The following is a 55,118-nucleotide window of genomic DNA, read 5'->3' on the forward strand; positions in this document are numbered from 1 at the left end:
ATCGTCGTGGGCATGGCGGCGGCCGGCCTGCCGCCCGAGCAGCGCCGCAAGGCCATCTTCTGGGGTATCATCGCGGCGACGCTGATGCGCATCGGCTTCGCCAGCATCACCGTCCAGCTTCTCTCGATCGTCGGCATCACGCTGGCGGGCGGCGTCCTCCTGCTCTGGGTCTGCTGGAAGATGTATCGCGAGCTGCGCGAGGGCGGCGGCCATTCGCCCGAGGGTGAGATGGACTCCGAGACCACCAACCCGGATGGCACGCCGCGCAAGACCATGCGCCAGGCCATCACGCAGATCCTGGTCGCCGACGTCTCGATGAGCCTCGACAACGTGCTGGCGGTGGCCGGCGCGGCGAAGGACCATCCCTATGTGCTGATCGTCGGCCTCGCCATCTCGGTCGTGCTGATGGGCGTGGCCGCGACCTTCATCGCGAACCTGCTGAACAAGCATCGCTGGATCGCCTGGGTCGGCCTCTTCATCATCCTTTATGTCGCGGGTGACATGATCTGGTCGGGCACGAATGAGGTCGCGGGCGTCGTTCCCGGCTCCTATGCCTTCCTCATGCTGCCGCTCGGCTACCTGGCCCTGCCGGGCGTCTTCCCGGCCTGGCTCTGGGCCGGTGCCACGCTGTTGCAGGTGGCGGTGCTGGCCGCCGTCGCGGCCCTGATCGGCGAGGCGGTGCTGCGCGCCCGCCGCCGTGGCGACGGGCGGTCCGAGGCGGGATCATCCGGGGGTCATTGACCCCCGTCTGACGGCCCTTTCACAGCTTTGCAAAGACAGGTTCGGCGGGAGCGGGTAGCTTGCCCGCCGAATCTCTTTGGGAAAGGCAGCATGACGACAATCGCCACCACATCCGCCAGGGCCAACCGGGCCGGCGCCGCGAGCTTCACCAGGCTGCCCCGGCCCGCCAAGGTCATTTGAGGATGCGTGACATTTCGACAGCAGCGCCGGCCCGCCGGCTGCGCCTGGCCGCCGGCCTGATGATCCCGCTGCTCGCCGCCTGCGCGAGCGAGGGCGGCGATGCGCCGGCCACGGCGCCGGTTCCCGTCGTCTCGGCGCCGCAGCGCCTGGCGGAGCGGCTGCCGGCCCAGGCGGCCAGCTTCCAGCGCGGCACCACGGCCTCGATCGACCAGCCGCTGCCGGGCGTGGAAGTGCCCTATTCCACGCAGGGGCGGACGGCGGCGGGCTTCGTGCAGGTGTTGCGGCCGCCCTCCGTCGCCCCGCCGGACGGGCCGGGCAGCCTGGTCGTGCAGGAAGAATACCAGCGTGTCGTGGCGGCCGCGCAGCGTGGCTCGGGCCCGCATCGCCGGCTGCGCCTGGTGCAGGAGAGCGACCAGCCGCCGGGCGCGCCGTTGTTCCGCTGCGCCGACCTCGAGGGCGCCTATGGCCGCACCGCCGTGACCAGCACCACCTGCGTGGGTGCGGCGGGCGGGCAATTGCTGCGCCTGCGCGTCTCCATGCCGCGGCGTGACCCGCCGGCGGCCGATCCGCGCGCCTTCATCCGCGACATCGCCGAGGCGCTGCGCCGAGGGGGGTGATGGCGGCGCCTGATCGGCGCCCCCGATGTCCCGCATCGAAACCGCCGACTGGCGGCGGGGCCCGTTTCGCGGATGATCTCTCCAGGGGGGCAGCGTGCTCCCCCAGCCGATCCGGAGACATCATCCCATGCCCAGCCCCCGCACCCTTCTCGCCGCCACCGCCGGCCTCGCGCTGGCCGGCCTGCTCCCGATGCAGGAGGCCGCTGCCCAGGTGGCGCGCTACTGCGGCAACACGGTGAATGCCGTCGCCTTCTACACGAACATCAACTCGGATGGCCGTGGCTCGACCGCGGTGCATTTCGTGCAGCTGCAGAACATGGGCCCGGCCCGGCACATCCGCATCGCCTTCTTCAGCAGCGAGCCGGGGCTGACGCGCGGCGGCGGCAATTATCCGGTCCATCCGGGTGTCGCGCCCGCCTCGACCGGCGACATCGCCATTGCCAACCAGGGCTTCATCACGGTGCAACTGGCGACGCAGCGCCTCAACAACCCCGCGGGCACCGGCGCCATCCCGGCCACGGACCCGCAGACGGGCCTGCCGCACTTCACCATGGTGACCTGCACGCCCTGAGCGGGGCGCGCCCTACCAGCTCCTGATCCGCTCATAGAGCGGCTTCAGGAGAAAGGGGCTCAGGAACAGCGGGAACTGGCAGAGCACGCAGAAGAGCAGGATGCCGGGATCTGTGTTGGCCGGCAGCACCGCCAGATACAGCGCCATGTTGCGGTTGCCGGCGAGCAGCCCGGCGGAGAGGGCGAGCTTCTGCCCGAAGGCGGTGAAGGCCAGCGCCGTCACCGCATTCATCGCCAGCATGCCGCCGAAGGCCATGGCGACGCCGGTGAGGATGAAGCCGGGCTCGCGCAGCAATTGGGCCAGCACGCCATCCATCACGCCGAAGCCGTAGAACACCACCATCAGCACCACCGCGCCGTCCACCGCGCGGCCCCAATGGTCGAGCCTGGCTGGCGCCACCACGCGGCGGATCACCATGGAGATCAGCAGCGGCAGCAGCACGACGAGGCCGAGGCGCAGCATCAGCCCCGTCATCGAGATGGCGAGGTCGATGCCCAGCAGGCCGAGGGCCAGCGGCGGCGCCGTCAGCGGGATCAGCAGGATGGAAAGCACCGCGACGACGAAGGCGATCTCGCCATCCAGCCCCACCATCCTGGCAAAGGCCGGAGAGGAGGTGGCGGCGCAGCCCGTCGCCACGATGACGAGGCCATTGGCCAGCGGCCCCTGGATGCCGAGCGCGACGAGCAGCGCCCAGACCAGCAGCGGTGTCGCGATCAGCAGCCAGACGAGCAGGGCGGCCACCAGCAGCGGGCGGCGCAGATAGGCGATGACCTGCACGGGGTCCACCCGCAGCAGCACCAGCACCATCAGGATGAAGACCACGGGCGTGATCACGTCGCGGAAGAGGGCGGCGAGCGGCGGGAGGAACAGGCCCGCGAAGATGCTGCCGGCCAGCAGCGCCGCGCCATGCAGGGCGGACCATTCCAGGAAGCGGCGCATGAGGTCCAAGGGAAGCAGGCCGTGGTTGGTGGCGTTCGCCGGATGTTCTATAGCCCTTGGCGTGTCCGCACCATCCTCCCCAGGGGCTGCCCCTCCCCCCGAATACCTCGCCCGGCTGAACCCGGAGCAGCGCGCCGCCGTGGAAACGCTGGATGGTCCGCTGCTCGTGCTGGCCGGTGCCGGCACCGGCAAGACGCGCGTGCTCACCACGCGATTCGCGCATCTGCTGATGACCGGCCGCGCCCAGCCGCACCAGGTGCTGGCCGTGACCTTCACCAACAAGGCGGCGCGCGAGATGCGCGAGCGGCTGGGCGCCATCCTGAACCGGCCGGTCGAGGGGCTCTGGCTCGGCACCTTCCACGCGCTCGCCGCGCGCATGCTGCGCCGGCATGCGGAGCTGGTGGGCCTCACCTCCAGCTTCACCATCCTCGACACGGATGACCAGACGCGCCTGCTCAAGCAGGTGATGGAAGCGGAAGGCGTGGACCTGAAGCGCTGGCCGCCCAATGGGCTGATGGGGATCATCCAGCGCTGGAAGGATCGCGGCCTCACGCCCGACCGCATCCCGGCGGCCGAGACCTCCGACTACGCGAACAACCGGGCGGAGAAGCTCTACGCCGCCTACCAGGCGCGGCTCATCGCGCTGAACGCCTGCGATTTCGGCGACCTGCTGCTGCACATCACGGAGATCCTGCGCACCAACACCGAGGTGCTGGCGAGCTACCACCGCCTGTTCCGCTACATCCTGGTGGATGAGTACCAGGACACGAACCTCGTCCAGTATCTCTGGCTCAGGCTGCTCGCGCAGGGGCACAAGAACATCTGCTGCGTGGGCGATGATGACCAGTCCATCTATTCCTGGCGCGGCGCCGAGATCGAGAACATCCTGCGCTTCGAGCGCGATTTCCCGGGGGCGCAGGTGGTGCGCCTCGAAAGCAACTACCGCTCCACGCGCCCCATCCTTGCCGCCGCCGCCGGGCTGATCGCGCGCAATGAGGGCCGCCTGGGCAAGACCTTGCGCCCGGGCCGCGCCGATGCCTCGGGCGAGCGCGTGCGCGTCGTCTCGCTCTGGGACAGCGAGGAGGAGGCGCGCATGGTAGGTGCGCGCATCGAGGAGGCGCGGCGGGATGGTGTCAGCCTCGGCGAGATCGCCATCCTGGTGCGCGCCGGCTTCCAGACCCGCGCCTTCGAGGAGCGGCTGATCACGCTCGCCATTCCCTATCGCGTCTTCGGCGGCGCCAAGTTCTATGAGCGGGCCGAGATCCGCGACGCCATCGCCTATTTCCGCGCGATGTCGCAGCCGGCCGATGACCTGGCTTTCGAGCGCATCGTGAACACGCCCAAGCGCGGCCTGGGCGACACCGCCATGGCCGCGATGCACAAGCTGGCGCGCGAGCAGCAGATGCCGCTGCGCGTGGCGGCCGAGCGCCTCTGCCAGACCGACGCGCTGCGCCCGCGCCCGCGTGCGGCGCTGCGCGAATTGCTGGAGAATCTCTCGCGCTGGAATGCCGGCCTCGAGAAGGAGGGGCACGTCGTCATCGCCGCCCAGGTGCTGGAGGAGAGCGGCTATATCGACATGTGGAAGGCCGACCGCAGCATCGAATCCGCCGGGCGCCTGGACAACCTGAAGGAGCTGGTGCGCGCGATGGGCGATTTCGCGACACTTGGCGCCTTCCTGGAGCACATCGCCCTCGTCATGGAGAATGACGACAATTCGGAGGGCGAGAAGGTCAGCCTGATGACGCTGCACGCGGCCAAGGGGCTTGAGTTCGACATGGTCTTCCTGCCGGGCTGGGAGGAGGGGCTGTTTCCCTCGCAGCGCAGCCTGGACGAGGGCGGCGCCAAGTCGCTCGAGGAGGAGCGGCGCCTCGCCTATGTCGGCATCACGCGGGCGCGCAGGCATTGCGTGATCAGCCATGCGGCCAACCGGCGCATCTATGGCAACTGGGTCAGCTCCATCCCCTCGCGCTTCCTGGATGAGCTGCCCGAGGGCGAGGTGCTGCGCGAGGGCGGCGTCACGCAACAGCCCCGCATGCCCTCCAGCGTGTTCGCGGCCGGCCTGCCGCTGAGTTCGCAGCGCCGCCCGCGCGTGATCGAGGCCGGCGCCTGGGAGGTGGACCAGCGGCCGGAGCGCGAGAAGGCCTTCGCGCGCGGCACCCGCGTCTTCCACCAGAAATTCGGCTATGGCCGCGTGCTGGCCGTGGATGACGACAAGCTGGAGATCGAGTTCGAGAAGGCGGGCGTGAAGCGGGTGCTGGACCGCTTCGTGGAGCCCGCCTGAGGTTTGCTGCGCGAATGATCCACCGGTTCGGCGATGCCGCCCCGGCGGATCATGCGCGGGGCGTCACCCGAACTTCTTTTGGCCCGCCACCCACGTCTCGCTCACCTTGATGGCGGCGATCTTGGTCGGGTCCACTGTCAGCGGGTTCTCCTCCAGGATGGTGAAGTCCGCCTCCTTGCCGCGCTCCACCGTGCCCAGGCGGTCGGCGAGGCCGAGCTGCCGCGCGGCATCCACCGTGACGGACTCCAGCGCGCGCCGCACGGTCACGGCCTGGTCGGCGCCGATGACGGAATTGTCCACCTGGCAGATGCGCGTGACCGCCGTCTGCACGAGGCGCAGCGTGCCGAGCGGCGAGCAGGGGCTGTCGGTGTGCAGCGTGAAGCGCACGCCCTCCTTCGCGCAGGCGCCGGCCGGGTCGGTGAAGGCGGCGCGCGTGGGGCCGAAGATCTGGTCCCGGTAGGCGGCCCCATAGAGCGTGACATGGTTCATCAGGAAGCTCGGCTCGATGTTGAGCCGCTTCATCCGCACGATCTGGTCCTGCCGCAGCATGGTGGCGTGCTCGATGCGGTTGATGCCGAAGGCGGTGGAATTGCCGTAGGCGGCCTCGATCGCGTCGAGCGAGAAATCGATCGTCTTGTCGCCGTTGCAATGGATCAGCACCGGCATGCCGGCGGCCTTCACCGCGGCCACCATCTGCTTCATCTGGTCGGCGTTGAAGTTGGGCTGGCCCATGTCGGTCCCGCCCAGATAGGGCTGCGTCTGGCCGCCGGTACGCGTCTGGTTCGAGCCGTCGCCCACGATCTTCACGCCGTAGAGCATGAGCAGCGAATTGGGCAGCTGCGCCGCGCGCGGGCCGAGGCCGAGACTGCGATAGGGCGCGAAGCCCGCCATGTCCTCGTACATCAGGCTCGCGCTGAGGCGCAGCGGCGCCGTCGCCGCGATCTGGCTGAAGCCCTCGATCCATTCGGACTTCATCGTGCCCGGCTCGTGCAGCAGCGTGTTGCCGGTGGCGGCGGCGGCCTGCATGTAGCGGTTGATCGCCTGGGTCGCGAGCTGCGGCGTGATGCGCGGCAGGCCGACCGAGACCACCTTCAGCATCGCGCTCATCTCGAAGACGCGGCCGTCCAGCCTGCCGTCCGGCCCGCGCCCGAAATGGCCGCCGCCGGGCAGCGCGCCGATATCCTCCGGGATGTTCGCGGCGCGCAAGGCGGCGCTGTTCACCGCCGCGTCATGGCCGTTCGTGTACCAGACGAAGATCGGCCGCGTGGTCGAGATGCCGTCCAGCTCGGTGCGCGAGAGGTCGCCGCCCTGCAGCAGGTTGTCGAAGTTCGACACCATCACCCACTGGCCTTCCGGCGTATTGGCGACGAGCTGGCGGAGATTGGCGAGCAGGTCCGCGCGGGTGCGGTTCTTCAGGTAGCCGATGTCGGTCAGCAGCTCGAGGTAGAGCGAGGAGAGGGCCGTGTGGTTGTGCGGGTCGATCAGGCCGGGCAGCAGCGTGCGGCCCTGCAGGTTCACGATCCGCGTGTCGCGCGTGGCGAGCGCCATGACATCGGCCGCCGCGCCGACGGCGGTGATCCGCCCTCCGGTGACGGCGATGGCCTCGGCCATGGTGTCCCCGGCCATGGTGACGATGTTGCCGCCGCGGAAGATGGTCTCGGGGCCGGTGGGGGCGGGCGCATTGGCGGGCGTATTGGCCCAGGGCACGGTCTGCGCCTGGCCGGCCAGCGGGGCGGCGGCGGCCGATACCGCGACGGCCATGAAGCCGCGGCGGGTGGGCGGCTTGAACAATCCGGCGAGCCCGCCGGGCTGGCTGAAGAGCGAGGGATGGGCGATCAGCGGGCTGACGCAGGCGCGGCACATGGCGTTGGCTTTCCTTCGGCCGGATTGGCGGAGATCTGGGCGCTCCGCTCGACCATCACGCTAGATGTCGTCGCATGCGCCGCGCAACACGCGCTTGCGGGCGGCGAGATGGGGCGTACATGACGAATCGTTCAGAAAATCCCCGCAAAAGCGCCAAGACCGCGTGAAACGGGAGGTCTTCCGCCGCGGAAAACATGGCCTGCGCGTCAGTCCCCGACAAAACTCCACAATTCGCGCGGCATGGGAAGGCGCGGTTTGGGTCTGGCCGCGAATGGGTGTAGCGAGGGCGCTTCTTTCTGCCCGCCGCCCGGAATCCCCATGAAGAAACAGCCCGCGCCGCTCGAAACCCTGGTGCTGGACCAGCTGCCCGATGAGGCGATGCCGGCCTATGAGGCCGCGCTGCTCTCGGTCAGCGCCACCGTCGCGCTGTTCCTGGACGAGGAGACGGGGAATTGGCGCATCGAGGCGGTGCGCGAGGCGCAGGCCGACGCGGACGCGCTGCAGGCGGCGCTCGCGCTGGCCGCCGGGCTGACGGGGCATGAGGCGCCGCTGACCCGCCACGCCACGGAATCCGAGGGCTGGCTGGCCCGCACGGTGGAAGCCTTCCCCGAGCAGGAGATCGGCCGCCGCTTCCTGATCCGCCCCACCCATGTGGCGCCGCGCCCGACCTATGGCCGCATCGCGCTGACGCTGGATGCGGGCCTCGCCTTCGGCTCGGGCGAGCATGCCTCCACGCAAGGCTGCCTGATGGCGCTGGAGCGGCTGCCGAAGCGCCTGCCGCGCGTGCTGGATGTGGGCACGGGCAGCGGCATCCTCGCCATGGGTGCGGCCAAGCTCTGGCATGTGAAGGCGCTGGCGAGCGACCTCGACCCCTGGTCGGTCCGGGTCACGCGGGAGAATGCGGCGATGAACGGGCTCGCGCCGCGGCTGCGCGCCGTGCTGGCCACCGGCTACGCGCATAACGCCATCACGCGCGGCGCGCCCTATGACCTGATCTTCGCGAACATCCTGGCGCGGCCGCTCTGCGCCATGGCGAAGGACCTCGCGGCGCATCTGCGCCCCGGCGGGCGGGCCATCCTGGCCGGGCTGCTGGGCAAGCAGGTGCGGATGGTGCTGGCCGCGCATCGCAGGGCCGGGCTGGTGCTGGAGCGTCGCATCAGCCTCGACCCCTGGGCGACGCTGGTGCTGCGGAAGCCCGGTTGAGACGAGAGGACACGCACATGCCCACCCGCAGCCACACCGTCACCTGGGAAAGCCTGGACGGTCCCTCGCCCTATGCCGGGCTGCCCGGGCTGGAGGCGATGCAGCGCTCCATCGCGGATGGGGTGCAGCGCAGCCCGATGTTCGCGCTGATGGGCATCCGCCTGGTCCGCGCCGAGGAAGGTCTCGCCGTGATGGAGGGCGAGATCGGCGAGCAGTTCTACAACGGCATCGGCATCGCCCATGGCGGCTATGCGGCCACCATCCTGGATGCCGCGCTGTGGAACGCGGTGCGCACGGTGATGGAGGCGGGCCGCGCGCACACCACCCTGGATCTCAAGGTGAACTATGCCCGGCCGCTGACGGTCGCCTCGGGCCGCGTCTCCTGCGAGGGGCGCGTCGTGCATCGCGGCGGCCGCACCGCCATCGCGGAAGCGCGGCTGACCGGCGAGGGGGGCGCGAAGCTCTACGCCCATGGCACCTCGACGCTGATGATCCTCTAGAGAGGACGCCTCACGCTTTCGTGAGCCATTTCTTCGCCACCCGGCATGCCACCGTATAGGCCGGGTTGAACACGTTGCCGACGTCGTAGCGCACCACCATGCCCATCAGGTGGCTCGCGGCGCGCGCATCCAGGCCGTAATCCTCGCCCAGCCAGCGCTGCATCTCCGTCGTCGCGTGCTGCAGCGCCTGGTCCAGCGGGCGGGCATTGCCGATGGTGATGATCTCCTCGGCCGTCTCGGCGCGCGGCCAGGTGATGCGGCGCTTCAGCACGGACAACCGCACCTCCATCTCGAAGGAGGTCTCGATGCCCGTTCCGGTGATTTCGCCATCGCCCTGCGCGGCATGGCCATCGCCCAGGTAGAACAGCGCGCCGGGCACCGAGACGGGGAACCAGGCCGTCGTGCCGGGCGCGAAGCGGCGGTAATCCATGTTGCCGCCATGCGCGCCGCTGGTGGCGGTCGAGATCGCCTCGCCACCCGCCGGCGCCACGCCGAAGCAGCCGATCATGGGCGCGAGCGGCGGCGTAAAGCCGGCCAGAGCGGCGGGCGCGTCCCGCAGCCGCACCGTGCCCTCATTCGCGTTGATCTCCCAGATGGCGCGCTCCTGCTTCGGGCGGTCCAGGATGGCGGCGGGGTCGAGCACGGTCAGCGCCAGCGGCGAATAGGTCCAGCCCGTCCGGCGATTGGGCGTGAGGCGGATGATCTCGACGGCGAGCGTGTCGCCCGGTTCGGCGCCCTCGACGAAGAAGGGGCCGGTCATCGGGTTCGGGCGGGCGGCCACCGCCACCTCGTTGGCATCGAGGCCGGAGGCGTCCACCGTCTCGGCCACCAGCGTGTCGCCATCGGCGATGCGCAGGCAGGGTTCCGCCGTGCCGAGCGTGTTGTGGTAGCGGGTCGGGCGGAAGATGTGGCGGGCCATGGTGTCCTCGGGCGATGTGCGCGGCCGAGGCTAGGGCATGTGCGGCCCGGCGGGAACTTGCGCCTCAGAAATGCTCGGCGCGCAGCACCTGGCAATCGGTGATGTTCACGATGGCGGGGCGGGCCCCCAGCAATTCCTCGCGCGCCTCGATCACGCGCTCGGCCACGGTGGCGCCGCAGATGCAGATGATGACCACATTGTCGAGCACGCCCGAAAGGTCGCCGCCGCGGCGCACGCCCTGGCGGCCGCGCCCGGCCAGGACGGGAAGCTGCGTCCAGCCGGTGGCGCCCAGCCGGTCCAGCAGGTCCGTCACCTCGGCGGCGCGGACGGCCTCCACCACGATTTCGATGCGCTTGCGCTGATGCGTCATGTTCCCACCCCGGCGAGGCGAATCCACAGGGGAATGCCCACCAGGATATTGAAGGGGAAGGAGATGGCGACGGAAAGGGTGACGTAGATGCCCGCATCCGCGCGCGGCAGGGCAAGGCGCATGGCGGCGGGGACGGCGATGTAGCTGGCCGAGCCGGCGAGCACGGCGAAGAGCGCCACGCCGCCCGTCGAAAGCCCGATGAACTGGCCCGTCACCAGCCCCGCCGCGCCCCCGATCAGCGGCATGAGGATGCCGAAGCCGATCAGCGCCACCGGCAGCCCCTTGCCGCCGGCGCGCAGCTGCCGCACCGCCATCAGCCCCATCTCGAGCAGGAAGAGGCAGAGCGCGCCGGGAAACAGCGCCTCGGTGAAGGGGGCGAGCTGGCGGCGGCCCGGTTCGCCCGCGAGATAGCCGATCAGGAAGCTGCCCATGAGCAGCACCACGGGGCCGTTCAGCAGCACCTCGCGCGCCAGCTTGCGGGCGTTGAGCTTCGGCGCATCGCCGCCACCGCCCAGGCGGGCCAGCAGCAGCGCCGTCAGGATGGCGGGCGTCTCCATCACCGCCAGGACCGCCGGCATGAACCCCTCCTGCGGGACGCCCAGCGTCACCAGCGTGCCCGAGGCGGCGGCGAAGGTGACCACGCTGACCGAGCCGTAATGGCCCGAGACGGCGGCCGCCGTCTCACGGTCCAGCTTGGTGCCCAGGCGCAGCAGCAGGAAGGCGGGCAGCGGCAGCAGGAAGGAGAGCAGGATGCCGGCGGTGAGCGCGGCCCAGAGCCCCTCGGAGGCGCCGGGCATGGCCAGCGCCGCGCCCCCCTTCAGCCCGATCGCGACCATCAGGTAGAGCGAAAGGCTGCGCGCCAGCGCCTCGGGCACGGACAGCTCGGCGCGCACGGCCCCGGCCCCGAAGCCGAGGGCGAAGAACATGACGGGGGGCGGGATCAGGGAGAGGAAGCTCGACACGCGCTGCGTCTAGAACAGGACGCGCCGGGGTGGAAACTCTGGCGCGATGATTTCTTGCATTTCGTTCACGTTGGTGCATATCGCCCTGGATCGTAACGGTTGACCGGGAGGCGGGGCGCGGCGGAGCATGTGCCGGGCCCGCGGGTCCGCCATGACACCGGAGGAAACCATGCCCGATGCGGGCCTCTCGCTCTCGCCCGACGCCATGCGCAGCCGCGCGCTGGAGACGCTCGCCTCCCTGGTGGGGGGCACCTTCTGGGAGAAGATGCGGATCGAGGCCGCGGCGCGGATCATCGTGACCGCCCGGCGCGTGGCGCTGCTGGCCGAGGAGGGCCTGCTGGCCGGGCAGACCCCGGCGGGCGTGATCCACCCCACCGCCGCCCGCTGGGACGCGGCGGCGATGACCGCCAATGAGTTCGCCGAGACGCTGGAGACCGCCGAGATCGTCGCCATCCTGGAGGAGGCGCCGGGCTGGTCGGAAGCGGTCTGGGCGCAGCAGACCCAGCTTTCCGAGCCGGAGAAGGCGCGGCTGCTGCAGCGCGTCTAGGCGGTGCTCCGCCGGGGTGGCGTGACCGCGGCGCCTCAGCCCGCCGGCAGCACCCGCCCGCGGCATTCGCCGAAGCCGATGGTGACGAAGCCCGCGCGCCGGGCGGTGGCGCGCAGGATCACCTCGTCGCCATCCTCCAGGAAGCGGCGCTCCTCGCCCGAGGCGAGTTTCAGCGGCTCGCGCCCGCCCTGCGTCGCCTCCAGCAGGCTCGCATAGCCGTCCCGCTCCGGGCCCGAGATGGTGCCCGAGCCGAAGAGATCGCCCGGGTTCAGGTTGCAGCCATTGGAGCTGTGATGCGCCACCATCTGCGCGGCGGTCCAGTACATGTGGCGCGCATTGCTGTCGGCGATGCGGTGCGGCGGCAGGCCTTGGGCCGCGAGGCCGGGCGTGACCAGCCAGGCCTCCAGCGCCAGGTCCAGGCCGCCCGCCGCCGCATCCGCCGCGTCCCGCAGATAGGGCAGGGGGGCGGGGTCGCCTGCGGGCCGCGCGGGCGGCGCGATGCGGAAGGGTTCCAGCGCCTCGGGCGAGATGATCCAGGGGCTGATGCTGGTGGCGAAGCTCTTGCCGAGGAAGGGGCCGAGCGGCTGGTACTCCCAGGCCTGGATGTCGCGCGCCGACCAGTCGTTCAGCAGGCAGAAGCCGGCGATGTGTTGGGCCGCCTCGCGGATCGGGATGGGCGCGCCCTGCGCGTTGCCGGGACCGATCCAGATGCCGAGCTCGAGCTCGTAGTCCAGCCGCTCGCAGGGGCCGAAGGCCGGGCCCTCCGGCCGTGGCAATTGCCCGGCGGGCCGGCGGAAGGCCGTGCCCGAGGCGATGATGGAGGAGGCGCGGCCGTGATAGCCGATGGGCACATGCTTGTAGTTGGGCAGTAGCGGATTGTCCGGCCGGAACAGCTTGCCCACCGCCGTCGCGTGGTGGATGCCCACGTAGAAATCCGTGTAGTCGCCGATGCGGGCGGGCACGTGCAGCGTGCAGGCGGCGGCCGGGTGCAGGCGGAGGGCGAGGCGCGATTGCGCCGCACTCCCCTCGGCCAGCTCCTCCGAGAGGCGGGCGCGCAGCGCGCGGCGCCACGGCGCCCCCTGGGCCAGCAGCGCGTTCAGCGTGCCGTCGGGCAGCGCCTCCTCCAGCTCCAGGATGGCGTCGCCGATGGCGACCCCGGCGCGCGGTGCGCCCCCGCCCGGCGGGGTGAAGAGGCCAAGCGGCAGGTTCTGGATCGGGAAATCGGGGTGGCCATTGGCCGAGGGGACCCAGCTCCGGCGGGCGGGGTCATGGGTGGCATCGGGCATGGGCGTCTCCTCCGGCAGCGGCGCGAGCTTGCTCGGCTTCGCGGCAAAGGCCAATGGCGCCGGCGGGCGTCGCGTGCGGGCCTAGCCGGTGGGCGTGGCGACCGCCGGGGCCGCGGGCGCGCCTTGCGCCGCGCCTTCGGCTTGGGCCACGGGCAGGCGGATTTCGGCCTCCGCGCCGCCCTCGGGGTGGTTGCGCAGCGTGATGCTGCCGCCGAAGCCGGTCACCGTCCCATGCGCGATGGAAAGGCCGAGGCCGGTCCCCTTGCCGACCGGCTTGGTGGTGAAGAAGGGCTCGAAGCTGCGCTCCAGCGCCTCCCGCGGGAGGCCGGTGCCGTGGTCGCGCAGGCGCAGGACGACCGAGGCGCCATCCTCCGTCGTGGCGGCGGTGATGCGGACCACGCGCTCGGCCTCCGGCACCTCCTCCATGGCGTCGCGCGCGTTGACCAGGAGGTTGACCAGCACCTGTTCCAGCGCGACCAGGCTGCCCCGCACCGCGGGCAGGCCAGGTGGCAGCGCCGCTTCGACCGTGACGCCCGCGGCCGCCATGGTGCCGCCCGCGATGGTGCGCGCCCCGGCCAGGGCTTCCGCCCAGTCCACCGCCGTCTCGCCGCCATGGTCCACCCGGGCGAAGAGGCGGAAATGGTCGATCACGCTGCGCATCCGCAACGTCTGCCGGGCGATCTCGTCCAGCCGCTGCCGGGCGGTGGCGAGGCGATCGGGGCCGCCCATCTCCAGCTCCAGCGACGCCAGGTCGGCGGCGAGGGTGATGGCGGCACAGGGCTGGTTCAGCTCATGCGCGACGCCGGCCGCCATCTCGCCCAAGGTCGCCAGCCGCGCGGCGGAGAGCGCCTGCGCCTTGAGGTTGCGCTCGGCCGTGATGTCGGTGATCAGCCCCACCACCTCGACGCGGCCATCGGGCAGCGTGCTGATGACCCGGCAGTCATCGCGCACCCAGATCGGGCCCGCGGCGCCCTTGATGCTGTATTCCATGGTGCCGTGCCCCGCCTGCCGGACGTCCTGGAAGAAGCCGCGGCGCAGCCCGCGGAACTCCGCCTCGATGATGGCGTTGTAGGAGCCCGCGGGGGCGAAGCGCTCGAGCGGCCAGCCGGTGATGCGCGCGATGGCGGGCGAGAGGTGCAGGCGCGTCAGCTCTCCCTCGGTCGAGATATGGCTGCGATAGGCGGCCCCCGGCAGGCCGTTCAGCAGGCGGCTGATCTCGGCGCGCGAGGCCTCCACCGCCGCCATCGTCTCGCGGGCGGCGCGGCGGGCGCGCAGTTCGATCAGCAGCAGGCCGCCGATCGCCACGGCGGCGAGCGCCACCACCAGAAGGACGTAGAGATCCTGCGCGTGGCGGGCCGAATCCTGCATCGCCGATTCGGAATCGATCGCGAAGGTGACGGCGAGCGGCCAGCCGGCGATCTGCCGCCAGGCGAGGAAGATGGGCCGGCCGGAGATCGGCCCCTCGGTAATCTTCTGCCCGACCGGCTCTTCCTGGATGCGCGGCAGGTCGGGCCCCGCGCGCAGCACGCCCAGCATATCGGCCGTCTGCTGGCTGCGCGCCAGCACGATGCCGTCCCGGCGCAGCAGGTTCACGGTGACGCCGGCGGCGAATTGCAGCTCCCCCATGCTGGCCGAGAGCAGCAGCGGGTCCACCGAGACCACGGCCACGCCCATGAAGCCGCCATCGGCATCGCGGATCCCGCTGGTGATGTTGAGGCTCCAGCGTCCCGAGGCGCGGCCGATGAGCGGCACGCTGACGAAGGCGCCGTGCCAGCCATCCGCATGGACGCGGAAATGCTCGCGGTCGGCCAGGTCCACGCCCACGAAGCCCGGTGCGGTGGACCAGGTGAGGTATCCCTCCCGGTCGATCAGCGCGACCTGCAGGATGCCGAAGCGCTCCTGCGTCGCGACATCGCGCAGCAGGCCCTCGATCACGCGCCGCTCCGGTGCGCCCGGCTCGGCGTAGCTGAGGGCGAGCGAGGCGGCGAGGCTCTGCATGGAGCTCACCGCCTCCAACGTCTGGCGCAGGCCATGCGTGGCGGCCTGGGCGCCGACGGCGACGAGGCGGAGATTCTCGGCCTCGGCCCCATGCTGCAGCCGCATCGCCTCGCTGCGCACCAGCAGGAATCCGCCGGCGCCCAGCATCAGCAGCACGCCCAACAGGACCGCATAGGCCCCGCCGCGCAGCCGGCGCCCGTTGGCGCGGGCCTCCGTCACAGCCTCAATGCGAGCCGGATCGCCATGCAGCCCGGGCCGCCATTCCAGGAGGTGAGCTGCCCGCCATGCTGCTCGGCGATGCGGCGTGCGATGGCGAAGTGCAGCGATTCCTGCGTGCGGCCATGGGCGGTGCCGCTGGCCGGCAGGGCGAGGCCCGGGGGCGGCGCCTCCAGCCCATCGGCCGGGCCGGCGAGCAGCGTCACCAGCGCCCAGGCGGCGCCGCCCTCCTCATGGCGCTCCAGCATGGCCAGCACGTCGCCGCCCTCGGTGCACCAGTCCACCGCCGCGTTCACGCATTGCTCGACGGCGCGGCGCAGGCGGGAGGGGATGCCCTGGGGCGCCAGCTCGGGCAGGCTGGGCGTCGTGCCGAGGCGCAGCCGCTTGGCCTCCGCCACCGGGCGCGCGGCCGCCACCGCGGCGCGCAGCGCGGCGGCCATGGGCACCGGGGCCGGCGCCTCGCCGGCCGCCGGGCGCTCGATGCGGTGCAGTTCCTCGACCAGTTCCACCGCCTGGACCACGCGCTGCACGCCGCCGCGCAGCAGGTCATGATATTCGGCTTCATGGCTGCGGGAGAGGCCGCCATGCGCCAGCAGCTCGGCCCCGCCGGAAATGGCGATGAGCGGCGTGCGGAGCGCGTGCGAAATGGCGGCCATGTCGCGCTCGATGGCGGCGGTGGCGGCGGGGGGGGCGGATTGGGCGGAGAGCCGCTCGCCCAGGGCGCGCATCTGGTCCTGCAGGGCGGCGCGCTCCTGCTCCATGCGGGCCATGCGGTCGGAGGCGGCGGCGCGCTCGGTCGCTTCCTGGCGGTTGGTGACGACGCGCGCCATCGCCTTGGTCACGGCCTGCGCCGCCTCGGCCAGGCGGAAGGGCTTGCGGAGGAAATCGGCCACGCCGGTGCGGACGGCGGCCGTCGCGTCCTCGATCGTCGCGTGGCCGGTGATCATGATGACCTCGACCGCCGCGCTGGCCGGGCGCTGGGCGAGGATCTTCTGCGCGAGGCCGAGGCCATCCCCGCCCGGCATGCGGATGTCGGTCACCACCACGCCGATCCCGGGGTCCGCGTCCAGCTGGGCGAGCGCGTCGGCCGCGCTGTGGACGAAGCCGGTGCGCATGCCATGCGCGGCCAGGCCCTGGGCCAGCTGCTCCGCCACCACCGGCTCGTCATCCACGACGAGGACGCCGATCGTCGAACCATCGGCCCAGGTGACGGGGCCCGGGTTGGTGGCGTGCGACATGGGCTCCCCCTCCTGCGGGATGGTTCTGGCGGCCGCGTGGTGCGACCCTCTCGCTCCTGTAACCAATCACAAATGGCCCCCCAAGTCACGCCGGGCCGTGCCAAGCCCGGCCGGCCGGTGCTAAGGTCCGCCAGCCCGCCAGGAATTGTCCGAGCCCGTGCCACTCCGACCGCCCAAGCCGCCAGGCCCCCGCCTTCGCCCCGCCCCCCGGCTGGGCGGGATGGGCATGGCCCTGCTGGCGCTGCTGCCCCTGCTCCTGCTCGCCGGCTTCGCCATCACCGAGGCGGTGCGCGCCTATCGCAAGGCGGAGGAGGTGCGGCTGCGCGACACGGCCGCGCTGGTCGCGGCGGCGGTGGATGCGCGCATGGCCGCCTATTCCGCCGCGATGACCACCCTCTCGCTGGCGCCCTCCCTGCTGCGCGACGACGACCATGCGAGCTTCCACCGCCGTGGCCTGGCGGTGGCCCAGCTGCTGGGCGGCGAAGTGCTGTTGCTCGGCGAACCCCCGGATTTCGAGCTGCACGCCGCGAGCGACGTCCCGCTGACCAGCCCCCTGCCGGTGCATCCCCGGCCGGAGGAGCGCGCGACGCTGCTGCGCGCGGCGGGCCGGGCCGCAGTGGAGCGGCGGCCCGTCATCTCCGATCTCTTCCTCAACTATTCCGGTGAGCAGAGCCTCGCCGTCGTGGCGCCGGTGCTGAGCGGCGATCACCTCGTGTTCCTCGTCGTGTTCCGCTTCCGGCCGGAAAACCTGCTGGCCGCCATCACGCCGCTCGCGCGCGGCGCGGGCGAGTTCGTCGCGGTCACCGACTCCCAGGGCCGCATCCTGATGCACACCCGCGGCGCGGAAGGCCCGCCGCTCGCCACGCCGAGCCCGCCCGAGGTCATCGCCAGCACCGTGGGGCGGCAGAGCGGCGTGACCGTCGGCGCGCGCGTGGATGGCCGGCTGACCACCTTCGCCTATGAGCGCCTGGCCCATGCGCCGGGCTGGATCGTCTTCGTCGGCCGCACGCGGGTGGGCCAGGCGGAGGCGACCAGCACCATGCTCGGTTGGGTGCTGGCCGCGCTGGCCGCGCTCGCCTCGGCGCTCGGCCTGCTTGCCCTCGCGCACCGGCGGGAGGCGCTGCGCCTGGCCCGGCAGGAGGCGGCGGCGCTGCGCGCGGGCCGCGATCAGATCGAGCGGCTGCTGGGCGGGCTGCCGGCGGTGATCTTCCTGCGCGACATCGACCCCGATGGCGGCGTGAGGCTGCTCTACCGCGCGGGCGACATCCCGACCGTGACCGGCTGGCCGGCCGAGACGCTGCGCGACCAGGATGACTGGAGCCCGCTCTACCCGCCCGGCGTCTCCAGCCGGAGCTTCTTCGCCGAGGTGATGCGCGAGGGCAGCGGCACGACGGATTGGCAGATGATCCAGCCCGATGGCAGCCTGCGCGCCATGCGGACCCATGCGCGCCGCCTCACCCACCGGCCCGATGGCGGGGGCGAGATGGTGGGCTATGTGCTGAACGTGGAGGCCGAGCTGCGGGCGGCGGCGCGGGCGGCGGCGGCGGGCCGCCTCTCCTCGCTGGGCGAGATGGCGGCCGGCATCGCGCATGAGCTGAAGCAGCCGCTGCAATCCGTCTCGCTGCTGGCGGAGAACGCGCTGATCTCGGCCGCGCGTGGCGAGGCGGTGACCGAGCGGCTGGACCGCATCATCGAGCAGGTGGCCCACGCCGCCGACATCATCGAGAACCTGCGCCGCTTCGCGCGCGGCACGCCGGAGGGCGAGGCGGCGCGGCCGGTGGACCTCGCCCATGTGGTGCGGCAGACCCTGGCACTGGCCGATGCCGCCCTGCGCGAGGCCTCGGTGCGCGTGGAAGTGGATCTGGGACAGCCGTCGCCGCTGGTGATGGGCCATGCGGTCGGCATCGAGCAGACCCTCCTGAACCTGCTGATCAATGCGCGCGACGCGATGCGCGCGCTGCCGCCGGGCGCGGCGCGCCGCATCCGCATCGGGGCGGAGCGGCTGGAGGATGGCCGCGTGGCGCTCAGCGTGGCCGATACCGGCGGCGGCATCCCGCCCGCGGTCCTGGCGCGCATCTTCGAGCCCTTCGTGACCACCAAGGGGCCGGAGACCGGCACCGGCCTCGGCCTCTCCATCTCGCATGGGCTGATCCGGGCGATGGGCGGCACGATCGAGGCGCGCAACGGGCCGGAGGGCGCGGTCTTCACCGTCACGTTGCCGGCCGCGGCGCAAGCGCTGCGGCCGGTAAAGGTGTTTTAACGCCCTCAGACGCCGGGCGCGGCCTCCGGCCGCTTGGCTTCGCCGCGCCGCGGTCGCGTTGGGCCATACGGGCGGTTGGGCGGCGCCGGCCGCTGTGCGGCCGGATGGATCTGGGAGGTGTGGCCTGATGGGCGCTCCCTAGGGCCGGGATGGGTCGAAGTTGCGGCGCAGGGCGGCGCCGTAATCCGGGTAGTCCTGCTGCAATTGCGCCACGCCGGCCGCGAAGGCCGTGACGCGCTGCGGGAAGCGCGTCTCGAACATGAAGGCCAGCGTGCCGGTCAGCTTGTGCGGCTTCAGATCCACGCGGCTCGCCGCCTCGAAGGCGTCCATGTCGGGGCCGTGCGGCAGCATGGTGTTGTGCAACGAGAAGCCGCCCGGCGCGAAGCCGCCGCCGGTCTTCGCGTCATAGACGCCATAGATCAGCCCCATGAACTCGCTCATCACGTTCATGTGGTACCAGGGCGGGCGGAAGGTGTTCTCGGCCACCATCCAGCGCTCGGGGAAGATCACGAAATCGATGTTCGCCGTGCCCGGCGTCTCGGAGGCGGAGGTCAGCACGGTGAAGATGCTGGGATCCGCATGGTCGAACAGCAGCGGGCCGACCGGCGAGTAGCGGCGCAGATCGTATTTGTAGGGCGCGTAATTGCCGTGCCAGGCGACGACATCGAGCGGCGAATGGCCGATCTCCGCCGCCCAGAGGCCGCCGCCCCATTTCACCATCAGCTTCGTGGCCGCGTCGCGATCCTCATAGGCGGCGACGGGGGTGAGGAAGTCGCGCGGATTGGCCAGGCAATTGGCGCCGATCGGCCCGCGCTCGGGCAGGGTCAGGCCGCCGCCGTAATTCTCGCAGATGTAGCCGCGCGCCGGGCCGTCCGGCAGCTCGGCGCGGAACTTCACGCCGCGCGGGATGACGGCGATCTCGCCCGGCGCCGCGTCGATCACGCCGAATTCGGTGACGAGGCGAAGCGCGCCCTGCTGCGGCACGATCAGCATCTCGCCATCGGCGTTGTAGAAGACCTCATCCGCCATGGAGCGGGTGGCGAGGTAGATGTGCGCGGCCATGCCCGCCATGGACCCGGCATCGCCAGCCGTCGTGATGGTATGGATGCCCTCGATGAAGGAGAGGCTCTCCCCCGGAATCGGCAGCGGGTCCCAGCGCAGCGGCGCGGGGGCCATGGCGACCTCGGCGCAGGGGGCGGTGCGCCAGTGGCGCGTGTCCATCGGCTGGAAGCGGCCCCAGTGGGCCACGGTCGGGCGGATGCGGTAGAGCCAGGAGCGCTCGTTGCTCGCGCGCGGCGCGGTGAAGGGCGAGCCCGAGAGCTGCTCGGCATAGAGGCCATAGGCGCAACGCTGGGGCGAGTTGCGGCCGACCGGCAGGGCGCCGGGCAGCGCCTCCGTCTCGAAGCCGTTGCCGAAGCCGCTCATGTAGCCGGGCGTCATGGGGTCAGCTCCGCTGGGCGGCCGTCAGCCGCTGGAGGGTGGCGAGGTCCACGGCGCCGGGGATGAGCGTGGTGCCGGCGACCAGCGCGGGCGTGCCCTGGATGCCCAGCGCGCGGGCCAGTTCCAGGTTGCGCTCGATGCGCGCCGTGGTGGCGGGGTCTTCCATGTCGCGGCGCAGGCGCGCCCAGTCGAGGCGCAGGCGCTCGGCCTCGCGGCGCAGCACGGGCTCGGTCGGTTCCTCGCGCAGGCGCATCAGCGCGTCATAGAGGGCGCCATACTGGTTCTGCCGCTGCGCCGCGATGAGCGCGCGGGAAGCCAGGACGGAATTGGGGCCGAGGATCGGCAGGTCCTTCATCACCACGCGCACGTCGCGCTCGCGCTGGATCAGCTGCTCCATGGTGGGGTGCAGCTGCTTGCAGTAGCCGCAGCGCGCGTCGAAGAACTCGACGATCGTGACGCGGCCCTGCGGGTTGCCCTTCACCGCGTCATTCGGGTCCCGGAAAAGGGCCTCGGCGCGGCTCGCGATGGCGCGGGTCTGCGCGGCGGCGCGCTCCGTCTCCTCGGCGAGCTCCAGGCTGGAGAGGGCGTCGCGCAGGATGGAGGGGTCCTGGCGGAGCGAATCGCGCAGGATCTGCACCACCTCGGCCCGCTGCTCGGGGGTGAGCCCCTGGGCCATGGCGGTGCCCGGGACCAGGGCTGCGAGCGCCAGCAGGCCGCGCCGCTTCGTTGTCTGTCTCATGCCTTTTACGGCTCCTCTTCCGGGGCATGGTATAGCCGATCCCGGTGGCGCCGTCCCGCGCGCGGCGAAAAAACCGGCCCGGCGTTGCTTGGGGGGGCGAAGGCGTCTATCCCAGGTGACCCGCCGGAGGGTCCGGCAGCTTGAGGAACAGAGCGTCGAACGCATGAGCAACACCGCGCGGCACATGAAGCGACCGATCCGCATGCTGGCCCTGCTGCTGGGCGGCCTCACGCTGGCCGGCTGCGAGGCCACGCGCAACGCCACCAACGCGATGCTGGGCGGCTCATCCGTGCCGGCGGGCACGCCGGGCTTCGTCCGCGGCTTCCTGGGCGGCGTCGCGGCCGAGGAGCCGGTGGCGGCCGCCGTGGCGCGGGACATCCTCTCGGCCGGCGGCAATGCGGCGGATGCGGCGGTGGCGGCGGCCTTCACCATGACGGTGACGCTGCCCTCGCGCGTCGGCCTTGGCGGCGGCGGCGCCTGCATCCTTTACGACGTGCGCCGCAACGACCCCGAGGCGCTGGTCTTCCTGCCCGGCCCGCGCGCCGGCATCCCGCCCAATGCCGACCGCCCGGCCGCCGTGCCGCTGATGGCGCGCGGCCTCTTCGCCGTGCAGGCCCGCATGCCGCGCGGCCGCCCCTTCGAGGAACTGATCGCGCCCGCCGAGCAGCTGGCCCGCTTCGGCGCGCCCATGTCGCGCGCGCTCTACAATGACCTGATCGCGGTTCAGGCACCGCTCTTTGCCGACCCGCAGGCGCGCGCCGTCTTCGCCGGGCCGGATGGGCGGCCCGTCCAGGTGGGCGACCGCTTCCAGAACCCGCCGCTGGGCGGCACGCTGACGGCGCTGCGCGTGGCCGGCGTGGGTGACCTGCACCAGGGCGCACTGGCCCGCCGGATCGAGGAGGCGTCCGCGCAGATCGGCGCCGGCACGATCAGCGTGGGCGAGATGCGCGCGGCCCTGCCCGAAGTGGTGCGGCCGGTCTTCGTCAATGCCCGCTCGGGCGACCGGATCGCCTTCCTGCCGCCGCCGGCCGATGGCGGGCTGGCCGCCGCCGCCGCCTTCCAGGCGCTGCAGGCCAACCAGCGGCTGGAAGAGGCGCAGGCGCGTGCGCTGGCCGTGGCCGCCGCCTGGCGCCAGCGCGGGGGCGACCCACAGGCCCTGCTGGCCGAGGAAGGGCTGCCCGGCGGCCTGCCCGGCAACCTGCCGGCCAGCGCCGGCCTCATGGTCTATGACCGCGACGGCAATGCGGTGAGCTGCGCCTTCACCATGAACAACCTCTTCGGCACCGGGCGCATCGCGCCGGGCATGGGCTTCCTGATGGCGGCGGCGCCGAATATCGGCCGCGTGCAGCCGCCGCTGCTGGCCGCCGCCGTGGGCTGGAACCCGAATCTGCGCGCCTTCCGCATGGCGGCCGCGGGCTCGGGCCAGGAAGGGGCGGCGATGGCCGTGGCCGGGCCGCTCGCCGCGCAGATGCTGCGCGACGCCAGCGCCGAGGCGGCGGTGCAGATCGTGCCCGAGCCGGGCCGCGCGCAGATCGGCATGTGCCCGCGCTACCTGCCGGGCTGGCCCTCGCTCTGCACCACGCTCTCCGATCCGCGCGGGACGGGCGTGGCGATGGGCGCCACCGACAGGTGAGCCTGAAGGTTGGCCGGGGGGCGGAAGCGCCGCCCTTCCTCGTGATGGATGTGATCGCGGCCGCCAATGCGCGCGCCGCGAGCCTGCCCGCCGGCGCGCCCGGCATCCTGCGCATGGAGGTGGGGCAGCCCGGCACCGCCGCACCGGCCGGCGCGGTGGCCGCCGCCATGGCCGCGCTGCAATCGGGCGCGCCGCTGGGCTATACCGAGGCCTTCGGGCTGCCGGACCTGCGCGAGCGGATCGCGCGCCACTACCTCGAGCATTACGGGCTGCGCGTACCGGCCGCGCGCATCGCGGTCACGGTGGGGGCGTCCGGCGCCTTTCCGCTGGCCTTCCTGGCGGCGTTCGACCGCGGCGACCGGGTGGCGATGGCCGCCCCCTTCTATCCGCCCTATGCGAATATCCTGACGGCGCTCGGCATGGATCCGGTGCTGCTGGAATGCGGGCCGGAGACGCGCTTCCAGCCGAGCCTGGCCATGCTGGAAAAGCTGGACCCGCTGCCGGATGGCCTCGTGATCGCGAGCCCGTGCAACCCGGCGGGGACGATGCTGGCGCCGGAGGAACTCGCGGCGATCGCGGCCTGGTGCCATGCGAAGGGCGTCAGGCTGATCTCCGATGAGATCTATCACGGCCTTTCCTGGGGCAGCGTGGCCGAGAGCAGTGCGGCGGCGTTTTCCGAGAGTGCGGTCATCGTCAACAGCTTCAGCAAATACTGGTGCATGACGGGCTGGCGCATCGGCTGGCTGGTGCTGCCGCAGGATCTGGTGCGGCCGGTGGAATGCCTGGCGCAGAACATGTTCATCTCGGCGCCGCATGTGGCGCAGGTGGCGGCGCGGGCGGCGATGGATTGCGTGGAGGAACTCGAGGCGAAGAAGGCCGCCTATGCGCGCAGCCGTTCGCGCCTGCTGGAGGGGCTGCCGCAAGCGGGGTTTGACCGGATCGCGGCGGCGGATGGCGCATTCTATCTCTGGTGCGACGTCTCGCACCTGACCAATGACAGCGTGGCGTTTGCGGCACGGATGCTCGAGGGCGCCGGCATCGCGGCCACGCCCGGCGTGGATTTCGACCGCACGCGCGGCGCGCGGTTTTTGCGGTTCAGCTATTGCGGCGACGAAGCCGCGATGGCGGAGGCTCCAGCGCGCCTGTCGGCTTGGTTGGGGCGCTAATTCCTGGGGTCCGGGGCCTTTCGGCCCCGGCGGGTCCAGGGCGGAGCCCTGGATTCAGTCCGTCTCCTGCCGCGATCAGGCGTTCCCGGCGCCGGGCCGCTTCACCACGCTCATCCAGCCATGCGGATCGGGGGCGCGGCCGTACTGGATGCCCATGATGGCGTCGTAGAGGCGCTGCGTCAGCAGGCCGGTGTGGCCATTGCCGATGCGGATGACGTCGCCCTTGTAGCCGAGCTCGCCCACGGGCGAGACCACGGCGGCGGTGCCCGTGCCCCAGACTTCGCGCAGCGTGCCGTCGCGGCCGGCCTGCATGACCTCGTCGATGCTGATCTTGCGTTCGGAGACGCGCAGTCCCCAGTCGCGCATCAGCGCCAGCGCCGAGTTCCGCGTGACACCGTCGAGGATGGTGCCGGCCAGCGGCGGCGTGATCACCTCGTCGCCGATCTGCATCATGATGTTCATGGTGCCGACCTCGTCGATGTATTTGCGCTCCACGCCATCGAGCCAGAGCACCTGGGTGTAGCCGGCCTCGGCCGCCTCCTTCTGCGCGGAGAGCGAGGCGGCGTAGTTCGCGGCCGTCTTCGCCTCGCCAAGCCCGCCTTGCACCGCGCGCACATGGTTGTCGCTGGCGAGGATACGGATCGGCTTCACGCCCTCCCTGTAATAGGCGCCGACCGGCGAGCAGATCACGAAATAGATGTAGCTGTGGGACGGATGCACGCCGAGCATCACGTCCGTGGCGACCACGGTGGGCCGGATGTAGAGCGAGGTGCCGGGCGCGCGCGGCACCCAGTCATGGTCGGCGGCGACCACGGCCTCGAAGGATTCGCGGATCAGCCCGGGATCCATCTCGGGGATGCAGAGGGCACGGCAGGATTTGTTGAGGCGCTGCGCATGCCGCTCGGCGCGGAACAGGCGGATCTGGCCATCCTCGCCGCGGAACGCCTTCAGCCCGTCGAACACCGCCTGGCCGTAATGCAGCACTGAGGTGGCGGGGTCCATCGAGAGCGGCGCATAGGGCACCACGCGCGGGTCATGCCAGCCGCGCCCTTCCTCGTAATTCATCATGAACATGTGGTCGGTCAGGACCTTGCCGAAGGCGAGCGAGGCATCATCCGGCTTCGGGCGGGGCGAGCGGGTCGGGGTGAAGGGGATGTCGGTCATGCGCGCGATCCAGCAATAATGTTGCGTGTGGCGCGAGTGTATTGAAATGATCCATGGGTGAAATACCGGAATTCGGCAACACACCCATGCGTGCCACGCAGATTGGGTCAGCTATCCTGTCGTTGTGGCCGATCAGTCGGCGTATTGCCCTGCGGCCACGATGAGCGGCCTGAGGCGGGTGATTTCGCTCGCCAGGAAGCTCGCGTGGTAGTCCGGGTTCACCTCGTTCTCGGCGGCGACGGTGGTCAGCGTCTCGGCGTAGCGCGCGCGCAGGCGCTCCTCGCGCAGGGCGGCGCGCATCGCCTGGGCGAGGCGCGCCTGGATCTCGGGCGGCGTGCCGGCGGCGGCGTAGAGGCCATGCCAGGCGGACATGATGAGGTCCACGCCCTGTTCGCGCGTGGTGGGCAGGTCCAGGCCTGGGATGCGCTCGGGCAGCGTCACGGCGAAGCCCTTGATCCGGTTGTCGCGGATGAACGGGGCGGCGACGGTCGCCTGCTCGCAGCTGATGTCCAGGCGCCCGGCCATCATCTCGGTCATGGCCGGCGCCGAGCCGCGGAAGACGATGGTGGTGGCGCTGCGCCCGGCCGCGTGCTGCAGCAACATGCCGCAGAGCTGGTTGGACCCACCGAGGCCGCTATGGCCGAGGTTCAGCGCGTCGCCGCGCTCACGGAGCTGGGCGATGTAGCCGCGCAGGTCATTCGCCGGGAAATCCGGGCGGGCCACCAGCGTCATGCCGGTGTGGGAGACGAGGCCGAGCGGCGCCAGGCCGCGCTCGATGCTGAAGGGCAGCTGCCGGTAGAGGGTGGCAGCGGCGGCCAGGCCGATATGGTGGATCAGCAGCGTGTGGCCATCGGGGCGGGAGGCGGCGACGCGCGCGGCCGCGATGGTGCCGCCCGCGCCGGTCACGTTCTCGGCCGCCACGGGCTGGCCAAGCTCCTTCGACATGCCCTCGGCCATGAGGCGCGCGATCATGTCGGTCGGGCCGCCGGCGGCGAAGGGGATCATCAGCGTCAGCGGCCGCGAGGGGAAACCACCCTGGGCGAGCGCGGGCGTGGCGAGAAGCGGCAGGGCCAGCGTGGCGCGGCGGGTCAGCATGAACGTGTTCCTCGATAGTGGATTATTGCCAAGCGGTTATTGATTATCCGCACGGATAGCCTCGACCACCGCCGCCGTCACGTCCTTTGTCGTCGCCGTGCCGCCGAGATCGGGCGTGAGCACGCCCTTGGCCGTCGCCATCTCGATCGCGCGCATGAGGCGGGCGGCGGCGGGTTTCTCGCCCAGATGCTCCAGCATCATGCAGGCGGTCCAGAAGGTGGCGATGGGGTTGGCGATGCCCTTGCCCGTGATGTCGAAGGCCGAGCCATGGATGGGCTCGAACATCGAGGGGCGGTGGCGCGAGGGGTCCAGGTTCGCGGTGGGCGCCACGCCGAGCGAGCCGGCGAGCGCACCGGCCAGATCGGACAGGATGTCGGCGTGCAGGTTGGTGGCGACGACGGTGTCGATGCTGGCGGGCTTGCGGACCATGCGCGCGGCCATCGCGTCCACCAGCTCCTTCTCCATGGTCACGTCGGGGAAGTCCTTCGCCACTTCGGCGGCGATCTCGTCCCAGAAGACCATGCCGTGGCGCTGCGCGTTGGACTTGGTAACGACGGTGAGCAGCTTGCGCGGCCTGCTCTGCGCGATCTGGAACGCGGTGCGCATGATCCGCTCGACGCCCACGCGGGTGAAGATCGAGGTCTCGGTCGCGATCTCGATCGCGTGGCCGCGATGGGCACGGCCGCCATGGCCGGCATATTCGCCCTCGCTGTTCTCACGGACGATCACCCAGTCCAGGCCGCCCGGCGCCAGGTGGCGCAGCGGGGATTCGAGGCCGGGGAGGACGCGCGTCGGGCGGATATTCGCGTATTGGTCGAAGCCCTGGCAGATGTTCAGCCGCAGCCCCCAGAGGGTCAGGCTGTCCGGCAGATGCGGGTCACCCACCGCGCCGAAATAGATGGCGTCGAAGCCTTCGAGGGTCTTCAGCCCGTCCTCGGGCATCATGCGGCCGGTGGCGCGGTAGAAATCGCTGCCCCAGGGGAATTCCTCCACCTCCAGCGCGAAGTCGCCGGCGCGTTCGGTCAGCGCGCGCAGCACCTCGAGGCCGGCGGGGATCACTTCCTGGCCGATTCCATCACCCGGGATGGCGGCGATCTTGTGCGTGCGCATGTGCGGTTTCCTTCTGCTGGGGTTACTGGTATGGAAGCTGGTATGGAAGTCAATCCCCCTCCCTTGCGCGTCACCGCGACGGCCCCCGCGCCCCAGCGCGAAAAGCTCGCGGATGCGGCCTATGCCGCGCTGAAGGCCAGCATCCTGGAGGGGCTGCTGCCGCCGGGGGTGGAGACCGCCGAGCAGGCCATCGCCGACCAGCTCGGCATGAGCCGGACGCCGGTGCATGAGGCGGCGCTGCGCCTGCAGCATGAGGGGATGCTGCAGGTGCTGCCGCGCAAGGGCGTGCGCGTCCTGCCGCTGGACCCGGAGGATCTGCGCCAGACCTATGAGGTGCTGATCGCGCTGGAGGGCGCGGCCGCCGCGCTGCTGGCGATGCAGGCGCAACCCGCTGCGCTGGCGGCGCTGTCGCGCGCCACGGCGGAGATGGGTGCCGCGCTCACGGCCGGCGACCGCGCCGCCTGGGCGGCGGCGGATGACCGCTTCCACCGCGCTTTGGTCGAGGGCTGCGGCAACCCCAAGCTCGCGCGCCTCGCCGCCACGGCGACCGACCAGGCGCAGCGCGCCCGCGCGCTGACCGCCGCGCGCCGGCCGGAGCCGGTGGTGTCGGCCGAGGAGCACGCCGCCATCCTGGCCGCGCTCCAGGCCGGCGATGCCGAGGCGGCACGGGCCGCCACCGCCGCGCATCGCGCGCGGGCGAGTGCGGAAATCCTGGCGGTGCTGCGGGGGTGACGCCCTGGCCACGCCCGCCCATGATGGCGCAAAGGACACGCCCATGACCCACTGGACCGACGCCACCGCCACCGCCGCGCTGCGCGACCTCTATGCCGCCGCGGTGCGCGCGGCCGATCCGCTGGCCGTGCTGGCCGCGCACCTGCCGCAGCCGCCGAGCAAGGGCCGCGTCCTCGTCGTCGGCGTCGGCAAGGCGGCGGCGAAGATGGCGCAGGCGGTGGAGGCGGCCTGGGCGCATCTGCCGCTCTCGGGCCTGGTCATCGCGCCCCATGGGGCGGGGCTGCCGCTGAGCCGCATCGCGCTGCGCTTCGGCAAGCACCCGACGCCGGATGCCGGTGGCGCCGCCGCGGCGGCCGAGATGCTGGCCATGGTCCAGGGGCTGACGGAAGACGATCTCGTGCTGGCGCTGATCTCGGGCGGCGGCTCCTCGCTCTCCACGCTGCCGGCGCCGGGGCTCTCCCTTGAGGACCTGATTGCCACCAACCAGGCGCTGCTCGCCTCGGGCGCGGTGATCGGGGAGATGAACTGCATCCGCAAGCATCTTTCCGCCTTCTCGGGCGGGCGGCTGGCAGCGGCGGCGCATCCGGCGCGGGTGGTGACGCTGGCGATCTCGGACGTGCCGGGGGATGACCCGGAGGTCATCGCCTCCGGTCCCACCGTGGCGGACCCGACAAGCTTCGCCGAGGCCCGCGCCATCGTGGCCCGTTACGGGATGGAACTGCCGCCGGCCGTGGTGGCGCATCTCGCCGCGGGGGTGGAGGAATCGCCCAAGCCGGGCGACCCCCGCCTCGCGCGTGCGGAGCTTCGGATGATCGCCACCCCCATGATGGCGCTGGCCGCCATGGCGGAGGCGGCGCGGGGGATGGGCCTGACGCCGCTCATCCTGGGCGATGCGCTGGAGGGCGAGGCGCGGCATGTCGGCACGGTGCTGGGCGGGATGGCGCGCAGCGTGGCGGCGCATGGCCTGCCGTTGCCGGGCCCCTGCGTGCTGCTCTCGGGCGGTGAATGCACGGTGACCATGGCCAAGGGTGCGGGCGGCGCGGGCGGGCGGAACACCGAATGCCTGCTGGGGATCGCGCTCGCGCTGAATGGCGCGCCGGGCGTCTGGGCGCTCTGCGCCGATACGGATGGCATCGACGGCAAGTCCGCGCATGCCGGCGCCATCGCGGGGCCGGGCACGCTGGCGGCGGCGCGGGCGGCGGGGCTCGATCCGCAGGGGCTGCTGGCGGCGCATCGCAGCCTGGATGTGTTCGCCGCATCCGGCGGGCTGCTCACGCCCGGGCCGACGCTGACCAATGTGAATGACGTGCGGGCAATCCTTGTAGCTTAGCAATGATAAGCTACAAAACCGTCATTGGCGTTGCGACTTACCTTGTGTAAGTTAAGCCCATGCGCGACCCTGCCCTTGAAGACATCCTTGCCCGCCGCGGTGCCGTCACCCGCATCGCTTCGGCGCTCAACATCTCCACCGCCGCCGTCAGCCAATGGAAGCGCATCCCGCCGGATCGCGTGGCCGATGTCGCGCGCCTGTTCAACCTGCCGCCCGAGCGGCTTGCGCCCCCCGGCACCAAGCCGGCCCCGGCCCCCGAAGGATTGCCCCGCATGGCCTCCCGCATCCCGCTGCGCCGGCACCGCCGCACCAAGATCATCGCCACCCTCGGCCCCGCCAGCGCCACGGTCGAGATGATCGAGAAGCTGTTCCGCCAGGGCGCCGATGTCTTCCGCCTCAACTTCAGCCACGGCACGCATGAGGACCACGCAAGCCGCATCCAGATGATCCGTGAGGTGGAGCGCAAGACCGGCCGGCCCATCGGAATCCTGGCCGATGTCCAGGGGCCCAAGCTGCGCGTCGGCAAATTCGCCGCCGGGCGCGTTCAGCTCACCACCGGCGCCCGCTTCCGCCTCGACCTCAACCCGACGCCGGGCGATGTGAAGCGCGTCCAGCTGCCCCACCCCGAGATCATCAACGCGGCCCGCATCGGCACCACGCTCCTGCTCGATGACGGCAAGCTGAAGCTGCGCGTGGTGCGCCAGGTGGCGAATGACCACCTGGAGACCGAGGTGGTGGTGGGCGGCGCCCTCTCCGACCGCAAGGGCGTGAATGTGCCCGACGTGGCGCTCCCCATCCCGGCACTGACCGAGAAGGACCGTGCCGACCTCGATTTCGTCCTGCCGCTCGGCATCGAATATGTCGGCCTCTCCTTCGTGCAGCGGCCGGAGGATGTGGCCGAGGCCAAGGCGATCGCGGCCGGCCGCGCCTGGATCATGGTGAAGATGGAAAAGCCCCAGGCCGTCGAGAATCTCGATGCCATCCTGGAGCTCTGCGACTGCGTGATGGTGGCGCGCGGCGACCTCGGCGTGGAAATGCCGACGGAGGAGGTGCCGCTGGTGCAGAAGCGCATCGTCCGCGCCGCCCGGCAGCTCGGCAAGCCCGTGGTGGTCGCGACCCAGATGCTGGAGAGCATGATCACCGCGCCCTCGCCGACCCGCGCGGAGGCGAGCGACGTCTCCAACGCCGTCTTCGACGGCGCCGATGCGGTGATGCTCTCGGCCGAGACGGCGGCCGGGCAATACCCGCTGGAAGCCGTGAACATCATGGACCGCATCGTCGGTCGGGTGGAGCAGGACCCGGGCTGGCGGGCCCAGACCGATGCGAACCGCCCCGCGCCCGAACCCACCAGCGCCGGCGCCATCGCCGCCGCCGCCGCCCAGGTGGCGCATACGGTGCACGCCCAGGTCATCGCGACCTTCACCAGCACCGCCTCCACCACGCTGCGCGTGGCGCGCGAGCGGCCCGACTGCCCGATCCTCGGCCTGACGGCGGAGCTGCAGGCGGCGCGGCGGCTCGCCGTGGTCTGGGGGGTGCATCCGCTGGTGGTTCAGGATATCCACTCGATGACGGAAATGGTGGCGCGCGCCAGCCGGGCCGCGCAGCAGGAGGGTTTCGCCCGCCTCGGCGAGGAGCTGGTGGTGACAGCGGGCGTGCCCTTTGGCACACCGGGCACCACCAATGCGCTCAGGGTGGCCACGGTGAAGTGAGCCGCCCCAACGGAGACGAGCCTGATGACGCGTATCTTCCTGGCCGCCTGCCTCGCTGTCTCGGTGGCCGCCGCACCGGCCCAGGCCCAGCGGAGCGGCACCTATGACGTCACGGGCACCAATCCGGATGGCAGCGCCTATACCGGCACGCTGGAGCTGGAGCAGATCGGCCTGCTCTCCTTCCGCCTGCGCTGGAACATCGGCCCGGACGTGATCGAGGGCGTGGGGATGGTGAGCGGCCTCAGCTTTGCCACCGCCTTCAGCCTGGGTGGGGGCAGCAGCCCGAGCATGGGCGTCTATGAGCTGCGCCCCAATGGCCAGCTGGTGGGTCAATGGACCACCATCGGCGCCTTCGCCGCCGGCACCGAGACGGCAACGCCGAGATAGGTTTGGCGCCCTCGGCGCCTGTCGCGCGCTCCGCGCCTTTGGCTTCGCCGCGCCGAGGCGGCGCGGGGCCATGCGCCCGGTTGGGCGGCGCCGGCCGCGTTGCGGCCGGTTTCTCCGAAGGTCGCCTATGATCTGATCCGGTGCGGGCTGCGCCTGCCCGCCGCTACCCCAGGGCCCAGCTCGGCTTGCGCTTCTCGCGGAAGGCGGCGATGCCCTCGGCGGCCTCGGGGCCGGCGGCGGTGCGGCCAAAGGCCTGGGCGCCGGCCTCGGCATAGCCCTCGGGCGAGAGTGGGCCCAGCGCGGCCAGCAGCTTCTTCGTCTCCGCCAGCGCGCCGGGCGCGCCCTCCAGCAGCTGCGCGATGCTGGCAGCCACCAGCGCATCCAGGCCCGCACGATCCGGCGCCACCTCATGCACCAGGCCGCGGCGGACGGCCTCCTCGGCGGTGATCACGCCACCCTCGAGCACCATCCGCGCCGCATTTGGCCGCCCCATGCGGCGGGCCAGCCAGGGCAGGATCTGCGCGGGGACCAGGCCGCGCCTTGCCTCGGGCGCGGCGAAGCGCGCATCGGCGGTGGCGAAGGCGATGTCGGCGCTGCACAGGAAGCCGAGGCCGCCGGCATGCGCCGCGCCTTCGACGGCGGCGATCACCACCTGCGGCAGGGCGGAGATCTCGGCATAACGGGCGCCGAGGCGCCGGTTGCGGAGCTGCATCGCGGCCAGCCGCTCCTCCGGCGTGCCGGCGACGACCTCGGTCAGGTCGAGCCCGGCGCAGAAATGCCCGCCGGCGCCGCGGAGCACCACGATGCGCGCCGTGGCATGGCCGCGCAGCTCGTCGAGCAGTTCGTCCAGCGCCTCGCCCATCCCGCCGCCAATGGCGTTGCGGCGGGCGGGGCGGTTCAGCGTGACGTGAACCACCGGGCCCTCGCGCTGGACGAGGACCGGGGGTTCGGCCTGGCTCACCGCTTCCACCAGCCGCCACGGCGGGGAGCGGCGGCCGCCACTTCCTCGACCGTCTTGGGCAGGATGGCGGGCCCGATCACCGGCTCGGCCGGGGCGGGCGCCGGGGCGGGGGCCGGTGCAGGGTCAGGCGCCACGGCGACCGGCTCAGGCACCGGGGCGGTTTCGGCCACGGGCGTCTCGGCGGGCGCGGCCTCGGCGACGGGCGCGTCGGTGGGGACCGCTACGGCGGCAGGGGCCTCCACGGGAGCCTCCACGGCGGGGGCGGCCTCGGGCGCCGGGCGGCGGCGGGCGGCTTCGGCCGCGGCTTCGGCGGCGGCTTCGGCAGCCTCCATCGCGGCCATCAGCGAATCCGGCGCACCGCCGAAGGGGTCGGCCGGTGTCGGGCCGGCATAGGCGGGGGCGGGGCTCGCCACCGGCTCGGCGGCGTCTTCCGTGGCGTCGGTGGCGGGCTCGCCCTCGCGGCGGCGGCGGCCACCGCGGCGGCCACGGCGGCGCGGGCCGCGTTCCTCGCCATCACCAGCGGGGCCATCACCAGCGGGGCCATCACCAGCGGGGCCGTCACCGGCGGGGCCATCGGCCGCCTCGGTGGCGGGCGCCTCGGCATCCTCGGCGCTGGCGGAGGCCTCGGCCTCACCCTCGCCCTCGGCGGCTTCGGCCTCGCCGGCTTCACCCCGCTCGGGCGCGCCGCCTTCGCGGCGGCCATTGCGGCCACGGCGGCGGCGGCGGGGACGGCGGGCGCGTTCCTCGGCGGTGCCGCCCTCGGCGGCCTCGGCGGCGCTTTCCTCGGCCGTGTCATCGCCCAAATCCTCGGGCTCCTCCTCGGCATAATCCATGCGGAGCGCGGCCGGGCGTTCGCTCACCGGGGCAGGCGGCGTCTTGCTGCGCTCGATGCGCGTCTCGGCGCCGTGCAGCGTGTCGTCCGGATCGAACAGCACGGTCACACCCCAGCGGCTCTCGATATCGGCCAGGCGGTCGCGCTTCTTGTTCAGCAGGTAGAGGGCGGCGGGCGAGTTCACGCGCACCGTGATCTCGGCGGCGCGGCGCTTGGCGCACTCCTCCTCGACCGCGCGCAGCACGGCCAGCGCGCTGCTCTCCAGCCCACGGACGGTGCCGCGGCCCAGGCAATGCGGGCAGGTGACGAAGGTGGTCTCGGCCAGCGAGGGGCGCAGCCGCTGGCGCGACATCTCGAGCAGGCCGAAATGGCTGATGCGGCCCACCTGGATGCGCGCGCGGTCATTGCGCAGCGCATCCTTCATGCGCTTCTCCACCATCGCGTTGTGGCGGTTCGCGTCCATGTCGATGAAGTCGACGACGATGAGGCCGGCGAGGTCGCGCAGGCGCAGCTGGCGGGCGATTTCCTCCGCCGCTTCCAGGTTGGTGCGCAGCGCCGTGTCCTCGATGTTCCGCTCGCGCGTCGAGCGGCCGGAGTTCACGTCGATGGCGACCAGCGCCTCGGTCTGGTTGATGACGATATAGCCGCCGGAGCGCAGCTGCACGGTCGGCTCGTGCATCGCATCGAGCTGCGCCTCGGCATTGTAGCGCGAGAAGAGCGGCACGGTGCCGTCGCGATAGGCCTGGATCTTGCGGACATGCTCGGGCATGAGCATCCGCATGAATTCGCGGGCCGTGGAATAGGCCTCGTCGCCCTCGACCAGGATCTCGTCCATGTCGCGCGCATAGCCGTCGCGGATGGAGCGCTTGATGAGGTCGGCTTCCTCATAGATCAGCGCGGGCGCGGTGCTGGCCAGCGTGCGCTCGCGGATGTGGTTCCACAGGCCCAGCAGGTATTCGCAGTCGCGCCGGATCTCGGGCTTGGGCCGCTGGGCGCCCGCGGTGCGGACGATGAGCGACATGCCCGGCGGCATGTCCAGCTCGTCAATGACCTCGCGCAGGCGGCGCCGGTCGGAGCTGGAGGTGATCTTGCGGGAGACGCCGCCGCCGCGGGGCGAGTTCGGCATCAGCACGGAGAAGCGGCCGGCAAGCGAGATGTAGGTGGTGAGGGCGGCGCCCTTGGTGCCGCGCTCTTCCTTCACGACCTGGATGAGGATGATCTGCCGGCGGCGGATCACCTCCTGGATCTTGTAGTTGCGCAGGAAGCGCGGCGTCGGCCGGCGCTCGCGCATGCGCTCCTCGGTGTCGGCCTCGGTCTCGCCATCGGGCGTGCCGACCAGCTCGGGCATGGGGGCGGGGGCGTCGTCGCCTTCGGATTCGCCCTCGGCCCGGTCCTCGGCGGCGGCCTCGGCGCTGGCGTCGTCGCGGGCTTCCTGGCGCGCTTCCTCGCGGGCGGCCTGCTCGGCCTCCAGCTCGGCGGCGAGGTCGGCGGCGATCTCGGCGGCGGTGGGGGCGACTTCGCCGGCCAGGTCCTCGGGCGCCTCGAGCACGGCGTCATCGCTCACCTGGCGGGGGTCGGCCTCCTCGGCCTCCTCGGCGGGGGCGGGACGGCCGGCCTTGACGGCGGCGGCGGCGCGGGCGGCCTGGGCCTGGGCGCGGCGCTCATCCTCGCGCGCCTCGGCCTCGGCCTCCTCGCGCGCTTCCTGCTGCTGCGCCTCGATCAGCCGCTGCCGGTCGGCGACGGGGATCTGGTAATAGTCGGGGTGGATCTCGCCGAAGGCGAGGAAGCCGTGGCGGTTGCCGCCATATTCCACGAAGGCCGCCTGGAGGCTGGGTTCCACCCGGACCACGCGGGCCAGGTAGATATTGCCCTTCAGCGGGAGGCGGTTGGCGGCCTCCAGGTCGAATTCGTCAACCCGGTGACCATCCATCACGACCACCCGGGTTTCTTCCGGATGGGCCGCGTCGATCAACATGCGCTTGGTCATGCAAGGAACACTCCGCACCGCGACGGGAAGGGGCAGGGCCCGGTTCCGGCCCGCGGCGGAAAAGAGAGAGGGAATCCGGGCGGGGGCCGATCGGCGGCGATGTCGGTGACATGCGCTTTCGTCCTCACTCGGGGGCGTGGCGCCCGCTGGAACCTGCGCCCAATGGGGCGGCAGGGGCGGGGCGTCGTGCCCAATGGCTCCACCCCCACGGATGTGCGCCCTTCGCGGGCGGGCGATATCGCGGCAGTCCAGGGGCGCGGAGGTCGAGGGACGACGCGGGCCGGGCTGCACCGCTGGCGCGCTGGCGAAACCGGCCGGCTGACCGCCAGGTGCCACCCAAGGGGCGTCCATCCGGCGGGATCTGGCCAGGGCCCGGCGCGAACCACACGCGCCCTCTGCCCCTTGTCTCGCCCGCAGCACCTATCGCTGGGGCAGGTCACCATACGCGGAAGGGGGGGGGCTCACAACCCGCCTGTTACGATATGTCGCCCGCCCGATGGCCCAAATGGCCGATGATGGGCCCGCGCTGCCCAAGCGGATGGCACGGAATGCTGGATTTTCGTGCGGATTTCGGTAGAAGGGGCGCGTCGCGGTGGGGGTCGCGGCAGGATGCAGGGGTTCCATCGCCGTTTCTTTCTCGCGGGTCTCGCCGGGCTTGGTCTGGCGCCGGCCGCACACGCGCAGGTTGCGCGCGGTCGCCCGCCGCTGCCGCTGGTGGTGCTCGACCCCGGCCATGGCGGGGCCGATCCGGGTGCCATCGGCCCTGGCGGCACGCAGGAAAAGCGCATCACCCTGCCCATCGCCCTGGAACTGAAGCGCCTGCTGGAGCAGGGCGGCCGCTGCCGCGTGGCGCTGACCCGCACGCGGGACGTCTTCGTGCCACTGGCCCGCCGGGTGGACCTGGCGCGCGAGCGGGAGGCCGCGCTGCTGCTCTCCATCCATGCCGATGCCATGCCGGCCGGGCAGGGCCAGGGGCTGCGCGGCGCCTCTGTCTATACCCTGGCCGAAACCGCGACCGACCCGCTGGCCGCGGCGCTGGCCCGGCGCGAGAACCTGGCCGACCGCGCGGGTGGCCTGCGCCTGCCCTCCGTCTCGCCCGAGGTGCAGCGCATCCTGCTCAGCCTCATGCGGCAGGAGACCCGGGCGGGGTCGGAGCGACTCGCGCGCCTCACCGTGAATGCGCTGGATGGCGACGTGCCGCTGCTGAACCAGCCGTTGCGGCGGGCGCAGTTCGTGGTGCTCAAGGCGCCGGACGTGCCCTCGGCCCTGGTGGAATGCGGCTTCCTCTCGAACCCGGCGGAGGAGGCGCTGCTGCGCCGGCCGGAGCATCGCGCGCGCATCGCGACCGCGCTGGCCGAGGCGGTGAACGGATTTCTCGGCCGGCGGGTGGCCGCCTAGTTCCCCGCGAGCACCTGCGCGATCCGCTCGCGCAGGGCCTTGGGGCGCAGCTCCGCATCATAGGGCAGGCCGCGGGTCAGCTGGCCGTCGCGCCGCGCCACGGCGGGTTCCTGCACCAGCCAGGAATCGCGGTCGGTCAGGCCCCAGGTGAGGATGCTGCGCGCCCCGCCTTCCAGCGCCGCGCGCAGGAATTGCCCGGCGTAATCCGCCACCGCCGCGTCACGCAGCGCGAGCGTCGGCGCCAGCACATCTGGCTCGCGCACATCCAGCTCGGTGATGAGGGTGGCGAGGCCGAGGCCGCGCAGCTCCTGCAGGAAGGCCACGAAGGGCTCGGGCCGGAAGGGCTCGCGCATCTGCAGATGTGCCTGGATGCCGATGGCGTCGAGCGGGCAGCGCCGGTCCAGCAGGCCGCGCACCACGCGCAGCAGCCGGGCGCGCTTGATGGCGGCGGCGGGTGTGTCGGCCTCGATGCCGTAGTCGTTCATCGTCAGTCGCAGCGTCGGGTCCACCGAGCGCGCGATGCGAAGGGCGCGCTCGGGGTAGGAGGGGCCGAGGGCGGCGAGCCAGGGCGTGGGGCGGAGATCCCCATCGGTCGGGTCCGGATTGTCGCTGCCGGGCGGGTTGCTGATGATCTCGTTCAGCACGTCCCAGTCGCGGATCGAGTCGCGCGTCTCCCGAAGGACGGTGGTGATGTGCTCCTCCAGGATGGCGGCGGCCTGGGCCGGCCCCTCGGCGATGGCGGGCGCCAGCCAGGCCGGCATGGCGACATGCCAGAGCAGCGCATGGCCACGGACGCGCTGGTTGTGGGCCTGGGCGAAGCGCAGGATGGGGCGGAGCTGCGCGAAGTCGAAGCGGCCGCGCTCGGGCTGCAGCGCGTCCCACTTGCCCTCCCACTCCGGGACGATGACATCGGCCTCGCGCGCCACCAGGGCGGCGAGGGCCTGGTCGCTCTCGAGCACCTGGCCGCGCACGGCGGTGCCGAAGCTGAGGCCCCGCGCGCGGGCGATCTGCCGCAGCGACAGCCCCGGGGCCGGCGCTTGCGCCTGGGCGCAGCCGGGGAGGGCGGCCGCGAGGGCCGCCGTGAGCAGGGGGCGGCGGCCGGGCATGGGCGCGCTCACGCCGCGCGGGCGTAAACGGGCTGCGCCTCCCGCGCCAATTGCTGGCGGAACTTCTCCCGCCGCCAGCAGAGCAGGCGCCAGGCGCCGCGCGCGGCGAGGTCCGACATGCGGCCGCGCGGCTCCAGGCCGATCGCCTTGAAGATCATGCCCATGCTGCGCTCGATGTGGTGGTAGCGGTAATAGCCCATCGCCCGGCCCATATAGCCGGCCGAGCAGCGGGCATGCTCATAGGCGACGCCCGGTGGGTCATTGCTGCAATGGAAGGCGAAGGCCAGCTCGTCATCCTCCGTCTCGCCGACGCGGCCGAGCGCCACCCGCAGCCGGCGCGGGAAGGAGAGGTTCTCGCGCGCCAGGTAGCGCTTCATGTGGTCATAGAAGAGCTTGAAGTGGCGGTATTCGTCGGCGGCGATGAGGCGGCAGACCTGCTTCAGCACCGGCTCTTCCGAGGCCTCGCCGAGCGCGGTGTAGTAGCTGGAGGTGCCCGTCTCGACCATGCAGCGGGCGATGAGCTCGCCGGTGCGCGACCCGCGGATGGAGGCATCCGCCTTCACGTCGATCTTGTAGCCCGCGCGGTAGCGGGCGAAGCTTTCCATGTACTGGAAGGACGGGTCGGCCAGCATGGCCCAGCGGCCGAGCGCGTCCCCGTGCTGGTTCTCCTCGACCGCCCAGTTGTCGGCGGCGGCCTGGAAATCCGGATCGTCATGGAAGACGGATTTGAGATAGGCCGCGTAGTCGTCGCCATTGCGCTCGACCATGGCGGCGGCCTTCACGAGGGGGATGACCTCGGGCTCGACCTTGGAAGGGTCGAAGCTGTCCCAGGCGATCTGCTCGATATGCCAGTGCTTCATCGTTCCGTCACGGCCTCCATGCGCCAGACATGCGCGCCCGGCGGCATGAGATCAAGCGGCAGGTGGCGGAAAAGACACGGGATGTGGCGCGGAGGACGCGGGGGAAGAGCGAACTTCCCAGGAGGGGAACCGGGATCGGAGCATCTGGCCGCATGTGCGGCCGGCCCCGTCGCCTGAGGGGCATCACGGCGAAGCCGTGATGCCGAGACATCACGCCGCTTCGGCGACCTCACGCATGGCGCGCATGGCGAGCAGCGTGGCCATGGCGGCGTCGCGCTTCTCGGGCGTGTCCATCGCGGCCGCATTGTAGGCGGCTTCCGCGGTGGCGATGCGGCGATCGGCCTCGGCCTTGGAGAGTTCGGCGACGGGCGTCGCCTCATCGGCGAGGATGGTGACGCGCTCGGGCGTCACTTCGGCGAAGCCGCCGGCGACGAAGAGGCGATCAGTGTCGCGGCCGCCCTCGGTCACGCGGATGGTGCCGCCACGCAGGGCGACGATCATCGGCGCATGGCCGGGCAGGACGCCCATCTCACCCTCGGCGGCGGGAATGACGACCATCTCCACCGGACGGGAGAGCAGGAGCTTCTCCGGCGAGACGAGTTCAAGCTGAAACGTGGCCATCAATCTTCCCCGTCAAACCGCGGGCAGCCAGCGTGTCTGCGCTGCCCCAGGAGGATCCGGCCGCAACGCGGCCGGCGCCGCCCAACTGAGTTACCAACCCGCGCGACAGCCGCGCGGCGAAGCCAAGCGGCCGGAGGCCGCGCCCGGCGCCTGAGGGCGCCAAAAACAAACGATTGAAGAGGCTGCCTCAGGCCGCCTGCTTCAACGTCTCCGCCTTCTTGGCAGCCTCTTCGATCGTGCCGACCATGTAGAAGGCGGCTTCCGGCAGGTGATCATACTCGCCGGCGCAGATCGCGGCGAAGCTGCGGATCGTGTCCTCCAGCTTCACGAAGACGCCCGGCGTGCCGGTGAAGACCTCGGCCACGTGGAAGGGCTGGCTGAGGAAGCGCTGGATCTTGCGCGCGCGCGCCACGATCAGCTTGTCCTCTTCCGAGAGCTCATCCATGCCCAGGATGGCGATGATGTCCTGCAGCGACTTGTAGGTCTGCAGGATCTTCTGCACTTCGCGGGCCGTGTTGTAGTGGTCGTTGCCGACGATGCGCGGGTCCATGGCGCGCGACGTGGAGTCGAGCGGGTCCACGGCCGGGAAGATGCCCAGCTCCGCGATGGAGCGGTTGAGCACCGTCGTCGCATCCAGGTGCGCGAAGGAGGTGGCGGGCGCGGGGTCGGTCAAGTCGTCGGCGGGCACGTAGATGGCCTGCACCGAGGTGATCGAGCCCTTCTTGGTGGAGGTGATGCGCTCCTGCAGGGCGCCCATGTCCGTGGACAGCGTGGGCTGATAGCCCACCGCCGACGGGATGCGGCCCAGCAGCGCGGACACCTCGGCGCCGGCCTGGGTGAAGCGGAAGATGTTGTCGATGAAGAAGAGCACGTCCTGGCCCTGCTCGTCGCGGAAGTATTCCGCCATCGAGAGGCCGGAGAGGGCGACGCGCGCGCGCGCACCCGGCGGCTCGTTCATCTGGCCATAGACCAGCGCCACCTTGGAGCCATCCGTGTTGCCGTCGCCGAGCTTGATGACGCCGGCGTCGATCATCTCGTGATAGAGGTCGTTGCCCTCGCGCGTGCGCTCACCGACGCCGGCGAAGACGGACACGCCGCCATGGCCCTTGGCGATGTTGTTGATGAGCTCCTGGATGGTCACGGTCTTGCCCACGCCGGCGCCGCCGAAGAGGCCGATCTTGCCGCCCTTCAGGTAGGGGGCCAGCAGGTCGATCACCTTGATGCCGGTGACGAGGATCTCGGCGCTGGTGGCCTGCTCCTCGAAGGCCGGGGCCTCGCGGTGGATGGGGTAGTACATGGTGGCCGAGACCGGGCCGCGCTCGTCGATCGGCTCGCCGATCACGTTCAGGATGCGGCCGAGCGTGCCGGGGCCGACGGGGACGGAGATGCCCGCACCCGTGTCGGTCACTTCCGTGCCGCGCACCAGGCCGTCCGTGGTGTCCATGGCGATGCAGCGCACCGTGCGCTCACCCAGGTGCTGCGCCACTTCGAGGACGAGCTTCTGCTCGCCGATCTGCAGCGTCAGCGCGTTCATGATCGCGGGAAGCTCGGCGGGGAACTGCACGTCCACCACGGCGCCGAGCACCTGCGTCACCTGACCGACATTGTTCTTCATGTGCGGCAATCCTTCTTAAAGGGCTTCAGCGCCGGAGATGATCTCGATCAGCTCACGGGTGATGTTGGCCTGACGCGTGCGGTTGTAGTTCAGCGTCAGCTTGTTGATCATCTCGCCCGCATTGCGCGTGGCGTTGTCCATCGCGGTCATCTGGCTGCCGTAGAAGCCGGCCGCATTGTCCAGCAGCGCGCGGTAGAGCTGGATGGCGAGGTTCTGCGGCAGGATGCGCGCGAGAATTTCCTCTTCCGTCGGCTCGAACTCGTACTGCATGCCGCCATCCGCCGCGGCTTCCGGCATCGGCGCCGGGATGAGCTGCTGGCCGGTCGGCGTCTGGCTGATGACGTTCTTGAAGCGGTTGTAGATGAGGGTGCAGACGTCGAACTCGCCCGCCTCCAGCATCTCGCTGATGCGCGCCGTCACCTCGGCCGCGTCCTCGAAGCCGATGCGCTTCTTGTTGGCGAAGCTATACTCGCCCACGAAGCGGCTCGCGAATTCGCGCTTGAGATAGACCGCGCCCTTGCGGCCGACGGTGATGATCTTCACCGTCTTGCCCTCGGCCTCCAGCGCACGCACTGTCGTGCGCGTGAAGCGGCCGACATTGGTGTTGAAGCCGCCGCAGAGACCGCGCTCGGCCGTCACCACCACCAGCAGGTGCACCTTGTCCGCGCCGGTGCCGACCAGCAGCTTCGGCGCATCCGGCGAACCGGCGACGGAGGCGCCGAGCGAGGCGAGCATGCGCTCCATGCGCTCGGCATAGGGGCGGGCGGCCTCGGCCTGGGTCTGCGCGCGGCGCAGCTTGGCGGCGGCCACCATCTTCATGGCCTGCGTGATCTTCCGCGTGGACTTCACGCTGTTGATCCGCAGGCGCAGGCTTTTCAACGTGGCCATGTCAGGAGCTCAGCCGAAGGTCTTCACGAAGCCGTCGAGGAAGGCCACCAGCTTCGCTTCCGTCTCCTTCTTGATCTCGCGATCATTGCGGATGCTGGCGACGATGTCCGGGGCCGCGGCCTTCAGCTCGCTGAGCAGGCGGCTCTCGAACTCGCCGACCTTGTTCAGCGGCAGCTTGTCGAGATAGCCGCGCGTGCCGGCGAAGATCGCGATCACCTGCTCCTCGACCGGAACCGGCTTGAACTGCGGCTGCTTCAGCAGCTCGGTCAGGCGGGCGCCGCGGTTCAGCAGGGCCTGGGTGGAGGCGTCGAGATCCGAGGAGAACTGGGCGAAGGCCGCCATCTCACGGTACTGCGCCAGCTCCAGCTTGATCTTGCCGGCCACCTGCTTCATCGCCTTGATCTGCGCGGCGGAACCCACGCGCGAGACCGAGAGGCCAACGTTCACGGCGGGGCGGATACCCTTGAAGAAGAGCTCCGTCTCCAGGAAGATCTGGCCGTCCGTGATCGAGATCACGTTGGTCGGGATGTAGGCGGACACGTCACCGGCCTGGGTCTCGATGACCGGCAGCGCGGTGAGCGAGCCATTGCCGGCCTCGTCGCCCATCTTCGCCGCGCGCTCGAGCAGGCGGGAGTGCAGGTAGAACACGTCGCCCGGATAGGCCTCGCGGCCCGGCGGACGGCGCAGCAGCAGCGACATCTGGCGGTAAGCCACGGCCTGCTTGGAAAGGTCGTCGTAGAAGATGACCGCGTGCATGCCGTTGTCGCGGAAGAACTCGCCCATGGCGCAGCCGGTGTAGGGCGCCAGGAACTGCATCGGCGCCGGGTCGGAGGCGGTGGCGGCCACGATGATGGAGTACTCGAGCGCGCCCTGCTCCTCCAGCGTCTTCACGAGCTGGGCGACGGTGGAGCGCTTCTGGCCGATGGCGACGTAGATGCAGTAGAGCTTCTTGCTCTCGTCATCGCCGGCGTTGATGGTCTTTTGGTTGATGATGGTGTCCACGATCACGGCGGTCTTGCCGGTCTGGCGGTCACCGATGATCAGCTCGCGCTGGCCACGGCCGATGGGGATCAGGGCGTCGATCGCCTTGATGCCGGTCTGCATCGGCTCATGCACGGACTTGCGCGGGATGATGCCCGGCGCCTTCAGCTCGGCGCGCATGCGGACCACGTCGGTCAGCGGGCCCTTGCCGTCGATCGGGTTGCCGAGGCCGTCCACGACGCGGCCCAGCAGGCCCTTGCCGACGGGAACGTCCACGATGGCGCCGGTGCGGCTGACCGTGTCGCCTTCCTTCACCGAAAGGTCGGAGCCGAAGATCACGACGCCGACATTGTCGGTCTCGAGGTTCAGCGCCATGCCCTTCACGCCGGAGGCGGGGAAATCCACCAGCTCGCCGGCCATCACGTTCTGCAGGCCATAGACGCGCGCGATGCCGTCACCCACCGTCAGCACGGTGCCGACCTCGGCCACGTTGGCGGAAGCGTCGAAGCTCGCGATCTGCTGCTTCAGGATTTCGGAAATTTCGGCCGGACGGATTTCCATCTCAGGCGGCTCCCTTCATGGCATATTGCAAACGCTGCAGTTTCGACTTGAGGCTGTTGTCGTAGAGCCGCGATCCGATGCGGACGATCAGCCCGCCCAGGATGGTGCTGTCCACGGTCTCGGCCAGCTTGACGCCCGAGAAACCGGCCTCGGTCAGGCGCGCGGTGATCTGCGCGCGCTGCGTGTCGGTCAGCGGGAAGGCGGTGGTGACGGCGGCGACCTGCTGGCCGCGGCGCTCGGCGAGCTTGGCGCCGAAGGCGGCGGCCACGTTCGGGAACTGGCTGAGGCGGCGATTGGCGATCAGCACGCCCATCAGCTTGCGCACCTCGTCGCCGATCCCGGAATTCTCGATGATGGCGAAGATCGCCTTCTGCTGCTCGGCCGCGCCACGGCGCGGATCGGCCAGGAAGGCACGGAATTCGGGATCGTTCCGATAGACGGAGAACAGCCCCTCCATGTCGGCCGCGATGCGGTCCAGCGCCGCGGCGTCGCTCGCGCGCGCGTCATCGGCGATGCTGAGGAGGGCGAGCGCGTAGCGCTCGGCAACTCCACCGGTCTGGTGGGCGTTCAAGGAAATGGTTTCGGCAGCCACCTGGGGTCCCGGTCCTGTTCCTGGGGTTAGCCGCCAAGAGCATCCTGGCAAGGCGAGGGCGCACTACCACAGGCTTTTCCGCACCGCAACCAAGCGCCCGGCGGATTCAGCCCCGCGGCGCGGCCATTATTTTCCGCCCTTGTCCTCGCGCCGCAGCAGCCCGCGCACCACGCCCCAGCCGCCGCGCAGCGCCTGCCCCGCCTCGGCCGCCAGGCTGGGCGCCGCCGCCTCCTCCAGCAGCCGCTCATGGCGGGACAGGCGGGCCGCATCCCGCACCGAAAGCAGCGCGGTCCAGAGCGGCTCGATATCGCCGCCGGGCAGGCGGACGGGGATCACCGATTCCTCGGGCAGGGCCAGCGCATGGGCCAGTGCCTCGGGCGTCGCGGCCGGCGCCAGGTCGCCGCGCGTCATCGCCACCAGCACGGGCGGCGGGCGCAGCCGGGCCTTCTGCCCGGCCCAGGCGGCGAGCGCGGCCAGCGCCGCCTGGTCGGGCGCGCGGTCCGGCGCATCAGCCGCCGCGACATACAGGATCACATCCGCCCGCGCCGCCTCGCGCAGGAAGGCGGCGGGCGTGGTGAGCGAGGGCATGTCGGCGATGTTCAGCGCCGGCCGGCCCGGCGCTTCCACCCGATGCTCCAGCACGCGCTTGCCGGGGCGGGCGCGCGGCGTGCCGGCCAGCGCGTTCAGCAGCGCGCTCTTCCCCGCGCCGGCCTGGCCGGCCAGCAACAGGCGCAGCGGCGCCTCCGGCTCGGCATCGGCCGCATCGGCGCGGGCCAGCGCCGCGAGCTCGCTGGCGGAGAGGCGCAGGCGCCCGGAATAGAGGTCGATCGCCGCGCGCCCCGTCTCCTGGATGAGCTGGGTGGTGGCGCGGCGGCGCATGTTCTCGCTGAGGAAGCTGCCGGTGGCGCCGGTCGCGTAGCGCGCCGCCTCCTGGGCCGCGGCCTGCAGCGGGTTCACCATGCGGCCCACGCGATACAGCGTCTCGCCGATCGTATAGGCGGCGCGGGCACCGGCGCCGTAGCGGTCCACCATGCGCTGGGCCCAGAGCGCATCGCTGATGCGAATCCGCCGCGCACCGGGCCATTGGATCACCCAGCGGCGGAGTCGCCCGGCCACCTGCTCGGTCAGCAGCAGCGCCTCGGGCAGGGTGACGCGGGCCATGGGGTCGGGCTGGCCAGGGTGGAAATGGTTGGCGACCAGCTCCACCACCTCCCAGGCCAGGGTCTCGGCCCGGGCGCGGTCATCGAGGTCGAGCGGCTCGGTGCGGCGGGCCAGCGCCTGGACCTTGGCCCAGGCCTCGGTCTCCTCGGTGTTCCAGCCATCGGTCGGGAAGGCGTCCGCGGCCTTCATCTCGGCCATGCGGGCCTCGGCGCGGCGGCGCACCAGGATGCGAAGCGGCACGCCCAGCAGGCCGAGCACGGCCGAGGCCAGCGCCCAGAGCAGAACGCCGCCATTCTGCCAGAGCCAGAGGAAGCCGAGGCCGAACAGCGCCAGCCAGGGCAACGCCAGCAGCGTCGCCAGCGTCACCTCCAGCCAGTAGCGCCTCAGCCAGGCCATGCGGCCGTCAGTTGGCGTGGAAATCCGCCGCCGTCTTGGCGCGCAGCTCCTCCAGCGTCACCTCGGGCGCGAGCTCCACGAGGCGCATGCCGGCATCGCCGCGCCGATCAATGGTGAAGACGGCGAGTTCGGTGACCACCATGTCCACCACGCGCTGGCCGGTCAGCGGCAGCTCGCAGGACTTCAGCAGCTTGGGCTTGCCGCCGGCGGTGTGCTCCATCAGCACGATCACGCGCTTCACGCCGGCGACGAGGTCCATGGCGCCGCCCATGCCCTTCACCATCTTGCCCGGGATCATCCAGTTCGCGAGATCGCCGTTCTGGGCGACCTGCAGCGCGCCGAGGATCGAGAGGTCGATGTGGCCGCCGCGGATCATCGCGAAGCTGTCGGCGCTGCTGAAGATGCTGGTGGTGGGCAGCATGGAGACGGTCTGCTTGCCGGCGTTGATGATGTCGGCGTCCTCGGTGCCTTCCTCGGGGAAGGGGCCGATGCCGAGCATGCCGTTCTCGCTTTGCAGCTGGACGGAGATGCCGGGGGGGATGTGGTTGGCCACCAGCGTCGGGATGCCGATGCCGAGATTGACGTAGAAGCCATCCTGCAATTCGCGGGCCGCGCGGGCGGCCATCTGGTCACGGGTCCAGGGCATGGGAGGGGTCCTCAGAAAAGGAGAAAGGGGAGGGCGCCGCCACCAGGCGGGGCGCCGCGAAGGGAGAATGCGGCCGCAGAGCGGCCGCCGCGCCCAGACGCCGTGGGCAGCCCGCGCGCCAGTGGCGGCGCGAAGCCAAGCCGGCGGAGCCGGCGCCCGGCGCTTGAGGGCGCAAAAACATCAGGCCGCTTTGCGGACCGTGCGGTTTTCGATCAGCTTCTCGTAGTCCGCGGGCAGCTGGATGATGCGCTTCACGAAGACGCCGGGGGTGATGATGTGGTCGGGGTCGATCTCGCCCGGCTTCACCAGGTGCTCGACCTGCGCGACGGTGACCTTGGCGGCGGTGGCCATCATCGGGTTGAAGTTCCGCGCGGTGCGGCGATAGACGAGGTTGCCTTCGGTGTCGCCCTTCCAGGCGTGAACCAGGGCGAGGTCGGCGAAGATGCCGCGCTCCATCAGATAGGTCTCGCCATCGAAGACCTGGGTGGGCTTGCCCTCGGCGACAGCGGTGCCCACGCCGGTCTTGGTGAAGAAGGCCGGGATGCCGGCGCCGCCGGCGCGGATGCGCTCGGCCAGGGTGCCCTGCGGGTTGAACTCGATCTCCAGCTCGCCGGCCAGGAACTGGCGGGCGAATTCGGCGTTCTCGCCCACATAGCTCGCGATCATCTTCTTGATCTGGCGGGTGCGGAGCAGCTTGCCGAGGCCCACATCGTCAATGCCGCAATTGTTGGAGACGATGGTGAGATCCTTCACGCCGGATTCCTTCACGGCGTCGATCAGCAGGGCGGGGATGCCGCAAAGCCCGAAGCCGCCGGAATGGATCACCATCCCGTCGCGCAGCAGCCCGGCCAGGGCGGCCGTGGCGTCGGCATAAACCTTTCGCATCGTCACTTCCTCATCATGGGGTGGCGGCAAACTAACCGCGCGGCGAGGCGTGCGAAAGGGCACAGGGGAGGCATGCGAAAGCGGGGGGCGAAAAAGCGCGGGGGGGTGGGTTGCGGGGCGCGCGCGGGGTGGTTATACGGCCGCACTCCCGACGGGGTGACTTCCGCAAGGAAGCCTTGGGGGGCCATAGCTCAGTTGGTAGAGCGCTTGAATGGCATTCAAGAGGTCGGCGGTTCGATTCCGCCTGGCTCCACCACCCGCCCCGCTTCCTGGACATCGCCGATAACCTGATCCGCCTGCGGCGGACCGCGCGTCAGCGCAGCCCGAAGAAGCTCAGGATGGCGATGACGATGACGACCGCGCCGACGATGTAAACGATGCTGTTCATGGGGAGCCTCCTGGGGTTGTCCGGTGACAACGCGCGGGGGCGGGGAAGGTGACGCGGTGGTCTCGCCGCAGGGCCCCAAGGATCGCAGGGGTTCGGGGAGCCCGTGGCATCCCAATTTCCTTGACTTTTTCGCGCTTTGCGGTATATTTTCCTAGGATGAAGCAGCGCGTCCCCTTCACCGCCCTCTCCGACCGCCAATGGGATGCCCTGCGGCCCTATGTCCTGGCGCAGAAGGCCAGCCCCGCCGGCCGCAAGACGGCCGACCTGCGCGAGCGGATGAACGCCATCCTCTTCCTGCTTTCCACCGACGCCCCCTGGCGGGAGCTGCCCGAACGCTACGGTTCCGCGGGGACGGTCGCGCGGCATTTCCGCCGGCTGACGCATGGCGGGCTGTGGGAGCACCTGCTGGAAGCCCTGCACGATCTCGGGCCGCGCCATCCGCTGCAGCAGCTTCGCCGCGTGATCTTCCGCGGCGCCAGGCGGGCCGCGAAACTGGTCGGACTCGGCATCATCGTGCTGGCGCGGCGATTGAACCTTCTCGAGGCCCTGCCTGGGCCGCCCTGGCTGGTGGCCGATCCCGATTTGTCCAAAACCCTGGTGGGCCTGTTCCAACGCGAATTCGAACATCCTGACCCAGGCCGGTTCCGGCGCTGGTGGCGTGAGAAGGGCCGCGCCTTCATCCAGGTCTTCGCCATCGCGGGCGGGCGGCCCCACATGCCGCGCTGCGTCAGGCTGGCCATGCCGTGATGCGGCTGGACAAGCCGCCCGCCCCGCCCGACAAACGCCGGATGACAACCGATCGCGTCCCCCCCCTGGCTGATGAGCGCGCCGCGCAGCTCGCCGGCGAATTCGGCCTCAAGCCGGATGAATACCAGCGCGCCCTGGCCATCCTCGGCCGCACGCCGACCCTGACCGAGCTTGGCATCTTCTCGGTCATGTGGAGCGAGCATTGCTCCTACAAGTCCAGCCGCGTCTGGCTGCGCGAGCTGCCGACCAAGGCGCCCTGGGTCCTGGTGGGGCCGGGCGAGAATGCGGGCGTCATCGCCATCGGCGAAGGCCTCGCCGCCGTCTTCAAGATGGAAAGCCACAACCACCCGAGCTTCATCGAGCCCTATAACGGCGCGGCCACGGGCGTCGGCGGCATCCTGCGCGATGTCTTCACCATGGGCGCGCGCCCCATCGCCAACCTCAACGCGCTGCGCTTCGGCGACCCCAGCCTGCCGCGCACCCGGCGCATCCTGGATGGCGTGGTCCGCGGCATCGGCGGCTATGGCAATTGCGTGGGCGTGCCCACGGTGGGCGGCGAGGTGAACTTCCACCCGGCCTACAATGGCAACCCGCTGGTGAACGCCATGACGGTCGGCATCCTGAAGGAGGACCGGATCTTCACGGCGGCGGCGACCGGCGTGGGCAATCCGGTGGTCTATGTCGGCTCCAAGACGGGGCGGGACGGCATCCATGGCGCCACCATGTCCAGCACTGAATTCTCGGCCGATTCCGAGGAGAAGCGCCCCACGGTGCAGATCGGCGACCCGTTTGCCGAAAAGCTGCTGATCGAGGCCTGCCTGGAGCTGATGGCGACGGATGCCATCGTCGCCATCCAGGACATGGGGGCGGCCGGCCTCACTTCCTCCGGCGTCGAGATGGCCGGCAAGGGCGGCATGGGCATCGAGATGGACATGGGCGCCGTGCCGCAGCGCGAAGCCGGCATGTCCGCCTACGAGATGATGCTGAGCGAAAGCCAGGAGCGCATGCTCATGGTGCTCAAGCCGGGCCGTGAAGCCCAGGCCGAGGCCATCTTCCACAAATGGGAGCTGGATTTCGCCGTGGTCGGCAAGCTGACCGATACGGGGCGCATCGTCATCACCCATCACGGGAAGATCGAGGCCGACATCCCGCTGGCGCCGCTCGAATCGGAGGCGCCGCTCTACCGCCGCCCGACCGCCGAGACGCCGAAGCTGCCGGTGCTCAAGGCCAGCGAGATCGCGGACCCCATGGGCCCGATCGCCGCGCTGGAGAAGCTGGTGGCCTGCCCCGACCTCTGCTCCCGCCGCTGGATCTGGGACCAGTATGACGCCCAGGTGGGCGGGCAGACGGCCAAGCGCCCGGGCCAGGCGGATGCCGCCGTGGTCCGCATCGAGGATCATGTCCGCGCGCTCGCCATGACCACGGATTGCACGCCGCGCTATTGCCAGGCGGACCCGCATGCGGGCGGGATGCAGGCGGTGGCCGAGGCCTGGCGGAACATCACCGCCGTCGGCGCCCTGCCGCGCGCCATCACCGACAACATGAATTTCGGCAATCCCGAGAAGCCCGAGATCATGGGGCAGTTCGCCTCGGCCGTGCGCGGCATGGCCGCCGCCTGCACCGCGCTCGACTTCCCGGTGATCAGCGGCAATGTCTCGCTCTACAACGAGACGGAAGGCCGCGCGATCCTGCCGACGCCGGCCATCGGCGGCGTGGGCGTGCTGGAGGATGTGGCCCAGGCGGTGGGCCTCGCCATGCCGCAGGGGGCTGCGATCATCCTGGTGGGCGAGACGGAAGGCTGGCTCGGCCAGTCCCTCTGGCTGCGTGAGGTCGCGGGCCGGGAGGAGGGGGCGCCGCCCCCGGTGGACCTGGCCGCCGAGCGCCGCAACGGCGATTTCGTGCGCGGGCAGATCCTGGCCGGCGCCGTGGCCGCCTGCCATGACTGCGCGGATGGCGGCCTGCTGGTGACGGTGGCCGAGATGTGCATGGCCTCGGGCGTCGGCGCCAGGCTGGAGGCCACGGGGGATCACGGCTTCTGGTTCGGCGAGGACCAGTCGCGCTACGTCGTGGCCGTGCGGGACGGCGCGGCCTTCCTGGCGGCGGCGCAGGCGGCCGGGGTGCCGGCGCGCAAGCTCGGAGAATCCGGGGGAGGGGACTTGGTTCTCGCCGGAAAGGGGACCATATCGGTCTCCAATCTGGTGGCGGCGCATGAGGCGACGCTGCCGAAACTGATGCAAGACGCGTGAACCGGGGGGTCTGAACACCATGCCGATGCAACCGGCCGAAATCGAGGCGCTGATCAAATCGGCCCTGCCCGACGCCCAGGTGACGATCGAGGACCTGGCCGGCGATGGCGACCACTACGCCGCGAAGGTCATCTCCGAGAGCTTCCGGGGCGTCTCGCGCGTCAAGCAGCACCAGATCGTCTATGCCGCGCTGCAGGGCCGGATGGGCGGCGTGCTGCATGCCCTCGCGCTGCAGACCAGCGCGCCCGACTGAACGCGACCACTTGCCAGAAGGAACTTCCAGGATGAGCGACGACGTCACCGCCCGCATCGAGGCGGACATCAAGTCCAACCCCGTGGTGCTCTACATGAAGGGCACGCCGGTCTTTCCGCAGTGCGGCTTCTCGGCCCGGGTCGTGCAGATCCTCAGCCATGTGGGCGCGCCCTTCAAGGGCGTGAACGTGCTGGAGGACATGGAGATCCGTGAGGGCATCAAGGCCTACACCAACTGGCCGACCATCCCGCAGCTCTATGTGCAGGGCGAGTTCGTGGGCGGCTGCGACATCGTGATGGAGATGTTCCAGTCGGGCGAGCTGCAGGCGATGCTGAAGGAAAAGGGCATCGCGACCAAGGCCGAGGCCTGATCCTTCCCTCAGCCGCGTGACGCGGGAGGCGTGTCTTCGGCACGTCACGCGCGTTCCGCGCGGCTGGCTTCCGGTCGCTGACGCGATCCGCCGGGCCGGTTCGGCCCGGATCCTCGGTGGGTGCCGGTGGCTGGGAGCCTTGCGGCCCCTGGCAAGCTACTTGCCGAGCTGCGGCGCGGCCAGGGCGCCGCGCAGCAGGACGATCTCGTCCAGCGGGTCCTTGAAGGCGATGCCTTGCGCCTCGGAGATCACCCGAGCGCGCAGGTAGCGGTGCACGCCGCGCGTCTGGCCCAGCTCCATCTCCGGGAAAGGCCCGGGCGGCGCGCCCTCGACCAGGGCGATCGTCACCAGGATCGCGCCGCGCGCCGAGCGGTCCAGCATGTCGGCCGTGTCGGCGAAGGTGGCGACGCTGTTCGCGTCCTCCTCCACCACTTGCAGCAGCATCTTGCCGTGCAGGCCACGCAGCGCCTCGCGGAAGCGCAGCGTCGCGCGCTCCAGCGTGGCATAGCCCGTCGGGTCCGAGGGGTCGAAGTGGTGGAAGATCGTCTCACCATAGAGCTCGGAGAGGCGGAGGTGGCGGCAGAGATGGCCGTCGCTCTCGGGCGGGCGCTCCTCCATCGGGATGGGCTCGTATTCGGAGGCCATGAGCAGGCCGGCGCAGTCATCCACGATGGCGTCGCGCACCGCCTCGGCCGGGATGGTCATCCAGTCGAAGGGGCCGGCCCAGCGGCGCAGCCCGGCGCGCTTGAGCATGCCGGCGACGCGCGGCGTGCAGCCGGCGCCGATGCAGGCGAGCGGCGAGGGACGGGAGGCGAGGCCGGGGGCGATGATCGCCTCCATGCCGCGGCCGCCCAGCGTCGTCATCAGGCGGTTCTGCGCCTCGGGGCTGGTGTAGATGATGCGGATGAAGTCGGTGACGACCTCATCCAGCGATTCATTGACGCCGCGGCGCGCCAGCTCATCCGTGAAGGCGGCAAGCCAGGTGGGGTCCACCGAACGGCCGAGGAAGCTGACATGGGTGGCGCGGACCAGCGCCTCCAGGACTTCGCGCTGCGGGATCTGCGGAGGGATGGGCATGGCATTGCGTGTGCCGCCGAAGCGGGGGCGGCGTCAACCGGTGCGGGGGCGAGCAGGGTTGCCCATGACGATGGCGCCAGGCGCCACGTCGCGCGTGACCACGCTGCCCGCACCCACGACCGCGCCCTCGCCGATGGTCACGCCGGGCAGCAGGATGGCGCCGCCACCGATCCAGGCATCGGCGCCGATCCGCACCGGACGGCCGAATTCCAGCCCGGCGCGACGCGTGGCGGCGTCACGCGGGTGATCGGCCGCGTAGATCTGCACGGCAGGGCCGATCTGTGCGCGGTCGCCGATCGTGACCTCGACCACGTCGAGGATCACCACGTTGAAATTCAGGAAGGCGCCGGCGCCCAGCCGGATGTTGAAGCCATAGTCGCAATGGAAGGGCGGGCGGATGACGGCGCCGGGGCCGACGGCGCCGAGGCGCCCGGCCAGCAGGGCGTGGCGGGCTTCGGCGGTGAGGCTGTGGGAGGTGTTGTAGCGGCCAAGCCAAGCGAGGGTCGCGGCCATCTCGGCCTGCAACTCCGGATCATCGGGCCGGTAGTTCTGGCCCGCGAGCATGCGTTGCTTTTCGCTGGGCATGGCGAGGTGGTGCGGGCACCGAAGCACCCGCACCAGGCCTGATTAACGCGAGTAGAACTCGACGACCAGGTTCGGTTCCATCTGCACCGGATACGGCACGTCGCTGAACTTCGGCGTGCGCAGAATGCGGCCGCGCATCGCGCGGTGATCCACCTCGATGTACTCCGGCACGTCGCGGCCGGCTTCCTGGGCAGCGTCGAGCACCATGGTCAGCTGCTTCGACTTCTCCTTCACCTCGATGGTGTCGGTGTCGCGCACGCTGTAGCTCGGGATGTTCACGCGCTTCCCGTTCACGAGCACATGGCCGTGGTTCACGAACTGGCGGGCGGCGAAGGGCGTCACCGCGAACTTCATGCGGTAGATGATGGTGTCCAGCCGGCGCTCCAGCAGGTCGATCAGGTTCTCGGAGGTGTCGCCCTTCCGGCGCACGGCCTCGTCATAATACTTGCGGAACTGCTTCTCGCCGATGTTGGCGTAATAGCCCTTCAGCTTCTGCTTCGCCATCAGCTGGATGCCGAAGTCGGTCGGCTTGTTCTTGCGGCGCTGGCCGTGCTGGCCGGGGCCGTAGGTGCGGGCGCCCTGCTCGCCCTTGCGGGCCTTGACGACCGGGCTCTTGGCGCGACCCCAGAGGTTCTCACCCAGGCGGCGGTTGATCTTGTACTTGCTGGCAAGGCGCTTGGTCATGCGCGGCTTTCCGGCGCCATTGCGGCGTCCGGCCTTCTTCGTGGTGCGGGGCCATTCTCAGCCCAGCGGGTTGTCCCGGTAGTCCTTCTGGCTTTCGCCAAAAAGCGGGCGCACGCCCCGAAGGCGTGTCCTCGTTCCCAGGAATGGGGGCGGTCTAGGTCCTTGGGCGGCCCTTGTCAAACCACGGGCGACACCCCTAGTCGGGCGCATGGCGACGCGCGAAGAAATCCTGGTCCTGGGCCTGACGGCCGGCGTGGTGGGCAGCCTGGTGGGCGGGCTGATGCTCGGCCTCGGCTTCATCGCCATTTCTCAGGGGGTGCATATGGGCTGGCTGCTGGTCCTGCCCGCCGGTCCGATCGGCGGGGGGCTCGGCTACCTCCTGGCCCGCAAGCTGGCGAAGAAGGCCTGAGCACCGCTACCCTTGCGCGCGCCCAGGGACTAAACCTTCCTCCCATGCGCTATGTCTCCACCCGTGGCGAAGCCGCCCCGCGCGGCTTCGAGGATGTCCTGCTTGCCGGCCTCGCCGAGGATGGCGGGCTGTTCCTGCCCGAATCCTGGCCGCTTCTCTCGACCGCCGAATGGCGCGAGCTGCGTGGCCTGCCCTATGCCGAGCTCTCGGCCCGCATCCTGCACCGCTTCGTCGGCGATGCGCTGACGCTGGAGGAACTGCGTGGCCTGACCACGGCGACTTATTCCAGCTTCCGCCACCCGGCCGTCGTGCCGCTGGTGCAGCTCGGTCCGCGCGACTTCGCGCTGGAGCTGTTCCATGGGCCCACGCTGGCCTTCAAGGATGTGGCGCTGCAATTGCTCGGTCGCCTGTTCGATCACGTGCTGAAGAAGCGCGGTGAGCGCATCACCATCGTGGGTGCGACCAGCGGCGACACCGGCTCCGCCGCCATCGAGGCCTGCCGCGACCGTGCGGCGGTGGACATCGTCATCCTCCACCCCGAGGGCCGCACCAGCGAGGTGCAGCGCCGGCAGATGACGACGGTGATGTCCGCCAATGTCGCCAACCTCGCCATCCAGGGCAGCTTCGACGACTGCCAGGACCTGGTGAAGGCGATGTTCGTGGACGCGCCCTTCCGGGGCGAGATGAAGCTCGCCGCCGTCAACTCCATCAACTGGGCGCGCATCGCCGCGCAGATCCCCTATTACGTCGCCTCGGCCCTGGCGCTCGGCGCGCCGGATCGCGAGGTGGCGGTGAGCGTGCCCACCGGAAATTTCGGCAACGTCCTGGCTGCCTGGGCGGCGAAGCAGATGGGCCTGCCCATCGCCAAGTTCATCGTTGCGTCCAACCGCAACGACATCCTGACGCGCTTCCTGGTTTCCAACGACATGAGCGCGCGCGCGGTGGAGCCCTCGCTCTCGCCCTCCATGGACATCCAGGTCAGCAGCAATTTCGAACGCCTGCTCTTCGAGCTGCTGGGCCGCGATCCCAAGGCCACGGCCGCGCAGATGCAGGGCTTCCGCGCCACCGGCCGCATGCCCATCCCCGATGCGGCCTGGCGCCAGGCCACGCAGCACTTCCAGGGCTTCATGCTGGACGATGCCGGCACACTGGCCGAGATCGCGCATCTGCATGAGGCCGCGGGCTACCTCGCCGATCCGCACACCGCCATCGGCACCGCCGCCGCCCGGGCCTGCGCGCCCACGGACCCGCACATGCCGGTGATCATCGCCGCCACCGCCCATCCGGCGAAGTTCCCGGATGCGGTGCAGCGCGCGACCGGCGTGCATCCGCCGCTGCCCGCGGCGCTGGCCGATCTCTATGAGCGCCCTGAGCGCTTCACCGTATTGCCCAATGACCTCGCCGCCGCGCAGGGCTTCGTGCGCCAGCACAGCCGCCGCAACGCCGCTTGAACCCCAGGAATCGAATGACAGAAACCGTCCGCCTCACCCGCCTGCCCAGCGGCCTGATCGTCGCCAGCGAGCACATGCCCCGCGTCGAGACCGTCTCGATCGGCGCCTATGTGCATGCCGGCACGCGCAACGAGACGGCGGAGGAGAATGGCGCCTCCCACTTCCTCGAGCACATGGCCTTCAAGGGCACGGCGCGGCGCGATGCGCCCGCCATCGCGCGCG

Annotated in this window: 49 protein-coding genes, 1 tRNA gene and 1 pseudogene (2 of these 51 running past the window's edge); 23 read left to right on the forward strand and 28 right to left on the reverse strand. The window is 71.0% G+C overall.

Going from position 1 to position 55,118, the window contains the following annotated elements:
• The 3 genes and pseudogenes from R9Z33_RS02695 to R9Z33_RS02705 form a co-directional block, all read left to right on the forward strand.
• A pseudogene (locus R9Z33_RS02695) lies at window positions 1-543 on the forward strand (TerC family protein); its annotated part reaches 69 nt to the left of the window's first position; the annotation flags it as partial.
• Between the two features lie 380 nt (window positions 544-923).
• Window positions 924-1,538: a hypothetical protein gene (locus R9Z33_RS02700; protein WP_318649769.1), complete on the forward strand. Its 615-nt coding sequence runs from the start codon at window positions 924-926 to the stop codon at window positions 1,536-1,538.
• A gap of 127 nt (window positions 1,539-1,665) precedes the next feature.
• Window positions 1,666-2,109, forward strand: coding sequence for a hypothetical protein (locus R9Z33_RS02705; RefSeq protein WP_318649770.1), 444 nt, complete (start codon window positions 1,666-1,668; stop codon window positions 2,107-2,109).
• A gap of 12 nt (window positions 2,110-2,121) precedes the next feature.
• On the opposite strand, the gene R9Z33_RS02710 is transcribed toward R9Z33_RS02705, so the two are convergent.
• Complete coding sequence (locus tag R9Z33_RS02710) at window positions 2,122-3,048, reverse strand: hypothetical protein (RefSeq protein WP_318649771.1); 927 nt, start codon at window positions 3,046-3,048, stop codon at window positions 2,122-2,124.
• Between the two features lie 61 nt (window positions 3,049-3,109).
• Here R9Z33_RS02710 and R9Z33_RS02715 point away from each other — a divergent pair, with 61 nt between their 5' ends.
• A complete protein-coding gene (locus tag R9Z33_RS02715; RefSeq protein WP_318649772.1) occupies window positions 3,110-5,329 on the forward strand; it encodes an ATP-dependent helicase in 2,220 nt (739 codons plus the stop codon).
• 63 nt (window positions 5,330-5,392) lie between these two features.
• On the opposite strand, the gene R9Z33_RS02720 is transcribed toward R9Z33_RS02715, so the two are convergent.
• A complete protein-coding gene (locus tag R9Z33_RS02720; RefSeq protein ID WP_318649773.1) occupies window positions 5,393-7,192 on the reverse strand; it encodes an amidohydrolase in 1,800 nt (599 codons plus the stop codon).
• Window positions 7,193-7,510: 318 nt separating this feature from the next.
• Between R9Z33_RS02720 and R9Z33_RS02725 the strand changes: the two genes are divergently transcribed.
• Window positions 7,511-8,395: a 50S ribosomal protein L11 methyltransferase gene (locus R9Z33_RS02725; RefSeq protein ID WP_318649774.1), complete on the forward strand. Its 885-nt coding sequence runs from the start codon at window positions 7,511-7,513 to the stop codon at window positions 8,393-8,395.
• 17 nt (window positions 8,396-8,412) lie between these two features.
• Window positions 8,413-8,895 (forward strand): PaaI family thioesterase, encoded by a 483-nt coding sequence (locus R9Z33_RS02730; protein WP_318649775.1) that lies wholly within the window; start codon window positions 8,413-8,415, stop codon window positions 8,893-8,895.
• A 10-nt stretch (window positions 8,896-8,905) separates the two neighbouring features.
• On the opposite strand, the gene R9Z33_RS02735 is transcribed toward R9Z33_RS02730, so the two are convergent.
• The 3 genes from R9Z33_RS02735 to R9Z33_RS02745 all read right to left on the reverse strand — a co-directional run bounded on the left by R9Z33_RS02735 (window position 8,906) and on the right by R9Z33_RS02745 (window position 11,146).
• On the reverse strand, window positions 8,906-9,814 hold the full coding sequence (locus R9Z33_RS02735) for an acetamidase/formamidase family protein (RefSeq protein WP_318649776.1): 909 nt from the start codon (window positions 9,812-9,814) through the stop codon (window positions 8,906-8,908).
• Window positions 9,815-9,878: 64 nt separating this feature from the next.
• The gene (locus R9Z33_RS02740; protein WP_318649777.1) at window positions 9,879-10,184 is read right to left on the reverse strand and encodes a P-II family nitrogen regulator; all 306 of its coding nucleotides are present in this window, start codon (window positions 10,182-10,184) and stop codon (window positions 9,879-9,881) included.
• Complete coding sequence (locus tag R9Z33_RS02745; RefSeq protein ID WP_318649778.1) at window positions 10,181-11,146, reverse strand: sodium-dependent bicarbonate transport family permease; 966 nt, start codon at window positions 11,144-11,146, stop codon at window positions 10,181-10,183. The genes R9Z33_RS02740 and R9Z33_RS02745 overlap by 4 nt, the downstream gene beginning before the upstream one ends.
• A gap of 169 nt (window positions 11,147-11,315) precedes the next feature.
• Here R9Z33_RS02745 and R9Z33_RS02750 point away from each other — a divergent pair, with 169 nt between their 5' ends.
• Window positions 11,316-11,693 carry a hypothetical protein gene (locus R9Z33_RS02750; protein WP_318649779.1) on the forward strand — a complete coding sequence of 126 codons (378 nt, stop codon included), beginning with the start codon at window positions 11,316-11,318 and terminating at the stop codon, window positions 11,691-11,693.
• A 35-nt stretch (window positions 11,694-11,728) separates the two neighbouring features.
• Here R9Z33_RS02750 and fahA read toward each other — a convergent pair whose 3' ends face one another.
• From fahA to R9Z33_RS02765, 3 genes are all read right to left on the reverse strand, one after another.
• The gene (gene fahA, locus R9Z33_RS02755; protein ID WP_318649780.1) at window positions 11,729-12,979 is read right to left on the reverse strand and encodes a fumarylacetoacetase; all 1,251 of its coding nucleotides are present in this window, start codon (window positions 12,977-12,979) and stop codon (window positions 11,729-11,731) included.
• An 81-nt stretch (window positions 12,980-13,060) separates the two neighbouring features.
• Window positions 13,061-15,196 (reverse strand): ATP-binding protein, encoded by a 2,136-nt coding sequence (locus R9Z33_RS02760; protein WP_318649781.1) that lies wholly within the window; start codon window positions 15,194-15,196, stop codon window positions 13,061-13,063.
• Window positions 15,193-16,431, reverse strand: a complete 1,239-nt coding sequence (locus R9Z33_RS02765; protein WP_318649782.1) for a response regulator — start codon at window positions 16,429-16,431, stop codon at window positions 15,193-15,195. Before R9Z33_RS02765 ends, R9Z33_RS02760 begins: the two co-directional genes overlap by 4 nt.
• Before the next feature lie 226 nt (window positions 16,432-16,657).
• Here R9Z33_RS02765 and R9Z33_RS02770 point away from each other — a divergent pair, with 226 nt between their 5' ends.
• A complete protein-coding gene (locus R9Z33_RS02770; protein WP_318649783.1) occupies window positions 16,658-18,691 on the forward strand; it encodes a sensor histidine kinase in 2,034 nt (677 codons plus the stop codon).
• Between the two features lie 138 nt (window positions 18,692-18,829).
• Here the strand turns inward: R9Z33_RS02770 and hmgA are convergent, their stop codons facing one another.
• Together hmgA and R9Z33_RS02780 are read right to left on the reverse strand one after the other, a co-directional pair.
• Complete coding sequence (hmgA, locus tag R9Z33_RS02775) at window positions 18,830-20,131, reverse strand: homogentisate 1,2-dioxygenase (protein ID WP_318649784.1); 1,302 nt, start codon at window positions 20,129-20,131, stop codon at window positions 18,830-18,832.
• Between the two features lie 4 nt (window positions 20,132-20,135).
• Complete coding sequence (locus R9Z33_RS02780; RefSeq protein WP_318649785.1) at window positions 20,136-20,870, reverse strand: DsbA family protein; 735 nt, start codon at window positions 20,868-20,870, stop codon at window positions 20,136-20,138.
• A gap of 163 nt (window positions 20,871-21,033) precedes the next feature.
• Between R9Z33_RS02780 and R9Z33_RS02785 the strand changes: the two genes are divergently transcribed.
• Window positions 21,034-22,503 (forward strand): gamma-glutamyltransferase, encoded by a 1,470-nt coding sequence (locus R9Z33_RS02785; RefSeq protein WP_318649786.1) that lies wholly within the window; start codon window positions 21,034-21,036, stop codon window positions 22,501-22,503.
• The gene (locus tag R9Z33_RS02790; RefSeq protein ID WP_318649787.1) at window positions 22,500-23,669 is read left to right on the forward strand and encodes a pyridoxal phosphate-dependent aminotransferase; all 1,170 of its coding nucleotides are present in this window, start codon (window positions 22,500-22,502) and stop codon (window positions 23,667-23,669) included. Before R9Z33_RS02785 ends, R9Z33_RS02790 begins: the two co-directional genes overlap by 4 nt.
• Before the next feature lie 75 nt (window positions 23,670-23,744).
• Here the strand turns inward: R9Z33_RS02790 and R9Z33_RS02795 are convergent, their stop codons facing one another.
• From R9Z33_RS02795 to R9Z33_RS02805, 3 genes are all read right to left on the reverse strand, one after another.
• Window positions 23,745-24,833, reverse strand: coding sequence for a branched-chain amino acid aminotransferase (locus R9Z33_RS02795; RefSeq protein WP_318649788.1), 1,089 nt, complete (start codon window positions 24,831-24,833; stop codon window positions 23,745-23,747).
• A gap of 132 nt (window positions 24,834-24,965) precedes the next feature.
• A complete protein-coding gene (locus tag R9Z33_RS02800) occupies window positions 24,966-25,928 on the reverse strand; it encodes a Bug family tripartite tricarboxylate transporter substrate binding protein (protein ID WP_318649789.1) in 963 nt (320 codons plus the stop codon).
• A 36-nt stretch (window positions 25,929-25,964) separates the two neighbouring features.
• The gene (locus tag R9Z33_RS02805) at window positions 25,965-27,038 is read right to left on the reverse strand and encodes a tartrate dehydrogenase (RefSeq protein ID WP_318649790.1); all 1,074 of its coding nucleotides are present in this window, start codon (window positions 27,036-27,038) and stop codon (window positions 25,965-25,967) included.
• Between the two features lie 42 nt (window positions 27,039-27,080).
• On the opposite strand from R9Z33_RS02805, the gene R9Z33_RS02810 reads away from it, so the two are divergent.
• The 4 genes from R9Z33_RS02810 to R9Z33_RS02825 are packed head-to-tail and all read left to right on the forward strand — an operon-like array spanning window position 27,081 to window position 31,196.
• Window positions 27,081-27,770, forward strand: a complete 690-nt coding sequence (locus tag R9Z33_RS02810; protein ID WP_318649791.1) for a GntR family transcriptional regulator — start codon at window positions 27,081-27,083, stop codon at window positions 27,768-27,770.
• Window positions 27,771-27,813: 43 nt separating this feature from the next.
• Window positions 27,814-29,100: a glycerate kinase type-2 family protein gene (locus tag R9Z33_RS02815; RefSeq protein ID WP_318649792.1), complete on the forward strand. Its 1,287-nt coding sequence runs from the start codon at window positions 27,814-27,816 to the stop codon at window positions 29,098-29,100.
• Window positions 29,101-29,159: 59 nt separating this feature from the next.
• Window positions 29,160-30,809: a pyruvate kinase gene (gene pyk / locus R9Z33_RS02820; RefSeq protein WP_318649793.1), complete on the forward strand. Its 1,650-nt coding sequence runs from the start codon at window positions 29,160-29,162 to the stop codon at window positions 30,807-30,809.
• Between the two features lie 24 nt (window positions 30,810-30,833).
• Entirely contained in the window at window positions 30,834-31,196 is a 363-nt protein-coding gene (locus tag R9Z33_RS02825) for a hypothetical protein (RefSeq protein ID WP_318649794.1), read from the forward strand.
• 163 nt (window positions 31,197-31,359) lie between these two features.
• Here R9Z33_RS02825 and R9Z33_RS02830 read toward each other — a convergent pair whose 3' ends face one another.
• Window positions 31,360-32,157, reverse strand: coding sequence for an enoyl-CoA hydratase/isomerase family protein (locus tag R9Z33_RS02830; protein WP_318649795.1), 798 nt, complete (start codon window positions 32,155-32,157; stop codon window positions 31,360-31,362).
• Window positions 32,154-34,976 carry an Rne/Rng family ribonuclease gene (locus R9Z33_RS02835; protein WP_450104022.1) on the reverse strand — a complete coding sequence of 941 codons (2,823 nt, stop codon included), beginning with the start codon at window positions 34,974-34,976 and terminating at the stop codon, window positions 32,154-32,156. The genes R9Z33_RS02830 and R9Z33_RS02835 overlap by 4 nt, the downstream gene beginning before the upstream one ends.
• A 609-nt stretch (window positions 34,977-35,585) precedes the next feature.
• Between R9Z33_RS02835 and R9Z33_RS02840 the strand changes: the two genes are divergently transcribed.
• Complete coding sequence (locus R9Z33_RS02840) at window positions 35,586-36,374, forward strand: N-acetylmuramoyl-L-alanine amidase family protein (RefSeq protein ID WP_318649797.1); 789 nt, start codon at window positions 35,586-35,588, stop codon at window positions 36,372-36,374.
• Here R9Z33_RS02840 and R9Z33_RS02845 read toward each other — a convergent pair.
• The 10 genes from R9Z33_RS02845 to R9Z33_RS02890 form a co-directional block, all read right to left on the reverse strand.
• Entirely contained in the window at window positions 36,371-37,480 is a 1,110-nt protein-coding gene (locus R9Z33_RS02845; protein WP_318649798.1) for an endo-1,4-beta-xylanase, read from the reverse strand. The genes R9Z33_RS02840 and R9Z33_RS02845 overlap by 4 nt on opposite strands.
• Window positions 37,481-37,488: 8 nt before the next feature.
• Complete coding sequence (locus R9Z33_RS02850; protein WP_318649799.1) at window positions 37,489-38,340, reverse strand: acyl-ACP desaturase; 852 nt, start codon at window positions 38,338-38,340, stop codon at window positions 37,489-37,491.
• A gap of 210 nt (window positions 38,341-38,550) precedes the next feature.
• Window positions 38,551-38,961, reverse strand: coding sequence for an ATP synthase F1 subunit epsilon (gene atpC / locus R9Z33_RS02855; protein WP_318649800.1), 411 nt, complete (start codon window positions 38,959-38,961; stop codon window positions 38,551-38,553).
• A gap of 187 nt (window positions 38,962-39,148) precedes the next feature.
• Entirely contained in the window at window positions 39,149-40,576 is a 1,428-nt protein-coding gene (atpD, locus tag R9Z33_RS02860) for a F0F1 ATP synthase subunit beta (RefSeq protein ID WP_318649801.1), read from the reverse strand.
• Between the two features lie 15 nt (window positions 40,577-40,591).
• Window positions 40,592-41,464, reverse strand: a complete 873-nt coding sequence (locus tag R9Z33_RS02865; protein ID WP_318649802.1) for a F0F1 ATP synthase subunit gamma — start codon at window positions 41,462-41,464, stop codon at window positions 40,592-40,594.
• A 9-nt stretch (window positions 41,465-41,473) separates the two neighbouring features.
• Entirely contained in the window at window positions 41,474-43,006 is a 1,533-nt protein-coding gene (gene atpA / locus R9Z33_RS02870; RefSeq protein WP_318649803.1) for a F0F1 ATP synthase subunit alpha, read from the reverse strand.
• A 1-nt stretch (window position 43,007) separates the two neighbouring features.
• Window positions 43,008-43,577, reverse strand: a complete 570-nt coding sequence (atpH, locus tag R9Z33_RS02875) for an ATP synthase F1 subunit delta (RefSeq protein WP_318649804.1) — start codon at window positions 43,575-43,577, stop codon at window positions 43,008-43,010.
• 147 nt (window positions 43,578-43,724) lie between these two features.
• Window positions 43,725-45,155 carry a GTPase domain-containing protein gene (locus R9Z33_RS02880; protein ID WP_318649805.1) on the reverse strand — a complete coding sequence of 477 codons (1,431 nt, stop codon included), beginning with the start codon at window positions 45,153-45,155 and terminating at the stop codon, window positions 43,725-43,727.
• 7 nt (window positions 45,156-45,162) lie between these two features.
• Complete coding sequence (locus tag R9Z33_RS02885; RefSeq protein ID WP_318649806.1) at window positions 45,163-45,801, reverse strand: CoA transferase subunit B; 639 nt, start codon at window positions 45,799-45,801, stop codon at window positions 45,163-45,165.
• Window positions 45,802-45,981: 180 nt separating this feature from the next.
• Window positions 45,982-46,686 (reverse strand): CoA transferase subunit A, encoded by a 705-nt coding sequence (locus R9Z33_RS02890; protein WP_318649807.1) that lies wholly within the window; start codon window positions 46,684-46,686, stop codon window positions 45,982-45,984.
• Between the two features lie 180 nt (window positions 46,687-46,866).
• Here R9Z33_RS02890 and R9Z33_RS02895 point away from each other — a divergent pair.
• The 5 genes from R9Z33_RS02895 to grxD all read left to right on the forward strand — a co-directional run bounded on the left by R9Z33_RS02895 (window position 46,867) and on the right by grxD (window position 50,690).
• A tRNA-Ala gene (locus R9Z33_RS02895) sits at window positions 46,867-46,942 on the forward strand.
• A gap of 288 nt (window positions 46,943-47,230) precedes the next feature.
• The gene (locus R9Z33_RS02900; protein WP_318649808.1) at window positions 47,231-47,821 is read left to right on the forward strand and encodes a transposase; all 591 of its coding nucleotides are present in this window, start codon (window positions 47,231-47,233) and stop codon (window positions 47,819-47,821) included.
• Window positions 47,822-47,862: 41 nt separating this feature from the next.
• On the forward strand, window positions 47,863-50,067 hold the full coding sequence (gene purL, locus R9Z33_RS02905) for a phosphoribosylformylglycinamidine synthase subunit PurL (RefSeq protein WP_318649809.1): 2,205 nt from the start codon (window positions 47,863-47,865) through the stop codon (window positions 50,065-50,067).
• Between the two features lie 19 nt (window positions 50,068-50,086).
• Complete coding sequence (locus tag R9Z33_RS02910) at window positions 50,087-50,320, forward strand: BolA family protein (RefSeq protein WP_213616283.1); 234 nt, start codon at window positions 50,087-50,089, stop codon at window positions 50,318-50,320.
• A 31-nt stretch (window positions 50,321-50,351) separates the two neighbouring features.
• Window positions 50,352-50,690 (forward strand): Grx4 family monothiol glutaredoxin, encoded by a 339-nt coding sequence (gene grxD / locus R9Z33_RS02915; RefSeq protein ID WP_318649810.1) that lies wholly within the window; start codon window positions 50,352-50,354, stop codon window positions 50,688-50,690.
• A 156-nt stretch (window positions 50,691-50,846) separates the two neighbouring features.
• Here the strand turns inward: grxD and R9Z33_RS02920 are convergent, their stop codons facing one another.
• From R9Z33_RS02920 to rpsD, 3 genes are read right to left on the reverse strand one after another with little or no spacing between them, the layout of a single operon-like run.
• Window positions 50,847-51,767 carry a DUF1796 family putative cysteine peptidase gene (locus R9Z33_RS02920; protein ID WP_318649811.1) on the reverse strand — a complete coding sequence of 307 codons (921 nt, stop codon included), beginning with the start codon at window positions 51,765-51,767 and terminating at the stop codon, window positions 50,847-50,849.
• A 33-nt stretch (window positions 51,768-51,800) separates the two neighbouring features.
• Window positions 51,801-52,352 carry a sugar O-acetyltransferase gene (locus R9Z33_RS02925; RefSeq protein WP_318649812.1) on the reverse strand — a complete coding sequence of 184 codons (552 nt, stop codon included), beginning with the start codon at window positions 52,350-52,352 and terminating at the stop codon, window positions 51,801-51,803.
• 42 nt (window positions 52,353-52,394) lie between these two features.
• Entirely contained in the window at window positions 52,395-53,036 is a 642-nt protein-coding gene (gene rpsD, locus R9Z33_RS02930; RefSeq protein WP_213616291.1) for a 30S ribosomal protein S4, read from the reverse strand.
• A 208-nt stretch (window positions 53,037-53,244) separates the two neighbouring features.
• Here rpsD and R9Z33_RS02935 point away from each other — a divergent pair, with 208 nt between their 5' ends.
• The 3 genes in view from R9Z33_RS02935 to R9Z33_RS02945 are tightly spaced (at most 44 nt apart) and all read left to right on the forward strand, a layout consistent with a single transcriptional unit that may run on beyond the window.
• The gene (locus R9Z33_RS02935) at window positions 53,245-53,445 is read left to right on the forward strand and encodes a hypothetical protein (protein WP_318649813.1); all 201 of its coding nucleotides are present in this window, start codon (window positions 53,245-53,247) and stop codon (window positions 53,443-53,445) included.
• A 44-nt stretch (window positions 53,446-53,489) separates the two neighbouring features.
• Window positions 53,490-54,896, forward strand: coding sequence for a threonine synthase (gene thrC / locus R9Z33_RS02940; protein ID WP_318649814.1), 1,407 nt, complete (start codon window positions 53,490-53,492; stop codon window positions 54,894-54,896).
• 14 nt (window positions 54,897-54,910) lie between these two features.
• Window positions 54,911-55,118 carry the start of a M16 family metallopeptidase gene (locus R9Z33_RS02945; RefSeq protein WP_318649815.1) on the forward strand. The gene runs 1,058 nt beyond the window's last position, so the window shows 208 of its 1,266 coding nt (coding positions 1-208); its start codon is at window positions 54,911-54,913; its stop codon lies off the right edge, out of view.

Origin of the sequence: Sediminicoccus rosea, from assembly GCF_033547095.1 — a bacterium.
Taxonomy (GTDB): Bacteria; Pseudomonadota; Alphaproteobacteria; order Acetobacterales; family Acetobacteraceae; genus Roseococcus; species Roseococcus rosea.

What these genes read in the sequence shown, in the direction of transcription:
- R9Z33_RS02735 (WP_318649776.1), bottom strand. Translation starts at nt 9,814, where the DNA reads ATGGCCCGCCACATCTTCCGCCCGACCCGCTACCACAACACGCTCGGC.
- purL (WP_318649809.1), top strand. Translation starts at nt 47,863, where the DNA reads ATGACAACCGATCGCGTCCCCCCCCTGGCTGATGAGCGCGCCGCGCAG.
- R9Z33_RS02765 (WP_318649782.1), bottom strand. Translation starts at nt 16,431, where the DNA reads ATGTCGCACGCCACCAACCCGGGCCCCGTCACCTGGGCCGATGGTTCG.
- thrC (WP_318649814.1), top strand. Translation starts at nt 53,490, where the DNA reads ATGCGCTATGTCTCCACCCGTGGCGAAGCCGCCCCGCGCGGCTTCGAG.
- R9Z33_RS02730 (WP_318649775.1), top strand. Translation starts at nt 8,413, where the DNA reads ATGCCCACCCGCAGCCACACCGTCACCTGGGAAAGCCTGGACGGTCCC.
- R9Z33_RS02900 (WP_318649808.1), top strand. Translation starts at nt 47,231, where the DNA reads ATGAAGCAGCGCGTCCCCTTCACCGCCCTCTCCGACCGCCAATGGGAT.
- R9Z33_RS02780 (WP_318649785.1), bottom strand. Translation starts at nt 20,870, where the DNA reads ATGAGACAGACAACGAAGCGGCGCGGCCTGCTGGCGCTCGCAGCCCTG.
- R9Z33_RS02840 (WP_318649797.1), top strand. Translation starts at nt 35,586, where the DNA reads ATGCAGGGGTTCCATCGCCGTTTCTTTCTCGCGGGTCTCGCCGGGCTT.
- R9Z33_RS02835 (WP_450104022.1), bottom strand. Translation starts at nt 34,976, where the DNA reads ATGACCAAGCGCATGTTGATCGACGCGGCCCATCCGGAAGAAACCCGG.
- pyk (WP_318649793.1), top strand. Translation starts at nt 29,160, where the DNA reads ATGCGCGACCCTGCCCTTGAAGACATCCTTGCCCGCCGCGGTGCCGTC.
- atpA (WP_318649803.1), bottom strand. Translation starts at nt 43,006, where the DNA reads ATGGAAATCCGTCCGGCCGAAATTTCCGAAATCCTGAAGCAGCAGATC.
- R9Z33_RS02825 (WP_318649794.1), top strand. Translation starts at nt 30,834, where the DNA reads ATGACGCGTATCTTCCTGGCCGCCTGCCTCGCTGTCTCGGTGGCCGCC.
- R9Z33_RS02920 (WP_318649811.1), bottom strand. Translation starts at nt 51,767, where the DNA reads ATGCCCATCCCTCCGCAGATCCCGCAGCGCGAAGTCCTGGAGGCGCTG.
- R9Z33_RS02925 (WP_318649812.1), bottom strand. Translation starts at nt 52,352, where the DNA reads ATGCCCAGCGAAAAGCAACGCATGCTCGCGGGCCAGAACTACCGGCCC.
- R9Z33_RS02710 (WP_318649771.1), bottom strand. Translation starts at nt 3,048, where the DNA reads ATGCGCCGCTTCCTGGAATGGTCCGCCCTGCATGGCGCGGCGCTGCTG.
- R9Z33_RS02910 (WP_213616283.1), top strand. Translation starts at nt 50,087, where the DNA reads ATGCCGATGCAACCGGCCGAAATCGAGGCGCTGATCAAATCGGCCCTG.
- R9Z33_RS02750 (WP_318649779.1), top strand. Translation starts at nt 11,316, where the DNA reads ATGCCCGATGCGGGCCTCTCGCTCTCGCCCGACGCCATGCGCAGCCGC.
- R9Z33_RS02785 (WP_318649786.1), top strand. Translation starts at nt 21,034, where the DNA reads ATGAGCAACACCGCGCGGCACATGAAGCGACCGATCCGCATGCTGGCC.
- R9Z33_RS02700 (WP_318649769.1), top strand. Translation starts at nt 924, where the DNA reads ATGCGTGACATTTCGACAGCAGCGCCGGCCCGCCGGCTGCGCCTGGCC.
- R9Z33_RS02865 (WP_318649802.1), bottom strand. Translation starts at nt 41,464, where the DNA reads ATGGCCACGTTGAAAAGCCTGCGCCTGCGGATCAACAGCGTGAAGTCC.
- atpD (WP_318649801.1), bottom strand. Translation starts at nt 40,576, where the DNA reads ATGAAGAACAATGTCGGTCAGGTGACGCAGGTGCTCGGCGCCGTGGTG.
- R9Z33_RS02740 (WP_318649777.1), bottom strand. Translation starts at nt 10,184, where the DNA reads ATGACGCATCAGCGCAAGCGCATCGAAATCGTGGTGGAGGCCGTCCGC.
- R9Z33_RS02885 (WP_318649806.1), bottom strand. Translation starts at nt 45,801, where the DNA reads ATGCCCTGGACCCGTGACCAGATGGCCGCCCGCGCGGCCCGCGAATTG.
- R9Z33_RS02805 (WP_318649790.1), bottom strand. Translation starts at nt 27,038, where the DNA reads ATGCGCACGCACAAGATCGCCGCCATCCCGGGTGATGGAATCGGCCAG.
- R9Z33_RS02850 (WP_318649799.1), bottom strand. Translation starts at nt 38,340, where the DNA reads ATGAAGCACTGGCATATCGAGCAGATCGCCTGGGACAGCTTCGACCCT.
- R9Z33_RS02770 (WP_318649783.1), top strand. Translation starts at nt 16,658, where the DNA reads ATGGCCCTGCTGGCGCTGCTGCCCCTGCTCCTGCTCGCCGGCTTCGCC.
- R9Z33_RS02880 (WP_318649805.1), bottom strand. Translation starts at nt 45,155, where the DNA reads ATGGCCTGGCTGAGGCGCTACTGGCTGGAGGTGACGCTGGCGACGCTG.
- grxD (WP_318649810.1), top strand. Translation starts at nt 50,352, where the DNA reads ATGAGCGACGACGTCACCGCCCGCATCGAGGCGGACATCAAGTCCAAC.
- R9Z33_RS02935 (WP_318649813.1), top strand. Translation starts at nt 53,245, where the DNA reads ATGGCGACGCGCGAAGAAATCCTGGTCCTGGGCCTGACGGCCGGCGTG.
- R9Z33_RS02810 (WP_318649791.1), top strand. Translation starts at nt 27,081, where the DNA reads ATGGAAGTCAATCCCCCTCCCTTGCGCGTCACCGCGACGGCCCCCGCG.
- R9Z33_RS02725 (WP_318649774.1), top strand. Translation starts at nt 7,511, where the DNA reads ATGAAGAAACAGCCCGCGCCGCTCGAAACCCTGGTGCTGGACCAGCTG.
- R9Z33_RS02800 (WP_318649789.1), bottom strand. Translation starts at nt 25,928, where the DNA reads ATGCTGACCCGCCGCGCCACGCTGGCCCTGCCGCTTCTCGCCACGCCC.
- atpC (WP_318649800.1), bottom strand. Translation starts at nt 38,961, where the DNA reads ATGGCCACGTTTCAGCTTGAACTCGTCTCGCCGGAGAAGCTCCTGCTC.
- hmgA (WP_318649784.1), bottom strand. Translation starts at nt 20,131, where the DNA reads ATGACGCCCGGCTACATGAGCGGCTTCGGCAACGGCTTCGAGACGGAG.
- rpsD (WP_213616291.1), bottom strand. Translation starts at nt 53,036, where the DNA reads ATGACCAAGCGCCTTGCCAGCAAGTACAAGATCAACCGCCGCCTGGGT.
- R9Z33_RS02845 (WP_318649798.1), bottom strand. Translation starts at nt 37,480, where the DNA reads ATGCCCGGCCGCCGCCCCCTGCTCACGGCGGCCCTCGCGGCCGCCCTC.
- R9Z33_RS02815 (WP_318649792.1), top strand. Translation starts at nt 27,814, where the DNA reads ATGACCCACTGGACCGACGCCACCGCCACCGCCGCGCTGCGCGACCTC.
- fahA (WP_318649780.1), bottom strand. Translation starts at nt 12,979, where the DNA reads ATGCCCGATGCCACCCATGACCCCGCCCGCCGGAGCTGGGTCCCCTCG.
- R9Z33_RS02705 (WP_318649770.1), top strand. Translation starts at nt 1,666, where the DNA reads ATGCCCAGCCCCCGCACCCTTCTCGCCGCCACCGCCGGCCTCGCGCTG.
- R9Z33_RS02720 (WP_318649773.1), bottom strand. Translation starts at nt 7,192, where the DNA reads ATGTGCCGCGCCTGCGTCAGCCCGCTGATCGCCCATCCCTCGCTCTTC.
- R9Z33_RS02890 (WP_318649807.1), bottom strand. Translation starts at nt 46,686, where the DNA reads ATGCGAAAGGTTTATGCCGACGCCACGGCCGCCCTGGCCGGGCTGCTG.
- R9Z33_RS02795 (WP_318649788.1), bottom strand. Translation starts at nt 24,833, where the DNA reads ATGACCGACATCCCCTTCACCCCGACCCGCTCGCCCCGCCCGAAGCCG.